This window comes from uncultured Paracoccus sp. (genome assembly GCF_947487305.1).
Lineage (GTDB): Bacteria > Pseudomonadota > Alphaproteobacteria > Rhodobacterales > Rhodobacteraceae > Paracoccus.
Genome location: NZ_CANKWH010000010.1, coordinates 57672 through 114328 on the forward strand (window position 1 = coordinate 57672; position 56657 = coordinate 114328).

A 56657-nucleotide genomic window follows, 5' to 3' on the forward strand; every position below is an offset into this window, starting at 1 on the left:
GGCGATGCTGGATGGCCGCGTGGTCGGGCGGCTGGACGAGGATCGCATGGGCAAGCTGCTGGCGGAGGTCCGGGCATGAAGATCTATGTTCCGATGGACAGCGCCGCCACGGCGCTTGGTGCCGACGAGGTGGCCAAGGCGCTGGCGCGCGAGATCGCGGCGCGGGGCCTCGACGCCCAGATCATCCGCAACGGCACGCGCGGCATGATCTGGCTGGAGCCGCTGGTCGAGATCGACCGGGGCGATGGCCGGATGGGCTATGGCCCGGTGACGCCCGCCGATGTGCCGGCGATCCTTGACGGTAGCGCGCAGAGCCTTGGCCCGGTCGAGGAGATCCCCTTCTTCGCCAACCAGACCCGGCTGACCTTTGCCCGCTGCGGGGTGATCGATCCGCTGGACCTGGATGACTACGCGGCCCATGGCGGGCTGGCGGGTCTGACCCGTGCCATTGCCATGAGCTCGGCAGAAATCGTGCAGGAGGTTGCCGACAGCGGGCTGCGCGGGCGCGGCGGGGCGGGGTTCCCGACCGGCATCAAGTGGAAGACCGTGGCCGAGGCCGATGCCGATCAGAAATACATCGTCTGCAATGCCGACGAGGGCGACAGCGGCACCTTTGCCGACCGGATGATCATGGAGGGCGACCCCTTCACCCTGATCGAGGGCATGGCCATCGCCGGTCTCGGCGTGGGCGCGACCCGCGGCTATGTCTATCTGCGCAGCGAATATCCCGATGCCATCCGGGTGATGCGGGCGGCGGTGAAGATCGCCCGCCAGCGCGGGGTGCTGGGCGCGGATGTGCTCGGTTCGGGCCGGGCCTTCGACATGGAGATCCGGCAGGGTGCCGGGGCCTATGTCTGCGGCGAGGAAACCAGCCTTCTGAACAGCCTCGAGGGCAAGCGCGGCGTGGTCCGCGCCAAGCCGCCACTGCCGGCGCTGGAGGGGTTTCTGGGCAGGCCCACGGTCGTCAACAACGTCATCAGCCTCGCGACCGTGCCGGTCATCTTCGAGAAGGGCGCGCAGCATTATGCCGATTTCGGCCTCGGCCGCTCGCGCGGCACGGTGACGCTGCAGATCGCCGGGAACGTGAAACATGGCGGGCTATATGAAACCGCCTTCGGGCTGACGCTTGGCGAGGTGGTAAACGGCATCGGAGGCGGCACCGCAACCGGACGTCCGGTCAAGGCGGTGCAGGTCGGCGGGCCGCTGGGGGCCTATATGCCGGTCAGCAAGTTCGACACGCCCGTGGGCTATGAAGAATTTGACAAGAACGGCGGACTGATCGGCCATGCCGGGCTGGTGGTCTTTGACGACAGTGCCGACATGCTGCAGATGGCCCGCTTCGCCATGGAGTTCTGCGCCGTGGAAAGCTGCGGCAAATGCACCCCCTGCCGCATCGGCGCGGTGCGCGGCGTCGAGACCATCGACCGCATCGCCGCCGGCGATCCCGGTGCTGCCGACCTCTTGACCGATCTTTGCGAGACAATGAAGGACGGCTCGCTTTGCGCCTTGGGGGGCTTCACCCCCTTCCCGGTCATGTCGGCGCTGACGCAATTCCCCGATGACTTCGTCTGCCAGAAGGAAGCCGCCGAATGAAGGATTTCATCATCCCCCAATTCGCCCCCGGCGATGATCGCGACATGGGCACCCCCGCGCGCACCGGTGCGCCCGTCACCCTGCTGATCGACGGCTTTCCCGTCACCGTGGCCGAGGGCACCTCGGTCATGCGCGCCGCCTTCGAGGCCGGGATCGAGGTTCCGAAGCTGTGCGCCAGCGACAACCTGGAAGCCTTCGGCTCCTGTCGGCTCTGCGTGGTCGAGATCGAGGGGCGGCGCGGGCTGCCGGCCTCCTGCACCACGCCGGTCAGCGAGGGCATGGTGGTCCATACCCAGTCCGAGAAGGTCCGCAAGATCCGTCGCGGGGTGATGGAGCTCTATATCAGCGACCACCCGCTGGACTGCCTGACCTGCTCGGCCAATGGCGATTGCGAATTGCAGGACGCCGCCGGTCAGGTGGGTCTGCGCGATGTGCGCTATACGCCGGGCGAGAACCATTTCGACCCCTCGGGAACCGGCGCGCGAAGCCAGTCCGAGGCGCGTCTCAGGATGCCCACAGGCGAGGCCAACCCGCTTTATACCCCCAAGGATAACAGCAACCCCTATTTCAGCTTCGATTCCTCGAAATGCATCGTCTGCTCGCGTTGCGTTCGGGCCTGTGAAGAGGTGCAGGGCACATTCGCCCTGACCATCGAGGGAAGGGGCTTTGACAGCCGGGTCAAGGCCGGGGCGGTCGGGGATGATTTCCTCAGCTCGGATTGCGTTAGCTGTGGCGCCTGCGTGCAGGCCTGCCCGACCGCGACCCTGCAGGAGAAATCGGTCATCACCATGGGCACGCCCACCCGCTCGATCATCACCACCTGCGCCTATTGCGGGGTCGGCTGTTCGTTCAAGGCAGAGCTGAACGGCGATCAGCTGGTGCGCATGGTGCCTTACAAGCATGGCAAGGCCAATCGCGGACATAGCTGCGTCAAGGGCCGCTTTGCCTATGGCTATGCGGCGCACAAGGACCGCATCCTGAAGCCGATGATCCGCGAGACCATCGACCAGCCTTGGCGCGAGGTCAGCTGGGACGAGGCGCTGAGCTTTGCCGCCAACCGGATGAAGGGGCTGCAGGAGCAATATGGCCGCCAGTCGGTCGGCGTCATCACCTCCTCGCGCTGCACCAATGAGGAAACCTATCTGGTGCAGAAGCTGACCCGCGCGGTCTTCAAGAACAACAATACCGATACCTGCGCCCGCGTCTGCCATTCGCCCACCGGCTACGGCCTCGGCAAGACCTATGGCACCTCGGCCGGGACGCAGGATTTCGACAGCGTCGAGGAAACCGATGTGGTCGTCGTGATCGGCGCCAATCCGACCGACGGTCATCCGGTCTTTGCCAGCCGGCTGAAAAAGCGGCTGCGCGAGGGTGCCAAGCTGATCGTCATCGACCCGCGCCGCACCGATATCGTCCGCTCGGCCCATATCGAGGCGCAGTATCACCTGCCGCTGCGCCCCGGCACCAATGTCGCCGTGGTCTCGGCCATTGCCCATGTGATCGTGACCGAGGGCCTCTTCAACGAGGATTTCATCCGCACCCGCTGTGACTGGGACGAATTCCAGTTCTATGCCGAGTTCATCAGCGACCCGCGCCACAGCCCCGAAGCGACCCAGCTTCTGACCGGCGTGCCGGCGGCCGATCTGCGCGCCGCAGCGCGGCTCTATGCCACCGGCGGCAACGGCTCGATCTATTACGGGCTTGGCGTGACCGAGCACAGTCAGGGCTCGACCACGGTCATGGGCATCGCCAACCTTGCCATGCTGACTGGCAATATCGGCCGCCCCGGCGTGGGGGTGAACCCGCTGCGCGGCCAGAACAATGTTCAGGGCTCGTGCGACATGGGGTCCTTCCCGCATGAACTGCCGGGCTATCGCCATGTGAAGCTGCCCGATGTGCGGGCGATCTTCGAGAAGGCCTGGGGCGTCGAGATCGATCCCGAGCCCGGCCTGCGCATCCCCAATATGCTGGATGCGGCAGTCGAGGGCCGGTTCAAGGGTCTCTACTGCCAGGGCGAAGACATCCTGCAATCGGACCCCGACACCCATCACGTCGCGGCGGGGCTTGCGGCCATGGACTGTGTCATCGTCCATGACCTGTTCCTGAACGAGACGGCAAACTACGCCCATGTCTTCCTGCCGGGTTCCTCTTTCCTCGAGAAGGATGGCACCTTCACCAATGCCGAGCGCCGCATCAATCGCGTGCGCAAGGTGATGGCACCGCTCAATGGCTACGAGGACTGGGAGGTGACGCAGCTTCTGGCGAATGCCATGGGCGCGGACTGGCATTACACCCATCCAAGCCAGATCATGGACGAGATCGCGGCGACCACGCCCAGCTTTGCCGGGGTGAATTACGAAATGCTCGAGGAAAAGGGGTCGGTGCAATGGCCCTGCAACGAGGCAGTGCCCGACGGCACGCCGCTGATGCATGTCGATGGCTTCGTCTCGGGCAAGGGCCGGTTCATGGTCACCGAATATGTCGCCACCGATGAACGCACCGGCCCGCGCTTCCCGCTGTTGCTGACCACCGGGCGGATCCTGTCGCATTACAATGTCGGTGCGCAGACGCGGCGCACGGATAACGTGGCATGGCATCCCGAGGATCTGCTGGAGATCCATCCCCATGATGCCGAGGTACGCGGCGTGAAGGAGGGTGACTGGGTACGGTTGGCCAGCCGGGCGGGTGAGACCACCCTGCGCGCCACCCTGACCGACCGGGTCAGCCCGGGTGTGGTCTATACCACCTTCCACCACCCGACGACGCAGGCCAATGTCATCACCACCGATTTCTCGGACTGGGCGACCAATTGCCCGGAATACAAGGTGACGGCGGTGCAGATCAGCCCCTCGAACGGGCCTTCGGAATGGCAGGAACGCTATAACGAGCAGGCCGAGCGCTCGCGCCGCATCCTGCCGGCGGCGGAATGACCATGATCCCCGCCGCCGCCACGACCTCCTTCGCCACGCATTTCCGCGCGGGTCGCCACGCGCAGATGGTTCATGCCCTGCCCGAAGAGACCGCCATCTCGATGGTCTATGACGGCAGCGCCCATGCCGTGATGATGGCCAGCCCCGCCGATCTCGAGGATTTCGCCACCGGCTTCACTCTGACCGAAGGCATCGTCGAGAGCGCCGACCAGATCAGCAAGATCGACCTTGTGGCCCATGACAAGGGCGTCGAGGTGCAGATGTGGCTGGAAGGGGATCGCGGGTTACAACTGGCGGCGCGGCGCCGGACCATGGCCGGGCCGGTCGGCTGCGGGCTGTGCGGCATCGAAAGCCTCGATCAGGCGGTGCGCGAGCTGCCCGATTGTTCGGATGTCGGCGCGCAGTTCAGCGTTGATGAGGTGACGGCCGCGACCGCCGCGCTGCGTGACTGGCAGCCGCTGCATGACCGCACCCGCGCGGTGCACGCGGCGGGCTTCCTGCTGCCCGGTCAGGGGATCGTTTTGGCCCGCGAGGATGTCGGCCGCCACAACGCACTGGACAAGCTGATCGGCGCATTGGCGCGCCAGGGCATCGATGCCGGCACCGGCGCCATCGTGCTGACCAGCCGAGTCTCGGTCGAGATGGTGCAGAAGACCGCCATGGCGCGCTGCGGCACGCTGATCGCGGTTTCAGCGCCCACGGCCCATGCTCTGCGACTGGCTGCCGGCGCCGGCCTTACCCTTGCCGCCTATGCCCGCGCCGAGGGCTTCGACCTGTTTTCCAACCCGCACCGCCTGTCGCACGAGGTCGCCGATGTCGCCTGAAAAGATGGTCATGATGGCCAACCAGATCGCCACCTTCTTCGACAGCCAGCCGGGCGATCCGGCCAAGGCCATCGCCGGCCATCTCAGCGATTACTGGGACCCGCATATGCGGCGGCAGCTGGCGGATTATGTCGGCGAGGGCGGTGCGCGCTTGCTGCCGACGGTGCGCGAGGCGGTGGCACGGCTGGTCGAGACGGCGCGGGCATGACGCCGGGTCGCCCCGGCAGGGCCAGGCCGAGACTTCAACAATCAACTGCAGGTGAAGGACCGGCAGGCCGTATCGCCTTGGGTTGACCTTATCGACTGGAGGTTTCAGGCTGACAGATGAGCGAAAATTGTTCGCTCTGGCCTGACATCCAGACCCGACAAGGAGCATTTCATGACCAGTGAACCGATCCGCGATCCGAAAGCCGACGCGCTTCTGACGCCGCAGAACGCCACCTTCGTCATCATCGATTACCAGCCCGTCCAGGTGAACTCGATCGCCTCGATGGACCGACAGCTTTTGATCAACAATATCGTCGGCTGCGCGCGGGCGGCGGTGGTCTATGGTCTGCCGATCGTCCATTCGACCGTGAACGTGAAGACCGGCCTGAACAAGCCGCCGATCCCACAGATCCGCAAGGCGCTTGGCGGCGTGCCGACGATCGACCGCACCACGATCAATTCCTGGGAGGATGTGGAATTCCGGCAGGCGGTCAAGGATGCGGGCCGCAAGAAGCTGATCATGACCGCGCTCTGGACCGAGGCCTGCCTGACCTTCCCGGCGCTCGATGCGCTCAGCGAAGGCTACGAGGTCTATGTGCCGATCGATGCCGTCGGCGGCACCTCGTCGGCCGCGCATGAGGCCGGGCTGCGCCGGATCGAACAGGCGGGCGGCAAGATGATCAGCGTGCCGCAGCTGTTCTGCGAGCTGCAGCGCGACTGGAGCCGGGCCGAGACGGTGCCCGCCTTCATGGACCTGTTCATCCAGACCGGCGGCACGGCGGGGATCCAGTTCTCCTACGACCGCACCGAATAGACCTGCAATGGCCCGCCCCGGATCGGGGCGGGCCGTCTGTCTTACAGGAACTTGCCCGGCAGTTTCGGGCGGTACATGAACAGCGTCAGCAGTGCCGTCAGCGCCAGCGCGATACCCAGCAGCAGGAACATGTCGGCATAGGCCAGCACGAAGGCCTCGCGCTGAACCGTCCCGGCCAGCATTGCCGTCGCCCGATCGGCAGCCAGCGCCGGATCGATGGCCTGCGCCTCGAGCGTGGCGGCACTCGCATCTATACGCCCCTGCACCAGCGCCGACCCGCTTTCGACATGCAGACCCAGCAGGGCGGAATGCAGCTGCTCCTGCTTGCGGGTGAAAGTCGCAACCAGTGCCAGACCGGCCGCCGAGGCCACGGTGCGGGTGATATGGACCAGCGAGGCGATCCAGGGGATCTCGCGGATGGTGATCTCTTCGGTCATCAGCACCATCAGCGGCACGGCGATGAAGGGCGCCGCGAGCGATTGCACCAGAAGCGCCGGCAGCAACTGCTCGCCCGCCCACAGATGCGTCAGGTCGGTCAGCATCAAGGTGCCGGCGGCGAAGACCAGAAGCCCAAAAGCCACCAGATTGCGCGGATCGAGGCGATAGACCAGCCAGGCGACAAAGGGCGTCAGCACCAGCTGCGGCAGGGCCGAGACCCAGAACACCGTGCCGCTTTCCAGCGCCCGGAACCCCTGAACGCGGATCAGGTATTGCGGGATCAGGTAGGCCGAACTCATCAGCCCGATGCGCATGACGAACATCACGAGAAGGCTCAGCCCGATATTGTCGCGGGCCAGAAGCCGCGGGCTGACCACCGGGTCGCGGTGGCGCAGGGCATGGACCAGATAGATCACCAGAAGGAAGGCGGCCGAGGCCAGCAGCCCGTTGATCAGCCCCGAACCCAGCCAGTCCAGCAGGTTGCCCTGATCGAGCACCGTGACCAGCGCGGCCAGACCCAGCGACAGGGCCAGAAGCCCGAACCCGTCATGGCGGCGGAAGCGCAGGAACTTGATCGGATCGTTGGCCAGTCCATAGGCCCCAGCCAGCAGCGTCAGGCTGCCCGGAATGACGTTGATCCAGAACAGGTATTCCCAACTGAAATGAACCATGATCCAGCCTTCGATACTGGCCGCGAGCGCCGGGGTCAGCGACGAGACCAGCGCATAGAAGGACAGCGCATAGAGCCTCAGCGGCTGCGGCATGTGGCGCATGACCACGGCATAGGCCATCGGCATCAGGATCCCGGCGCTGAGGCCGCGAATGGCCTGGAAGGCGATCAGCACCTGCAGGTTCGGGCTGAAGGGGGCAAGGAACGAGGCAACGGTGAAGATCAGCGAGCCGATCAGCACGCCGCGCGCCGGCGACAGGATCGAGCGCAGCCAGACTGCCGAGGGGATCGCCGCGACCTCGGCCACGACATAGGCGGTGGTCAGCCAACTGGCCTCGTCCATGCCGACGCCAAGTGCGCCGCGGATGTCCGCGAGCCCGATATCGGTCAGGCGGGAGTTCAGAAGCGAGGTCAGGGTGCCCAAGAGAACCGCGCCCACACCGATCAGGGCGCGCAGATCCGGCAGCTTGACGGCGGGTGCCGCAGGGGCGGCTGTGGTCGTGGACATGACACAATCTCCATCCCTGGACCGCCTGTCACCGGGACAGGCGGCGGTTTCGGGTTCAGCGGTTTCGGGTCAATGGGCTGGGATCAGCGGACTTGGGCCAGCTTGGTCTCGGCAGCGGCGTCGCGGTCGGTATGAACCGTCGCCTCGACCGACATGCCGGGGCGCAACAGGCCCTGAAGCCCGGCATCCTCATCCAGCGCGATGCGAACGCTGACCCGCTGCGCGATCTTGGTGAAGTTGCCGGTCGCATTGTCAGCGGGCAGCAGACTGAAGATCGAGCCGGTGGCAGGTGCCAGCCGTTCAACATGGCCTGTCAGCTGCTTGCCGGGGAAACTGTCGACCGAAACGCTGACTGCTTGGCCGGGTCGCAGCTTGGCGAGCTGCGTTTCCTTGAAATTCGCGGTCACATAGAGATCGGCCATCGGCACCACCGACACCAGTTGCGAACCGGCGCGGACAAATTGCCCCTCGCGCACGCCGCTGGTGCCGACGATGCCATCGACCGGCGCGGTGATCCGGGTGCGGCCCAGTTCGATCTCGGCCAGCTTCAGTGCGGCGGCGCGGCTGCCACGCTCGGCCTCGGCCTGTTCGGCCTCGCTGGCCAGCACGTTCAGCTGTTCGCGCTCGGCGGCGATGGCGGCCTGTTGCTCGATGATCGCGGCGGCGATGCGCTTCTGATCGGCGATGGCGGCCTCGACCTTCTGGCCGCTGGCCCAGCCCCCTTCCTTCAGTGTCGCCTGCCGCTGGTTCTCGCTGTCGATCCGCTCGCGGTCGGCCTCCAGTGCGGCCAGCCCGGCCTCGGCCTGCTCGATCACCCGATGCTGCAACGCGATGCGGCTTTCGATATTGTGGATCGCCGCCTCGGCCGCGCCCGCGCCCGCACGGGCCTGATCGACGCGCGCCTGGTATTCGGTCGGGTCGATCTCCATCAGCAGCGTCCCGGCCCTGACCTCCTGATAGTCGTCGACCAGCAGCCGGGTGATCCGGCCTTCGACCTCGGCGCTGACCGGGGTGGTATCGGCGCGCAGCGAGGCGTTGTTGGTGCTCTGGTTGGTCAGACCCGCGACCCAGCTGCCCCAGCCAAGCGGCACGACCACCGCTAGGCCGATCCCGGCCACGATGACCGAGGCGCGGGCCAACGTCAGCATGGCGCGTTTGCGCGGCTTCTTTGCCGGTGCAGGAATGGCGGCAGGGGCTTCGGATTTGGGTACGATTTGGACGACCGGCTTGTTCATCGGATCGACTCCCTCAAGCGGTTTTCTCGGAAAGGGCGGCGTCTCGGCCGGCCCCGGTTGAGGCAGATATAGGGTTGGCCTTGACATGAGTGAAATGAATTGATCGAATTTGAAATATGAGCAATATTCATACAGCCGATCTGAACCTGATCCGCGTCTTCGACGCCCTGATGGAAGAACGCTCCGTGACCCGGGCGGGCGAACGGCTGAGGCTCAGCCAGTCGGCGGTCAGCCATGCGCTGGCCAAGCTGCGCCTGCTTTTGTCGGACGAGCTGTTCGTGCGCGGACCAGACGGGATGCATCCGACACCGCGGGCGATGGAACTGGCCGATCCGTTGCGGTCGGCCCTGGTCCAGATCTCGACGGCGCTGTCGGCCCCGCGCTTCGACCCGGCCACCTCGGACATGACCTTCGTCGTCGCGACATCCGATTATTACATCGGCGCGCTGTTTCCCAAGGTCATGGCCCGCATCCGGCGCGAGGCGCCGCAGATCCGGCTGTGGCTCAGGATGTTCAACGACATCAATCTGGTCGAGGAGCTGGATCGCGGCACGCTGCACCTGGTCGTGGGCGCCTTTGGCCGCATCCCCGGTCGCTTTCGCCGCGAGACGCTGGCGCCGGTCGAGATGGTCTGGATCATGTGCCGCGACCACCCGGCCGCCGGATCACCCCTGACGCTGGAAACACTCGGCCACTGGCCGCATGTCGATATTCTGCTGTCGGGACGGGCGACGCCCGAGGCTTCTGGGATGCAGGATCAGGAGGGGCTGGAGCGGTCCTTCGTGACCAGCAACCCCACGCATCTCGAGGCGCTGCTGCGGGAGGCCGGGCTGACCCGGCAGGTCGGCGCCACGGTGCCGCTGATCCTCGCCGTGCCGCCGCTGGTCGCTGCCAGTGACATGGTCGCCATGGTTCCGCGCGAGGTGGCCGAAACCCATCGCGACAGCTATGGGCTTGCGATCTTCGACAGCCCTTATGCCCGCCCGCCGACTCAGATCGACATGCTGTCCCATAACAGCCATGGCGCGCATCCGGCCGTCGTCTGGCTGCGCCGGATCCTGGACGAGGTGGGGCGCGGCTGACGCCGACGGTCCGCGAGGCGGCCGAGCGGACGGGCGCGCGGGCATAGGCACAACCCGTGCACAGGGCGGCACCGGATGTGCACAGCGCGTACACTGACAACGCCCGCGATCTTAAGCCGAAATTAACCGCCCTCGGCGAAGTTTTCCCAGGACAGCGAAGGGGGCAGGGCGATGGCGGTCAGCAAGGCGGAACAGGCGCGGCGGGTGAATTATCACTACATGGCCGATGCGATGCGGATGCTGGAATGGGACCTGCACCAGACGGTCCTCAAGCAGATGCGCATTCCCGACGACTGGCACCGCATCGCCCGCGACAAGGGCGCACGCGAGAAGACCCGGGTCACGCTGCGGCTGGACGCGGACGTGGTGACGTTCTTCCGATCCATGGGGCCGGACTGGCAGGCGCGGGTGAACCGGATCATCTCGGTCTGGATGCACGCCCGACTTGCCGGGCTGATCGACGGGGCCGAGACGATGGACTACCTGAAGCGCCAGACCGAGGACGAGGAGGAGACCTTCAACACCCGCCGCCCACATTGGGGCGACGACCCGAGCTGGATCGCCGACGCGCTGCTGGAGCGCGTCCACGGTGCGGCGCGCGTGGCCGAAATGCAGGGCGAGGGCGTGCCGCTGGGCGTTGAGCGCAAACCCTCGGCAGTGATGAAGGCGGAATATCTGGCGATGAAGGGGTGGAAGGGGGAGTAAAGGGGTGGAGTTCTTAACGGCGGCCGCTCGTCCGTGGTTTGGTTCGCGGAGTGGTGGTTTCGACCCGAAAGCCGGTGGCGTCGGCAGCGTGCTTGTTCATACGCAGTTTTGGCCGAAGGGGCGGTGACAGCGAGCCCGCAAACTACGCCTGCTACGCTTTCAGGGCGAAGTTAGGTTAGGTTAGTTCACTGTATTTATTGTTTTTTCTTAAGGAATCTCCGTCTCCCATTTCGCGTTATTTGCTTTACTTGCACTCGATCATGTGATTCTATGTTGACAAGTGATTTGAATCGTGACTTGCCGTTGCGGCTCCATTGGAAGTGTGAGACATGCGCAAGAGCCCAGACTACTCCCGTGTTAAGGCGGAGGTGAAGCGAGTTTTGGATCAGTACGGGGTTCAGCAGCCGCCTGTCGATCCCGTGACGATTGCTAGGCACGAGGGAGTTGAACCCACATTTCCCAAGTAAGGCGCTGATTTCGCTGTCCTGACCATTATATTTCCTATATAAAACATGGTGTTGAAGGCTGCGAGGGGCGCGTTTCATGGATCACCCAGAGGGTGCGGGCTTGCAACGGGCAGATCGGGTGGATTTCGACCCTCGCGTGCGGCTGGAATTTCGCGGCACGCAGCTCAGTTCCGACGGCGGCCTTCTGGTGATGCGCGAGCTTGATGACGCGCTCGGGTTGTCCGATTTGGCGTCAGCGGCGCTGCGCGATACTCGCTCTGGCAAGAACACGGTCCATCGGCTCGACGGCCTGTTCCGGCAATCAGTCTTTGGGCGGCTGGCCGGATACGAGGATGTCAACGACGCCAACCGTCTCGCCTGCGATCCGGTCATGCGCCAAGTTGTCGGCGGCAGAGCGGTCGATGCACAAGCGGCCTCGGCATCGCAGATGGGACGGTTCGAGACCGAGACGCTGGCTCTGGCCGGGAACCGTGCCGCGCTGGCCGACCTGAACGGGCAATGGATCGACCGGTTCCATGACCGTAACGGGCTGAAGTACATCGTTCTGGACATGGACAGCTCGGTCAGCCCGACCCATGGCGACCAGGAAGGGTCCGCCTGGAATGGCCATTTCGACTGTAGCTGCTATCACCCCAACTTTCTGTTCAACCAGTTCGGGATGCTGGAACGCTGCGCCCTGCGCCATGGCAACGTCCACAGCGCCGATGGCTGGCGTGATGTTCTCGACCCCGTCATTGCGCGCTACGCGGAGCGCGACCTTGGTGGCAGGTTCTTCCGGGCCGATGCTGCCTACGCGATCCCGGCGATCTATGAGCGATTGGAAGAAGCGCGGTTCTTCTACGCCATCCGGCTGCCCGCAAACGCGGTCCTCAAGGACAAGATCGCGCATCGGCTAACGCGCCCTGTCGGGCGGCCGTCACTGACCAAGGTCAAGCGGTTCTTCGAGGAATTCGAGTATCAGGCGGCGTCCTGGGACAAGGAACGCCGGGTGATCGCCAAGATCGAATGGCATCCGGGCGAACTGTTCCCGCGTGTCGGCTTCATCGTCACCAACCTGCCGATGGAGCCGGACTGGGTGGTGCGGTTCTACAACCAGCGCGGCACCGCCGAGCAGCACATCAAAGAGGGCAAATACGCCTTTCGCTGGACGCGGCTGTCGTGCCGGAAGTTCCGCGACAATGAGGTGCGGCTGCAACTGCACGCCCTGGCGTACAACCTGGCCACCTTCTTGCGCTGCATCGAGCTGCCCGAGGCCATGGCCGACTGGTCGTTGATCAGCCTGCAACTGAAGCTGATCAAGATCGGGGCACGTGTGGTCCGTCACGCCCGCACCATCACCTTCCAGCTGGCCGAGGTCGCTGTCACCGGCACGATGGTACGCGCCATCCTCGCCGCTATCCGCCGATTGCGAGCGCCACCGCTATGCGCATGATCGCGATCCACGCTCAAACTGAACGAAAGCGGCTGGACAGATCTGTCCGCTGCGCTGAAAAACGCCGCCCCTGGGCAAGGAAACAGCGGCTTCGCGGTCTGATCCGTCCAGATCCAGCAGTCTGCGCGACCGCAGGTGCCGCTTGCGGCAGAAAATCCTTGTCTAGCGCTCGGATACAGGCGATCTTCACCTCAAACGACACGCCACTTGGGGAATGCAGGTTGAAGTCGTGTTCGTAAAATTTACCGGTGAGTACGATAAAGTCTCTGGGTTTTACGAGCCTGATGAGAACCGCATATACGTCAACAAGGACGAGTTTCCGCTAAGGCAAACGTTTACAGTTGCCCATGAGCTGGCGCACGCTCTTCTGCATAGGCACTGGGCCGCTTCAGACGAGTATAGAGTTCTTCTACGCGACCCCAATGCGAGTTCCGACGAGCCTCACGAGAAGGAGGCTAATGCGTTCGCTGCGCATTTGCTGGTTCCCAGAAAGATGCTTGATACTGTATATAGTGATCTCAGCAATGCGGAGTTGTCCAAACTCTTCGCAGTTTCTGTGCCCACTATTAAGTATCGCAAAGAATTTGAGTATGGCATCTGACCTTCGGAAAGAAGCTAAAGCTGCGGCTACGGATCCAGAGCAAGATGATCCGGAGTTGGAGGAAGCTCTTAAAGCAGGCTCCAGCTACCAGCTCGAGCTGATTCGAGAACGACATCGACATGCTGAGGCAACTCAGCAGACCGAACTAGGAAAGCTCGGGACATTGCTGGGAGGCGAAAAGAATGCGCCCATGGCAATTGCTACTATTACCATGCTTTTCTCGTTTATTGTCTTCGGCGTTTGCTTGTATCTTGCGACAAGACAGAATGCCAACGCCGATTCCATTTTCAAGTGGTCGTCGGCGCCTCTTAGTTTGGCTACAACGGCGCTTGGATTTATCTTCGGAAATTCGAAGAAATAAGTCCTCAAGCCTGCAACGATCTCACCCCAACTTCCCCCTCGCCGCGCGACTTGATCGCGGCCACGGCGGCGATGCTGCCGGCGGCGGTGGTGAAATAGGGGATCTTGTCATACAGCGCGACGGCCCGGATCTCGCGCGAGTCCTGGATCGCCTGCGCGCCCTCGGTGGTATTCAGCACCATCGCGATCTCGCCGTTCTTCAGCCGGTCTACGATGTTCGGGCGGCCTTCATAGACCTTGTTCACCCGCTGGCTTTCGACGCCGTTCGCGGCAAGGAAATCGGCCGTGCCGCTGGTCGCGACAATGGTGAAGCCCATGGCGATCAGGTCGCGCGCGGCGGCGGCCAGTTCGGCGCTCTTGTCGGCATCCTTGATCGAGATGAAGACCAGACCCTCCTGCGGCAGGGTGGTGCCGGCGCCCAGCTGCGCCTTCAGGAAGGCGCGGGGGAAGTTGCGGTCCCAGCCCATGACCTCGCCGGTCGAGCGCATTTCCGGCCCCAGAAGCGTGTCGACACCGGGGAAGCGTGCGAAGGGCATCACCGCCTCCTTGACCGAGAACCACGGGGTTTTCGGGTCGGCAAGGGTCAGCGGATCGGCGAAGGGCAGGTCATCCTCGGGGCCGACGCCCTCGGGATAGGGCTGACGCGCCGGGAAGTTCGACATCGGCTCGCCCGCCATCAGCCGGGCGGCGATGCTGGCGATGGCGCTGTCGGTGGCCTTGGCGACGAAGGGCACGGTCCGCGAGGCGCGCGGGTTCACCTCGAGCACGAAGATCTGCCCGTCCTTCAGCGCGAATTGCACGTTCATCAGCCCGACGACGCGCAGCGCGCGCGCCATGGCAACCGTCTGGCGCTTCAGCTCCTCGACGGTCGCGCCGTCCAGCGTATGCGGCGGCAGCGAGCAGGCCGAGTCGCCCGAATGGACGCCTGCCTCCTCGATATGCTCCATGATCCCGGCGACATGGACGGTGTCGCCATCGCTCAGCGCATCGACATCGACCTCGATCGCGCCCGAGAGATAGCTGTCGAGCAGCACCGGGTTCTTGCCCGAGACCTTCACCGCCTCGGTGATGTAGCGGTTCAGGTGGTCCATATCCCGCACGATCTCCATGGCGCGCCCGCCCAGCACATAGGAAGGGCGGATGACCAGCGGGAAGCCGATCCGCTCGGCGATCGCGATCGCTTCGGCGGGGCTGTGGGCGATGCCGTTGATCGGCTGTTTCAGGTTCAGGTCGTTCAGGAGCTTCTGGAACCGCTCGCGGTCCTCGGCCAGGTCGATGGCATCCGGGGTGGTGCCAAGGATCGGGATGCCCTCGGCTTCCAGCGCGTCGGCCAGTTTCAGCGGCGTCTGGCCACCGAACTGCACGATCACCCCGTGCAGGGTGCCGTTCTCCTGCTCGACCCGCAGGATCTCCAGCACATGTTCCAGCGTCAGCGGCTCGAAATAAAGCCGGTCCGAGGTGTCATAATCGGTGCTGACCGTTTCCGGGTTGCAGTTGATCATGATGGTTTCATAGCCGGCTTTGGTCAGCGCAAAGCAGGCATGGCAGCAGCAATAGTCGAACTCGATCCCCTGGCCGATCCGGTTCGGGCCACCCCCAAGGATGACCACCTTCTTGGCATTGCTGGGCCGCGCCTCGTTTTCCACATCGCCCATCGCCGGGGCTTCATAGGTGGAATACATGTAGGGGGTCTGGGCCTCGAACTCGGCGGCGCAGGTGTCGATACGCTTGAAGACCGGACGGATCTCCAGCGCGGCGCGGGCGCGGCGGATATCGCTCTCGTCGCGACCGGTCAGGGTGGCCAGGCGCGCATCGGTGAAGCCCATCATCTTCAGCGCGCGCAGCCCCTTGGCATCCTGCGGCAGACCATCGGCGCGGACGCCGTTCTCGGCATCGACGATCTCGCGGATGCGGCTGAGGAACCACGGGTCAAAGCTGGTAACGCGATGGATCTCGTCATCAGTCAGGCCGAAACGCATCGCCTCGGCAATCACCCGCAGCCGGTCGGGCGTCTGTTTCGACAAGGCGGCGATCACCGCAGGCTTGCCCTGGTCGGCAGCGCCCTCGATGGCGATCTCGTCGAGCCCGGTCAGCCCGTTCTCCATCGAGGTCAGTGCCTTCTGCAGCGATTCGTGGAAGCTGCGGCCGATGGCCATGACCTCGCCCACAGATTTCATCGCCGTGGTCAGTTCCGGCTTCGATCCGGGGAATTTCTCGAAGGCAAAGCGCGGGATCTTGGTCACGACATAGTCGATCGACGGCTCGAAGCTGGCCGGCGTGACCTTGGTGATGTCATTGTCCAGCTCGTCCAGCGTATAGCCCACTGCCAGCTTTGCCGCGATCTTGGCGATCGGGAAACCCGTGGCCTTCGAGGCCAGCGCCGAAGAGCGGCTGACCCGCGGGTTCATCTCGATCACCACCATGCGGCCATCGGCCGGGTTGATCGCCCATTGCACGTTCGAGCCGCCGGTCTCGACCCCGATCTCGCGCAGCACGGCGATCGAGCCGTTGCGCATGATCTGGTATTCGCGGTCGGTCAAGGTCAGGGCCGGGGCGACCGTGATCGAATCGCCGGTATGCACGCCCATCGGATCGACGTTCTCGATGGCGCAGACGATGATGGCATTGTCGTTGCGATCCCGCACGACCTCCATCTCGAACTCCTTCCAGCCGAGCAGGCTTTCATCGACCAGCACCTGCGCGACCGGCGAGGCATCGAGGCCCGAGCGCACGATGCGTTCGTAATCGTCGCGGTTATAAGCAACGCCGCCGCCGGTGCCGCCGAGGGTGAAGGCCGGGCGGATGATGGCCGGCAGGCCGATCTCCTCCAGCGCCTCCATCGCCTGCGCAACGCCGGCCGAGATGTCGTATTTGCCATTGGCGTGTTTCGGGGCCGAAACGATGGTGGCGCGCGGGTTTTCCAGCCCGATGCGGTCCATCGCCTCGCGGAAGAGCTTGCGGTCTTCGGCCATCTCGATGGCCGAGCGCTGCGCCCCGATCAGTTCGACGCCATAGCGGTTCAGAACCCCGGCATCGGCCAGCGACAGGGCCGTATTCAGCCCGGTCTGCCCGCCCATGGTCGGCAACAGCGCGTCGGGGCGTTCCTTGGCGATGATCTTCTCGACGATCTCGGGCGTGATCGGCTCGATATAGGTGGCGTCGGCCATCTCCGGATCGGTCATGATCGTCGCCGGGTTCGAGTTCACCAGCACGACCCGATAACCTTCCTCGCGCAGGGCCTTGCAGGCCTGGGCGCCGGAATAGTCGAACTCACAGGCCTGGCCGATGACGATGGGCCCGGCACCGATGATCAGAATGGATTTGATATCGGTTCTCTTCGGCATGGTGACCCCGGCTTGTCATGGATTGGCGCAAATCGTCCGGGGTTATAGCCATGCAGGGCCGGGGCGCAAGGCGCGTTGGTGGGTGCCGGGTGCGAATCTGCGCGGCGGCGGGGCGACGCGGGGCCGGGCCGCCGCTCGGAGATGCTCGCAGATCTGCCGCGCTGCGGGGGGCGGCTGGCAAGGCTCAGCCCCCTCTGCGCAACAAGGTCAGGGCTGTGGAGAAGGGGGATGTCGCCGCGCTTTCGGCCATTTGCGCGCGCAGAAGAAAACGCTGGACCAGCTTCTCGATCCCGGCCTCTGACGCGATCACCTTGAAGGAAGAGCTGCCAAAGAGCGATGTCGCGCTGGCCGTGAATTCCGCCAGTTGCCGGTCGATCGGCAGTCTCCCGTAGGCTTGGCCGAAGCCGAAGGCCTGTTCGAACACCTTGCGCAGCTGCGTGTTGCCCAGAACCTCGTACCAGAGGGTCGCCTCGGTTGATGTACGGTCGGTCATCTGGCGAAGCTCGCGCTGCGCATTAAGGGCCAAGCGCAGATTCTGGTCGCCCTCGCCAACACGACGTTCAAACTCCCGTTCGACATAAAGCGCCGAGATCCGGTCGCCAAACCCGGAGGAGGAGACCATCTGGTTGCCCTGGTCATAGCCGAAGGCGGCGGCAAGTTTTTGATAGCGCTTGTCCACCATCCGGTTGGCCAGCGACCTGTCATCGCCGCGCGGCTCTTCCAGAACCTTGCGAATGAACGCCTTGCTGGCGATCTGGCTCTCCAGCCCGTAGGCGCCGAGGGCGACGGTCATCAGCCGATGGTCCGAAACGAGATCATCGGCCCCCGCCGTGCGGCCGATCGTCTCGCGGAAATAACGGGTGGTTCGCGCCACCATCGGATCGGCCGCCAGCATTTCCTTTTGCTGGGTGGCAGTGCGCTGCAGGAGCTTCCACCCCGCGAGGCCACCCGTACCCAGGTGAATCGCCGCCGTCATTGTGGTCCTGCCGCCAACATGCGTGCCTCGCGCGGAAGCAGATCGCGCAACCGCCGCAGCGCCTGATAGGGATTGCCGGACAGCGCGCTTTGGCTGGCCGCGGCCAGCAGCCGGCGGCTGTCGGGATCGTCGAAGACCTGCGACAGCTGTTCGATCCCGCGCAACAGCTGTCTGCCACCCTCGCCAGGGTCGGTGTCCCCGGAGAGGATCAACTGGGCGACATAGCAGACCCGGGCGACAGGGCTGCGGACTGCCTCGGGGTGAATGGCGTCCTTCAGGCGCAGCACATTCGCATTGGGGGTCTTGATGGCGATCTTCGAGCGCTTGTCGCCATTCTCGATGACGGCACCATTGATCAGGATCCGTTCCTTCGGTGCCAGCTTGATGACCAGCCCGCTCATTCCGGCACCGTGCCGCGCAGGCCCTTCATGATGGCGACGTTCACGTCGATCAGCGGATCGATCTCGCCGGTACCGTTCAGAACCGCATGGCCCTGGCGAATTGAGAAGCCGGCCAGCGAGATCAGCGCTGCCCGGGTTTCCGCCGGCAGCTGGTTCCCGGGCAGCGCCAGATCCGTGGCGAGCGTGGTCCAGAGCTCGTTATTCCTGTGGATGGCCATGACCTGGACGGTTTCGAGCGGACCCTGGCTTGCGGCCCGCATCATCCGGGTGATCTGCGAGAACGCCTCGTATTCGATGTCACGTTCGGTGCGAATCCCGTGGGATCGATAGGGACCATTGTCGTTCATAGGCGTAACCGCGTTCAACGTGTTCATTCCCGATTTCTAGGAGGAGGGGGCGCGGGAGGCGGGGGGTCTGGAAGACCCCCCGCCTCCGATATCAGGACGGCTTCGTCAGCCGCGAAAAAGCGCCAGGATCGACTGCGGCGCCTGGTTGGCGATCGACAGCGACTGGATGCCCAGTTGCTGCTGGGTCTGCAGCGCCTGCAGGCGGGCCGAGGCTTCCTCCATGTTGGCATCGACCAGCGAACCGATGCCGAGTTTCAGCGAATCGGCCAGCAGCCCCATGAAGTCCGACTGGTTGGCAATCCGCTTGCCGAAGGAACCCAGCTCTGCGGCGGCATCGACCACGGTGTTCAGATAGCCTTCGATCTCGCCGAGCGCGGTCGCCGCCGTGGCCGCATCGGTGATCGCGGTGACGCCAGCGGTCATTGCGGCCTCGAGATCCTGTCCGGTCACGTCGATGGACACCATGGTCGTGGTGCCGCCGGCGCCCGAGCGGTTCAGCGACGAGATGACCGAGAAATCCGTGCCGCCATTGCCGTCGACGTCGGTTGCCAGCAGGTTGATGCCGTTCATCTGCGTCGCCGAAATGATGTCGTTGATTTCCGTCATCTTCGCCTGGATATCGGTATCGATCTTGGCGAAATCAGCGGTGTCGCTGGAGCCGCCGACGGCCAGGTTCTTCATTTCCTTCAGCAGCCCGCTGATACGCTCGGCTCCCGCGCGCGAGGTTGCCACCGTCGCGTCAGCGACGTTCAGCTGGGACTGGATGCTCTGGAAGGACGAAACGTCGGTGTCCATGATCTGGGCGATGGCCCAGATGGCCGCATTGTCCTTGGCGTTGGCGATGGACTTGCCGGTCGAGATTTCACTCTGGGCCTTGGCCAGGCCGGCATTGATCCCTTTCAGGGTCTGCAGCGCGACGATGGCACTGCTGTTGGTCAGAATGCTGGACATGGTGTCCTCCTGTTCATCGAACGATTTGCGTTCGGGGTTTGTGAGAGACCGGCCATTCTGAACCGACGGGCCGCGTGGCCCCGCATCTTCGCTGCGATCACCCTTTTATCGGGGGATGATTGATGATCGGTGAAATCGCGCTACGCTTCAAAGCCTAAGCCCTGCGCATTTGAGTCAATATCGCCGGATCTGCGGGGCGGTCGTATCGCTGACCCTGCGCTCGCCCTGATTGTCATAGGTTTCGAGCGACTGCGCGGCGTGAAGAATTTCCCGTATGTGTTCGGCGGCACCCTGGGCGCCCAGAAGGGCGGCATCGGCCAGAAGGTGCAATTCGGCCAGCCTCGCCCCGATCGCGCCGCGGTCCTCTGCTCCGGGCGGATGGTTCCGGATCAGTTGCATAAGATGCTCGACATCTTTTGCAGCCTCCCATGCCCGGCCTGCCATGATCAGGGCCTTGACCCGCTTGATCTGTCGCAGAACCACCGGCCGGCTCATTGCGGGTCGTTCCCGCCGATGCCGAGGCCGAAATCCAGTGCCCGCGCAAGGGTCGCGGCGTATTCGCGGGTCAGGAAGCTCGTGAACTGGTCTTCGCCGGCGCCGCCGCCAAACGCGTCCTGCGACGGTTTGGGGCCGGCATATTTCAGCATCTCTTCGAGAAACGCCTGTTCAAGCTGGTCGCTCGCCCGAAGCGAAGGTGCGGGATCAGGGCGGGGAGAGGGTGTTGTTGGGGTTGTGAGCATTTTAGCTTTCCGAAGGAGGATTGGGCGATCATCGCAGTCCCCGGTAAATATTCCGTAATCCGAAGCGGTTATCCTGACCGCATCAGATGAAGGACTGGGATATGGACCATGTGATGATGCCCGTGGCGGCCCTGCTGACACGGGGCGGGGCGGGCCTGGAAGCGCCGCATCCGCCGGGTGATCCCGATGCCGGGCCCGATGCCGGATTCGAGGCGCAGATGGCGGAAGACGGGATGCAGCTGTCGGGTCAGCTTTTCGCACAGGTCGAAGGGGAAGGCGCAACCGAGATGCCCGAGCTGGATGCGCGCTGCGCGGCGGAACCGGCTCTGGACTCCGCCGATCAGTCGCAGGCGGTGGATGGCGGGATATCGACGGATACTGCGTTCGTCGAAGTCCTGCCTGTGGACGTTGCGACCACAGATGGCGCCGTCCCTGAAACCGATGCTCCCGAGGACGGGGCGACGAAGGATGTGACGGGCGAAGGCGGCGTTGGCGATCTTGGCCTTCCCACGGCCGCGCCCATCGCTCCGCTGCCCGTCCGAAGGCCAGAGGAAGCAGGGTCGGGGCGGCTGCCCGGACCGAACCTGGCCTGGGGCATGGTTCCCGATGGGGCGCCGGCCGCGGTGCGGCCTGCCGACCGGACCCCGAGCGAGGCGATGGCCGAGATGCCGGCTTTGCCAGCCGCGCCGCAAGAGGTGCCGCCTTCCGCCGCCGGGCCGGAGCGGCCTGCCCGCCAAGGGGCCGCTTCGCGTGCCACGCCGCCGTCTGAGGTGAAGGGCGCGGGCGAGCCGCAGAGGGACGCGGATCTTGCTCTGGCCGGGGCTGCCAGACCGGAACCGCCAATACACTTGCCACCGCTTCAGCGGCAGACCCCAGCGCCGCCTGTCCTGATCGGGCATGACTCGGGCGGTCCCTTCGACCGGTCGGGAAGCTTGGCGGTACTGTCGCCCTTCCTCTTGCCTGAAACCGCCCACCCGGCTCATGCGGCGGCGGGCCGGACCGGTCCGATTCCCATTTCGGCCGAGACGCTGTGCCGCCAGGTGGGTGAAGCGGCGCTGAGGATGCAGGATGACCGGATCGAGATCGCGCTCAGCCCCGAGGAACTCGGCTCGGTACGGCTGGTCCTGTCGCGCGGCGAGGCTGGCGCGGCTCTGACGGTATGGGTCGAGCGGCCCGAGGTGCTGGAGATGCTGCGCCGCCATTCCGATCTGCTGATGGGCGATCTGCGCAACAGCGGTCTGGGCGACGCGAACCTGGCCTTTCGGGATGGGTCCGGTGGTCAGTCCGGAAGTGGTTCATATTCGGCACCCGGCGGACCTTGGGCAGCGAACATGCGCAGTGCCGACGCGATCGGCAGCAATGCCGGCGACGTGCTGTCGTCGCTCGGTCAACGCAGCCTTGCCGATGGCGGCAGGCTGGACATTCGGGTTTAAGACGCAGGGAGATGAACATGGTCGATCCGGTATCGGGCGGTATGACGGCGCGAGGCGCTGCGCGCCAGGCCAGCGCGGCGCGGGACGAGGCGGGTGGTCAGCAGATGTTTGCAAAGGGGGATTTCCAGACCTTCCTGCGCATGCTGACGGCGCAGCTGAAGAACCAGGACCCGATGAACCCGATGCAGGGCTCGGATTTCGCGGTCCAGCTTGCGACCTTCTCGGGGGTCGAGCAGCAGGCGCAGACGAACAAGCTGCTGACCCAACTGACCCAGCAGATGGGCGGCGGATTGGGCCAGCTGTCGGACTGGCTGGGCCGCGAGGTGCGGGTCGCCGGACCGGTCTGGTTCGGCGAGAAACCCCTGACGCTGGATATCGCGCCAGACCCGCGCGCCGACAGCGTGCAGCTGGTGACGCTGAGCGCCAGCGGGCGAGAGTTGTCACGCGAAGAGATCGGCGCGGGCAAGGGACAGGTCGACTGGTTCGGGCGCGACGCGCTGGATGCGAAACTGCCCGACGGGCTCTACCAGTTCCGCGTCGAAAGCTGGCAGGATGGCAAGCTGATCGCCCAGGATGTGCCCGGTGCCTATTCCCGCGTGATCGAGGCCGAGCTGGCGCAGGGCGGGGTGCAGCTGGTGCTGGAAGGCGGCGTCGCGGTGAAGAGTGACGAGATCGAAGCGGTGCGGGACGGGGCATGAAGTGACCGCTTTCCGGTGACGCTGGTGCCTTGAGCCATCGCAGGCTCGCCGGGGGTGGGTCTGAGTGTTCTGGTCGTTGCCGCAGCGGGATGGTCGAAAGCGTCAATGGGGCGACTGACATGCGGCACCCTCCGGACGCCGGTGTCCGCATCAAGGCCAAGTCGCGCTCAGGACAGCAGCGGCTTGCGGTTCTGCAGGTGACGGTTGGCCAGCTTGCGTGCCTGCCGGCCCGAGGCCAGCATCCGGGCCGCGATGACGGCACTGGGGTCGATGTCACGCAGATGCGGGAAGAGCGTATAGATTTCCCGCCGCGCGGCAGGACCGACCGAGCGCAGCGCCTCGGGTCCCGGGTAGAGCGATTCGCTGAGCGCGCCGTTGGAGCGGATGACCTCGTGCTGGTCGAAGACCAGATGATAGTACCGGAATTCATCGAGGTCAGCGGCGATGTCGATGCGATCGAGCTGCAGAAGCTGCTTGGCGGCAACCAGCACCTCGTCGGTGTCAAACATTCGCTGCGCGATCCGCGAGCGGATCAGGATGCGGTGCTGGGGCGACACAAGCAGGTCGCGGTCGGGCAGGCCGCAGCCAAGGGCTCCGGCCGAAATGCGGATCGGACGCAGTTCGGGGTGGCGCTTCAGCATCGCCGCGGTGACGTCGGAATAAAGCGACAGGCGCAGGGGAATGGCGCCGCGATCGACCGAGACGATCAGGTCGCCGGGCACGAGGGTCTCGACCGCGCGTGGCCCGGTATCCGTGTCGATCATCGTGCCGCTGACGAAACAGATCGGATTGTCGTCCAGCGTGCCGGGAAAGAACGGATCGAAATTGCCGATGCCACCCTTGAAGCCCGGCTCTGCAGTAATGTTGGTCTCGGTGGGGCGATGCAGCGAGATGAGCACCGCCGTTGGCGTCGATGTCATCCCCTTATTTGACGTGCTGTAGGCTCCGGTTGCCTCGAGCCCATGCCCGTCATAGTTTACATCGGAAGTGCCGAGATAGCCCGAATTGTCCGAGGGGGTTGGAGCGGTCGAGTTGGCAAGCGCCGCCCGCAACTCCGCTGAACCGACCCTGTCGTCGCCATTCGTGTCGATGACAACAATGCCAAAACTGGCCTGAGCGGTCGGGGAAAGCGCATCGAACTCGGTCTGCGTCCCGAAGAACACGCGATACTCTTGGGTGGCCCCGGTGTTCAGCACCCAGTTTTCCTGGTTGGTATTGGTCCGCGTCATCGGGGTCAGGTACCAGGTAACAGACGGCATTCAACAGGCTCCCATGTCACGCGCGGTAAAGCAGCGGCGGTAGAATAAAGACTACGATCGAACGGCTAGCCTCCTAAGACGAAAATGCCGAAAGACCGCGAAATCTGTCCAATTGGATAGATGTTTCGCGGTCGTACTCGTGTCAGTCAACTGAAACTTCACCGAAATCCGGGCATGTAATCGAAGGTGCCGGGCCATGCCGCGACAGAATGCCGGTCAGTTCAGCAGCAGTCCCACGGCCACGCCCACGGCGAGACAGGTCGCCGCAATCCAGGCAAGCGGCGCGCGGCGCGGCTGGGGTGCGGCCCCGATCTCGGCCCGGTGGATGCGGTCCCACAGCGCCTGATCGACGACCTGCGGCAGAAGCGGCGCATAGCGGCTGATGGTCTGGGCGATGCGTCTGGCGTCCTGCGCCATGGCGCGGGGGCCAAGGTTGTCGCGGATGTAGTCCGTGACCACCGGGCGCGCCGATTCCCACATGTTCAACTGCGGATCGAGCGAGCGGGCGACGCCCTCGACCACCACCATGGTGCGCTGCAACAGGATCAGCTCGGTCCGGGTCTGCATCCCGAAGCGCTCGGTCACTTCAAAGAGATAGGAGAGCAGGCTGGCCATAGAGATCTGGCTGGCATCGGCGCCGAAGATCGGCTCGCCCACCACTCTGAGCGCGCGGGCGAACTCGGCCTCGTCGCGGTCGCGGGGGACGTAGCCGGCCTCGAAATGCACCCGGGCGACGCGGCGGTAATCGCGCTGGATGAAGCCCATCAGGATCTCGGCATAGACCCGGCGGGTATATTCGTCGATCTCGCCCATGATGCCGAAATCATAGACGATCAGGTCGCCATTGGCGGCGACCTTCAGGTTGCCGTGATGCATGTCGGCATGGAAGAAGCCGTCGCGCAGCGCGTGCTGCAGGAACAGCTGGATCACCCGGCGGCCGAGATCGACCGTGTCGTGACCGGCCTCCATGATCGCCCGGCGGTCGCCAAGCGGAATGCCCTCGGCCCAATCGGCGGTCAGCACCCGGCGCGAGCTCAGATGCCAGTCGGGCAAAGGCAGGGCGAGGCCGGCATCTTCCTTGGTGTTCTCGTAGAATTCCGAAGCCGAGGCCGACTCGAGCCGCAGGTCCAATTCGCCCGAGACCACCGATTCGAAATGGCTGACCACATCGCGCGGGCGCAGGCGGCGGGTGGCGGGCAGCAGCCGCTCGATCAGGTTGGCGCCGAAATGGAAGGCGTCGATGTCGCGGCGAAAGGCGGCCTCGATGCCGGGTCGCAGGACCTTGACGGCGACGTCCTTGCCGCTGCTGCGCAGCGTGGCGCGGTGAACCTGCGCGATCGAGGCGGCGGCGACCGGCTCGGAAAATTCGCTGAAGATGACATCGACAGGCTGGTGCAGCTCAATCTCGACGATCTGCCGCGCCGCCTCGGTCGGGAAGGGCGGCAGCTTGTCCTGCAACATGCGCAGCTGGTCGGCCAGTTCGGTACCGACCACATCGGCGCGGGTCGAGAGGATCTGGCCGAACTTGATATAGGCCGGCCCCAGCGCGGTGATGGCGCGGGTGACGGGCGGCAGGTTCGGATCGCCCTTGTAGCCCAGCCAGCGGAAGGGCCAGCCCAGCATCCGCGCCGCCATGCGCAGCCGCGGCGGCGCATCGACGGCATCCAGCGCCACGCCCATCGCGCCCGTGCGTTCGAAGGTGGCGCCGGTTCGGATCAGGCGCAGGATGTTGTGCGGGCCGCGCATGGTTACAGCTTCCAGCCCGAATGCAGGGCCGCGATGCCCATCGACATGTTGCGGTATGTCACCCGCTCGAATCCGGCCTGCCGGATCATCGAGGCGAAGGCCTCCTGGTCGGGGAAGCGGCGGATCGATTCGACCAGGTATTGATAACTGTCGCGGTCGCCCGTCACCGCCTTGCCCATGGCCGGGATGACGTTGAAGGAATAGCGGTCATAGGCCCATTGCAGTGCCGGGCTGGGCAGCTGCGAGAATTCCAGCACCATCAGCCGGCCACCGGGGCGCAGCACGCGAAAGGCCTCGGCCAGCGCGTCGGGAATGCGGGTCACGTTGCGGATGCCGAAGCTGATCGTGTAGCGGTCGAAGGTGTTTTCCGCGAAGGGCAGGGCCATGGCGTCGCCAGTGACCCAGCCAAGCCGGTCGGCCAGACGCGCGGCCTCGGCGCGCTTGCGGCCCTCGATCAGCATCGACTCGGTCATGTCGCAGACCACCACCTCGGCCTCGGGCGCGCGTTCGAGGAAGCGGAAGGCGACATCGCCGGTGCCGCCGGCCACATCCAGCAGGCGCTGGCCGTTGCGCGGCGCCAGCCAGTCCATCATCGCCGCCTTCCAGACCCGGTGGATGCCCACGCTCATCAGGTCGTTCATCACGTCATAGCGCGAGGCGACGCTGGTGAAGACCTCATGGACCTTGCCGGCCTTCTGGTCCTCGTCCACCGTCTGAAAGCCGAAATGCGTGGTTTTCTTGTCGCTCATGCGCTTGCCGTTCTGTGTCTGCACCGCCAGATAAAGGCCGCGCGCCGCCGGCACAATGCGTCGAAAGGTAATCAATTGCCAGAACTGCCCGAAGTCGAGACCGTTCGCCGTGGCCTGATCCCGCATCTCGAGGGTCGCGTGATTGCCCGGGCCGAGGCACGCCGGCCCGATCTGCGCTGGCCGCTGCCGGTCGACCTGGTGCAGGTGCTGACCGGCGCGCGGGTGACGGCGCTGCGCCGCCGTTCGAAATACCTGCTGCTGGATCTGGACCGGGGCGGGGTGCTGTTGATGCATCTGGGCATGTCGGGCCGACTGCTGGTCGAAGGCGCTGGGCTTGCGGGCTTTCACCGTGACCCGTCGATCCTGTCGCGGCACGATCATGTCGTGCTGACCACCGACGAGGGCACCAGCATCACCTTCAACGATGCCCGCCGCTTTGGCATGGTCGATCTGATCCGCGAGGGCGAGCCCCATCCGCTCTTGGGCCATCTCGGCCCCGAGCCGCTGGAACCCGATTTCAGCGCGGCCTATCTGCACGCGGCCTTTGGCGGCAAGAAGGCCCCGGTGAAACAGGCGCTCTTGGATCAGCGCATCGTGGCGGGGCTTGGCAATATCTATGTCAGCGAGGCGCTGTATCGCGCCGGGATCGATCCGCGCCGGCAGGCCGGACGGATCGGTGAGGGGCGCATCGAGGCGCTGGTCGGGCATGTCCGCGATGTGCTGGCCGAGGCAATCGCGGCGGGCGGCAGCAGCCTGCGCGACCACCGGCAGGCAACCGGGGAACTTGGCTATTTCCAGCACAGCTTCCGGGTCTATGACCGCGAGGGCGCGCCCTGTCCGGCACCGGGGTGCAGCGGCACCATCCGCCGGGTGGTGCAATCGGGGCGATCGAGCTTCTATTGCCCGACTTGCCAGCACTAGCGGCAGACCTGCCGGAATTGAACAGTTGCGTCTGTTACTGGTCAGCGCGGGCCGAGCCTGTTAGGACTCGCCCGAAATCGCACTATCACAGGGGTTGAGCCCATGGCTTATGACTGCATCATCGTCGAGATCGAAGACGAGGTCGCGCTGATCCGCCTGAACCGTCCCGAGGCGCTGAACGCGCTGAACAAGCAATTGCTGGAAGAGTTGGCCCAGGCACTGACCGAGGCCGACCAGAACGACAAGGTGCGCTGCATCGTGCTGACCGGTAGCGAAAAGGCTTTCGCCGCCGGCGCCGACATCAAGGAAATGGCCGAGAAGAGTTTCGTCGATGTCTTCGTGGGCGATCTCTTCACCGCGCCGACCGAGGCGATCCTGCGCGTGCGCAAACCGATCATCGCAGCGGTCAGCGGCTATGCGCTGGGGGGCGGCTGCGAGCTGGCGATGACCTGCGATTTCATCATCGCGGCCGAGAATGCCAAGTTCGGCCAGCCCGAGATCAACCTGGGCGTCATCGCCGGCATCGGCGGCACGCAGCGCCTGACCCGCTTTGTCGGCAAGTCCAAGGCCATGGACATGAACCTGACCGGTCGTTTCATGGATGCGGCCGAGGCCGAGCGTTCGGGCCTTGTCAGCCGCGTCGTGCCCACCGCCAAGCTGATCCCCGAGGCCATGGCCATCGCCGGCAAGATCGCCGAGAAGTCGCAGGTCGCCGTCCGCGCCGCCAAAGAGGCGGTGAACCGGTCGTATGAGACCACGCTGCGTGAAGGCCTGCTCTATGAGCGCCGGCTGTTCCACTCGCTGTTTGCGACCGAGGACCAGACCGAGGGCATGGCGGCCTTCCTCGAGAAGCGCGAGCCGCAATTCCGCGACAAATAGGGGTTTTCTTCAGCGCCGGCTTGCCTTATAGGCCGGTGCCACATGCGCGTGGGCCCGCTTAGGCAAGAATCATGTCCGTTTCCTTTCGGGGAATGGCGGCCTTGGGTCTTTTGCGCAACCGAGATGCAGATAGACCGATAGGACCGAAGACATGGCCAATACCCTCCAATCCAAGAAGCGCGCCCGCCAGACCGAGCGCGTCACCGCCATCAACAAGGCGCGCCGTTCGCGCATCCGCACCTTCCTGCGCAAGGTCGAGGAAGCCATCGCCGGCGGCAATGCCGAGGCGGCTGCCGAGGCCCTGAAAGTGGCCCAGCCCGAACTGATGCGCGGCGTCACCAAGGGCGTCTACCACAAGAACACCGCCTCGCGGAAAATCTCGCGCCTGGCCTCGCGCGTGAAGGCGCTGGCCAAGGCCTGAGTCGGCGTCCGCGTCCTTCTGACGCGGCGGAACTTGCGCAGCCTGCAGAGGTTTCGCGGTGAGAGATCAGAACAGGGGTGCGGGCGTCAGGCTCGTGCCCCTGTTTCGTTCTCGGATTCATATCTGGCTGATAAGAAACACTTAATTGGGTCGTTTGGAATTTATCCTTGCCGGTCAGGGGGCTGCGCAGATTCGTCCGGTGCCGGATGCTGTCAAGCGCATTGATCAGTTGCGCGCCTGCAAGCGGGGTTGCTAACTTCCCCTCAGCGATTCACCTCGCGCCTGGGGGATTGTCGCGAAACGTGACCTTGGCTGCCGCTTCGGGTCATCATCGAGACAAGGCAAACGGGATGGCAACATCCCTGCATGAGTTCCCGTTGGCGGGCTGCCACCTGCCGTTGGGAAGACGTGTGATCTGGTACGGCCTGACGGCTTCGGCAGCGACATATTCTGTCGCGGGCCGTGCATGTCTGCCGCCAGAGGCTGAGACCATGGCGCGTCGGCAAGGATCGCGGCTGTCACCCCGAACGGGGGGCAGAACCGGGGCAGAAGAAACGACAAGGCGTTGGCGAATGGACAGTATCTGGGGGCAGGCATGTGGAAATCTCAAGAATTCCGTCGGGGCGAATAACTACAATCACTGGATCAAGCCGTTGCGGCTGGTCAGCCTTGATGACGGAATCGCCGAATTCGCGGCGCCGACCCGCTTCATGTCCGATTGGGTCAACCGCCATTTCGCCACCGCGATTCTGGGCGAATTGCAGCGCAGCGGCCACCGGGCCGAGCGTCTGCGCTTCACCATCTCGGCCAATCGCCCGACCAGCCCGGCTGCGGCCGCGCCGGCCGCCGCGCCCGTGCGTGCAGGGCGGATGACCGCCTCGGCGGTCGAGCCTGCCAGCGCCGAGGCCGCCGCCAGCGCCGCCACCCGCACCGTCGATCTGGGCGCGCCGCTGGATGCGCGCTTCACCTTCGAGAATTTCGTCGTCGGCAAGCCGAACGAGCTGGCCCATGCCGCCGCGCGCCGGGTGGCCGAGGGCGGGCCGGTCAGCTTCAACCCGCTGTTTCTCTATGGCGGCGTCGGCCTGGGCAAGACCCACCTGATGCATGCCATCGCCAGCGAATACATCGCCCGCCATCCCGATGCGAAGGTGATGTATCTCTCGGCCGAGCAGTTCATGTACCGCTTCGTGCAGGCGCTGAAGGACAAGAGCATCCTCGACTTCAAGGAGATGTTCCGTTCGGTCAATCTCCTGATGGTCGATGACGTGCATTTCATCGCCGGAAAGGAATCGACGCAGGAAGAATTCTTCCACACCTTCAACGCGCTGGTCGATCAGGGCAAACAGATCGTCATCTCGGCCGACCGCGCGCCGGGCGAGATCAAGGGGCTGGAGGAGCGGATCAAGTCGCGCCTTTCCTGCGGCCTTCTGGCCGATGTCCACCCGACCACTTACGAGCTGCGCCTCGGCATCCTGCAATCCAAGACCGAGGCCTTCCGCCAGCAATATCCCGGCCTCGAGATGGCGCCCGGCGTGCTGGAATTCCTCGCCCACCGCATCACCTCGAACGTTCGGGTGCTGGAAGGGGCGTTGCAGCGCCTGTTCGCCTTCGCGAGCCTGATCGGGCGCGAGATCACGCTGGACATGACGCAGGAATGCCTGACCGACATCCTGCGCGCCTCGGATCGCCGGGTCTCGATCGAAGAGATCCAGCGCAAGGTGGCCGAGCATTACAACATCCGTCTGGCCGACCTGATCGGGCCCAAGCGCGTGCGCAATGTCGCCCGGCCGCGCCAGATCGCCATGTACCTGTCCAAGCAGCTGACCAACCGCTCGCTGCCCGAGATCGGCCGCCGCTTTGGCGGGCGCGATCATACCACCATCATGCATGGGGTGAAGAAGATCGAGGAACTGGCTGCCAGCGACGAGGCGCTGTCCGAGGATCTGGACCTGTTGAAGCGCCTGCTCGAGGCTTGACCGCCCCCGCTTTTGAATTGAAATTCTTGTGACCGCCCGCAAGGGCGGCTACAAAGCGGGTCCGGGCAAGGGGTCCGGCAAGGTGAGGGACGGACATGAAATTCTCGATCGAGCGCGCGGTTCTGGTCAAGGCCGTCTCACAGGCCCAATCCGTCGTCGAACGCCGCAACACCATCCCGATCCTCGCCAATGTGCTGATCGAGGCGACGGCCGAGGGCGTCAGCTTCCGCGCCACCGATCTGGATACCGAGGTGGTCGATCGCGCCCCCGCGCAGGTCGAACGTCCCGGTGCCACCACGGTCAGCGCCGCCATGCTGAACGAAATCGCCCGCAAGCTGCCCGACGGGTCGCTGGTCAAACTCGCCTCGGATGACGCGGCAGGCCGGCTGACGGTGCAGGCGGGCAAGTCGAATTTCAGCCTCGCGACCCTGCCGCGCGAGGATTTCCCGGTCATGGCCTCGACCGAATATGCCGCCAATTTCAGCGCCCCGGCGGGTGTGCTGCGGCGGCTCTTCGACAAGTCGAAATTCGCCATCTCGACCGAGGAGACGCGTTATTACCTGAACGGCGTCTACATGCATGTGGCGCAATCCGAGGAGGGTCCGGTGCTGCGCTGCGTGGCGACCGATGGCCACCGTCTGGCCCGGATCGACGCGCCCCTGCCCGAGGGCGCCGCGAACATGCCCGGCGTGATCGTGCCGCGGAAGACCGTGGCCGAGCTGCGCAAGCTGCTGGACGAGGATGATGCCGCCATCGCGGTCTCGGTCAGCGAGACCAAGGTGCGTTTCGCCACCGCCACCATCACCCTGACCTCGAAGGTCATCGACGGCACCTTCCCCGATTACAGCCGCGTCATTCCCTCGGGCAATACCCGCAAGCTCGAGGTCGATGCCGGCGATTTCGCCAAGGCCGTCGACCGCGTCGCCACCGTCAGCAGCGAACGTTCGCGCGCGGTCAAGCTGGCGCTGGACGAGGACCGGCTGATCCTGTCGGTCAACGCCCCCGATGCCGGTGCGGCGGACGAGGAACTGGCCGTGGCCTATGCCGATGATCCGCTGGAAATCGGCTTCAATGCCAAGTACCTGCAGGAAATCGCCAGCCAGGTGGACCGCGAGAATGCCGTCTTCCTGTTCAACGGCTCGGGCGACGCCGCGCTGATCCGCGAGGGCGGCGATACCAGCGCCGTCTATGTCGTCATGCCGATGCGGGTGTGACGCTCAGCCACCTGTCCCTGGCGCAGTTCCGGTCATGGCCGCGCCTCGCCCTCGACCTGGATCACCGCCCCGTCGCGATTTTCGGCGCGAACGGATCGGGCAAGACCAATATCCTTGAAGCTTTGTCGATGCTGGCCCCGGGCCGGGGTCTGCGCAATGCCGCGCCGGGCGATCAGGCGCGGCAGGGAGTGGAAGCCGGCTGGCGTATCCGCGCCGGGATCGGGGATCAGCAGGTCGGCACCGAGGCGCTTCCGGGGCAAAGCCGTTCTGTCCTGATCGACGACAAGCCCGTGCCGCAGGTGGCGCTTGGCCGGCTGCTGCGGGTGATCTGGCTGGTCCCGGCGATGGACCGGCTGTGGTCGGACGCGCCCGAGACGCGGCGGCGCTTCCTTGACCGGGTGACGCTGAGCCTGATCCCCGACCATGCCGAGATCGCCCTGGCCTATGACAAGGCCATGCGCGAGCGGAACCGGCTTCTGCGCGACCAGATCGGCGATCCGGGCTGGTTTCGCGCGCTCGAGACGCAGATGGCGGACTCGGGCGCGGCGCTGACCCGCAACCGCCTGTCGGCCATCGCCGCGATCAGTGCTGCGCAGGACGAGGGCGCGACGCAGTTTCCCGCCGCAACCCTGACGCTGCTGCCGGGCGAGGGCTTTGCCGATGATGCCGATCCGGCCAGCATCGCCGCGCGCATGGCCGCGATGCGCCCCCGCGATCTGGCCGCCGGGCGCAGCCTGACCGGCCCGCACCGCGCGGATCTGGGCGCGCATTGGGGACCGCAGGACATGCCCGCCGCGCTCAGCTCGACCGGCGAGCAGAAGGCCCTGCTCTTGTCGCTGATCCTCGCCAATGCCCGCGCGCTGACCGATCAGCCGGTCGTGCTGCTGCTCGACGAGGTGGCGGCCCATCTTGACGCCGACCGCCGCGCCGCCCTTTACGCCGAGATTGCCGCGCTGCCGGCGCAATCCTTGCTGACCGGGACCGGGGCCGAGTTGTTCGAAGCCTTCGGTCCCGAGGCAAGGCGGCTGAATGTGACCAAGACGGGCGGCGCCTCTGCCGCCGAGGAGATCGAATGACCCTCTCTGCCGAATCGATCTGGCTTTACGCCGGGGCCATGGTGGCGATCTGGCTGACCCCCGGACCGGTCTGGGTGGCGATCATGGCGCGGGCTTTGTCCTCGGGCTTTGCCGGGGTCTGGCCGCTGGCGATCGGCGTGGCCATCGGCGACATGATCTGGCCGCTTGTGGCGATCTTCGGCCTGTCGGTAATCGTGGCGCAAAGCGTGGTTCTGCTCGAGGCGCTGCGCTGGATCGCCGCCGCCGTCTTCATCGGCATGGGTATCCTCTTGATCCGCAGCGCCAGCCAGCCGGTGGGCAGCGACAGCCGGTTGACCAGACGCGGGCGTTGGGCGGGCTTCACCGCGGGCCTGCTGGCGATTGCCGGCAATCCCAAGGCGGCGCTGTTCTATATCGGCGTGCTGCCGGGGTTCTTCGGTCTGGCACAGATCACCGCGGGCGATGTGGTGCTGATCGTTGCCATGTCGGCGGCGATTCCCTTCGTGCTGAACATGGGCATGGGGGCTGCGGTGGCGGCAGCGCGGCAGAGGCTGGCAACACCCTCGGGGATGCGGATGATGAACATGGTCTCGGGCGGTCTGTTGATCGCCGTGGGCAGCGTCATCGGGCTGAGCCAGTTGCTCGCCGGCTGAGGCCTTACAGCAGCCACTCGATCGGCAGCACGTTCAGCACATAGACCGCCACCCGATCGAGGACATCCAGATCGGGTTCGTGCTCGAGGGTGATCACGCTGCCATCGGGCTGCGGGTCGCGCCAGACCATCTTGTTCCCCTCAAGTTCCGGCTGGAAGCTGCGCCTAGACAACCCGTCGGTCAGCGCGGTGCTGCCGGCTTTGGCGATGGCGGGGCTGTCGATCAGGAAGCCCATCTCGCAGTTCAGCGCGGCCGAGCGGGGATCGAAATTGAACGAGCCGATGAAGACCCGCCGATCGTCAACCGAAAAGGTCTTGGCATGCAGGCTCGAGCCGGAAAAGCCGCTCGGGCGCAGCTCGGCCCGGCCCTGCGCAATGCCTTCGATCGGCTTCAGCTCATAGAGGGTAACGCCGGCTTCCAGCAGCTCGCGCCGGTATTTCACATAGCCGGCATGAACCATCGGCACATCGGTCGCCTGCCAGGAATTGGTCATGATGCGGACATCCACGCCCGATTCTGCCAGCTTCGAAAAGAAGCCGCTGCCCGCCTTGCCCGGCACGAAATAGGCCGAGATCAGGTCAAGCCGCGTGGTCACGCTGCCAAGGATCGCCCCCAGCCGCGACATCATCAGATCTTCGCGCGAATGCGTGCCCATGCCCTTGATCGGGTCATCGGCGACCACCTGCACCTCGGTCCATTCCATCGGCGGCGCGTTGCGGCGAACCAGCCGCTCGCCGGCGCTGGCCTCGGCCTTGATGACCGTCTGCGCCTCGGGCGTGGCTGCGGCTTCGGCCACCCCCTTGTCGAACGCTGCCATGTCGCCCGGACCCGCGATCACCTGTTCCAGCGCCAGAACCGGCTCGCTGTTCCAGTACTGGTCGAAGATCGCGGCCGTGTCAGTGACCACGTCGCCCACGCCCAGCACATCCAGGTCCAGGTAGGCCGGCACATCACCGATGGCAAAATACTCGTCGCCGATATTCCTGCCGCCCACGATCGCCACCGCGCCATCGACCAGAAAGGCCTTGTTGTGCATCCGCCGGTTCATCCTGAGCGGATAAAGCACATAGCCCAGACCCTTCGGATTGCGCACCGTGGATGGGTTGAACAGCCGGACCGAGAAATTCGGCAGCGCGTTCAGCGCCGCGAGCATCTGATCCATCCCGGCAATGCCATTGTCATCCAGAAGCAGGCGCACCCGCACGCCCCGTTCGGACGCATCGCGCAGCGCGTCCAGCAGCAACATCCCCGAGGTGTCGTCGTGCCAGATGTAATACATCGCATCGATCGAGCGTTCCGCCCCTTCGGCCAGCTTCATCCGGCTCATCAGTGCGCCCTGACCGTCGGGCAGGGGCACCACGCCGCTTTTCCCGGCATGGGCCGACATCGCCTCGACCGCCTGCGGACCAAGCGTGGTGGTCGGGTCGAAGGGAATGGCGCTTTCGACCGCGCGCCCCTCGGTCGAGGGCACGGCAAAGATCATCCGTCCCGCGACCCAGACCAGCAGCAGCGTCAGAAGGATGACCAGCAAAATCCGAATCCATCGCATGATTGGCACCCGTTCCCGTCCCTTGTCCGGCTCTTTTAGACGCCGATCCGCAGGCTTGCGCAAGAATTCGCGTTCAAGCCGCCAAATACCCCGAAATACAGTGCCTTTCCCGTGACTTTACCCCGGCGAATGACTATATCGGGCGCAGATGAACAGGAATTTTCTCGCATGACCGACACCGCCCCCCAGCCCGTTGAATACGGCGCCGATTCGATCAAGGTTCTCAAGGGGTTGGAAGCCGTCCGCAAACGCCCCGGCATGTATATCGGCGATACGGATGACGGCTCGGGCCTGCATCACATGGTTTACGAGGTCGTGGACAACGGCATCGACGAGGCGCTGGCAGGACATGCCGACTTCGTCAAGGTCAAGATCCATGCCGATAACAGCGTCTCGGTGCGCGACAACGGCCGCGGCATCCCGGTCGACCTGCATCCGACCGAAGGCGTTTCGGCGGCCGAGGTCATCATGACCCAGCTTCATGCCGGCGGTAAATTCGACCAGAACAGCTACAAGGTCTCGGGCGGCTTGCACGGGGTCGGCGTCTCGGTGGTGAACGCGCTCAGCGACTGGCTGGAACTGCGCGTCTGGCGCAATGGCAAGGAGCATTACGCCCGCTTCGAGAAGGGCGAGACGGTCGAACATCTGCGCGTGGTGGGCGATGCCCAACCGGGCGAGAAGGGGACCGAGGTGCGCTTTCTCGCCTCGAACCGCCAGACCGATCCGAACGGGACCTTCAGCAATCTGGATTACGTCTTCAAGACGCTGGAAAACCGGCTGCGCGAACTGGCCTTCCTGAACAGCGGCGTGAAGATCATTCTCGAGGATGACCGCCCCGCCGAACCGCTGCATACCGAACTGTTCTACGAGGGCGGCGTGCGCGAATTCGTGCGCTATCTGGACCGTTCGAAAACCTCGGTCATGCCGGACCCGATCTTCATGACCGGCGAGAAGAACGGCATCGGCGTCGAAGTGGCGATGTGGTGGAATGACAGCTACCACGAAACCGTGCTGCCCTTTACCAACAACATCCCGCAGCGCGATGGCGGCACCCATCTGGCGGGTTTCCGTGGCGCGCTGACCCGGGTGATCACCAAATACGCGCAGGACAGCGGCATCGCCAAGCGCGAGAAGATCGACTTCACCGGCGATGACGCCCGCGAGGGTCTGACCTGCGTGCTGTCGGTCAAGGTGCCCGATCCGAAATTCTCCAGCCAGACCAAGGACAAGCTGGTGTCGTCCGAGGTCCGCCCTGCGGTCGAGGGTCTGGTGGGCGAGAAGCTGTCGGAATGGTTCGAGGAGAACCCAGCCGAGGCGCGCCAGATCATCGGCAAGATCGTCGAGGCGGCGCTGGCCCGCGAGGCGGCGCGCAAGGCCCGCGAACTGACCCGGCGCAAGACCGCGATGGACGTGGCCAGCCTGCCCGGCAAGCTGGCCGACTGTCAGGAAAAGGACCCGGCGCTGTCGGAACTGTTCATCGTCGAGGGGGACTCGGCCGGCGGTTCGGCCAAGCAGGGCCGTTCGCGCAAGAACCAGGCCGTGCTGCCTCTACGCGGCAAGATCCTGAACGTCGAGCGCGCGCGCTTCGACCGGATGCTCTCCAGCGAACAGATCGGCACGCTGATCACGGCGCTTGGCACCGGCATCGGGCGCGACGAGTTCAACCTGGACAAGCTGCGCTACCACAAGATCGTCATCATGACCGATGCCGACGTGGACGGCGCGCATATCCGCACGCTGCTTCTGACCTTCTTCTTCCGGCAGATGCCCGAGCTGATCGAGGCCGGCCATCTCTATATCGCGCAACCGCCGCTCTATAAGGTCGGGCGCGGCCGCTCCGAGGTCTATCTGAAGAACGAGGCTGCGCTGGAGGATTACCTGATCGAGCAGGGTCTGGAGGGTGCGTCGCTGGTTCTGGCCGGCGGCGAGCAGCTGACCGGCAACGACCTGCGCCGCGTCGTGGAAGAGGCGCGGCTGGTCCGGCGCATCCTGCGCACCTATCCGACCCATTACCCGCCCCATATCACCGAACAGGCGGCGATCGCCGGCGCGCTGCTGCCGGGCCGGGTCGATGCCGATGCTCAGGGCGTGGCCAACGCCGTTGCCGCGCGGCTGGACCTGATCGGCGCGGAATACGAGCGCGGCTGGTCCGGCCGTCCGACGCAGGATGGCGGCATTCGACTGGCGCGGATGCTGCGCGGAGTCGAAGAAAACCGCACGCTGGACGGTCCGATGCTGCGCAGCGGGGAAAGCCGCCGTTTGGGCGAGATGACCAAGGCGCTGCAGGATATCTATGGCGCCACTGCGCATCTGGTGCGCAAGGACCGCGACCTGCCGATTCATGGCCCGCTTGGTCTGTTGCAGGCGATCTTCCTCGAGGGCGAAAAGGGCCTGTCGCTGCAACGCTACAAGGGTCTGGGCGAGATGAACCCGGAACAGCTGTGGGAGACCACGCTGGACCCCGATGCCCGGACCATGCTGCAGGTCAGGATCGAGGATCTGGCCGAGGCCGAGGACCTGTTCACCAAGCTGATGGGTGACGTTGTCGAACCGCGCCGCGAGTTCATCCAGCAGAACGCGCTGAGCGTTGAGAACCTGGATATCTAGATCTACCGGCGCGCGAAAAACTGCGCATTTCCTGTGTCGAATATGCCGCGATCTGCCGTAAAATCCGGCGGATCGCAAAAGGTGCTGGCCGAGAACACCGGCAAAGGTGCATTCTATTGGCAACTATTCCCCCGCCTCTGGTGCCCTCGATACAGCGCGCGCCAACTAGTCTCCAAGGAGCTGTTTTATGTTCACGATTTCCAAATCCCCCTTTGCCGCGGCCGCCGTTCTCGCGCTGCTGGCGCCTGTTGCCCATGCCGGCGGCTACACCGCCCCGGTCGAGCCCGCGCCGATCATCGCCCCGGTGGTGGATGCCCCGGTCGCACCCTGGGCCGGCGCCTATGCCGGCGGCTCGCTGGGGTATAGCTTCGGTGCGGATGACGAGATCGGGTGGGAGACTTTTGAAGGCGACATGAGCGTGGCCCGTGGAACGAAACTTGGTCAAGTCGACGTTACCGGCCCGACCGCTGGCCTGCAGGTTGGCTATCGCTGGCAACGCAACAACTGGGTGTTCGGGCCCGAGCTTTGGGCCGAAATGGGCAGCGTCGATGATACCGATTCGGTCGTGTACACCGACAGCTATATCTTCGAAGGTGAGAATGTCGAACTGGATCTCAGCGGCGATGTCGAATCCAAGGTGAACCATATTCTGGGTCTTCAGTTCAAGACCGGCTACCTGACCAGTCCGAACACGATGGTCTATGGTACCGCAGGTCTTGTGCGTGGCGATTTCGAGTACAAAGTCAGCCAGGGTGGAGCTTCGCGGACCGAGGGTTATACGGCGAATGGTTATTCGCTGGGTTTGGGTGTCGAACGCAAGCTCAACACGCGCACCTCGGTCTTTGCAGAATGGCAGTATCGCAACTTCGGCAAGACGGACGTCAACTTCAACAATGATGACGACTCGGCGTTCCGCACCGTTGCGACCCCCGAGCATCACAATATCAAGCTCGGTCTGAACTTCAGCTTCTGATCCGACCAAGACGACACCAGCAAGGCCGGCCGCCCTCGCGCGCCGGCCTTTCTCCTGCCCGGTGACGCTGCCCGATCGGCAGGGCCAGCGCCCGCGCGCCGCAGGCCACCGCCAGCCCCTCGGGCACCAGCGTAGCCAGCGCCGGGTGATCGGCGATCAGCCCGCCGGTATAGGCGCCGAAGGCCGGCAGGATCAGGTGATCGCGCCCGATCAGGAAACAGCGACGCCTTTGCCCGGCCAGCCGGATGCAGGGGTGGAAATGCCCGGACATATCCGGCCCTGCACCCGCCTCGTGGCGCAGAGTGATGCCGGCGTCCATCTCGGGCAAGCTGTGCCCGGGCAGTCGCTCCGGCACCGCGCCGGGATCGTGATTGCCGGTGATCCAGACCCAGTCGCGCCCCTCGGCCAACCGGTGCAGCCGGTCGCAGATATCATCCGCCAGCTCGCGCCCCGCCGCGTCGTCATCGAACCCGTCGCCAAGGCTGATGACTGTCGTAGGGTCGGTCGCCGCGATCTCGGCCCCCAGCCGGTCCAGCGTGGCTGCGACCTCGTAGGGCGGCAGCAGGGCGCCGCCCCGCCGGGCCATCCGTTCGGACTTGCCCAGATGCAGGTCAGCCACGACCAGCCAGCGGCGGTCCGGCCACCACAGCGCGCCCGAGGCCCGCGCCTCGAGCCGCTGTCCCGCAAAGTCGAACACATATCCCGTCACGCCAGTCCCGCCTCTGCCATCAGCGCCGCCGCCTCGGCCTCGGCCAGCCGCTCGCGCCCCTGTCCCGCGATCGGCACGCGGCCCACCTCCAGCAGCAGGGGCGCCGCCAGCGGCGACACCCGATCCAGCATCCGGTGATCCAGCCGGGGCGAGCGGTCCAGCATCTCCTCGATCCGGTCGAAATCCACAAGCCCCCGCCGCGCCTCGTCGGCGGTGATGCGCAGCATCAGGTGATCCGGGTCGTATTTCCTCAGCGTGTCGTAAAGGATATCGCTGGAAAAGGTCGCCTGCCGCCCGGTCTTGCGCTGGCCCGGCAGGTTGCGCTGGATCAGCCCGGCGATGGTGGCGACGGTCCGAAAGGTGCGCTTCATCACCGCATTGCTGCCGAGCCAGTCGCCCAGCCCCGTGCGCAGCCCCTCGCGGTCCAGAAGCGGCGCGGGATCGATCACCGGATCGAGCGACCAGATCAGCAGCGCGTAATCGGTCGAGAGAAACCCCAGCGGCCCCAGCCCGGCTTCCTCCATCATGCGCGTCATCAACAGGCCAAGCGTCTGCAGCGCGTTCCGCCCGGCAAAGCCGTACAGCGCGAAATGCCACAGGCCGTCATGGCGGAAGCTTTCGCTTTGCAGCACGCCGGGACGGGGCAGGGCGCTGACCTCGGACTGCAGCGCCAGCCAGTCGCGGGTGGTCCGGGGCAGGGCGTGGTGATGCGACGGATCGCCGATCAGCGCCTGCACCCGATGCGAGAGCTGCGTCGAGGTGGCCAGCTTTACCCCGGAAAACACCGCGATCTTGGGCTTCCGGGTCGGCTGTCTGGTCACCTCAACCACCATCTCGCGCAGGCCTTCATAGCGCACGGTCTGGCCGCCGATCAGGAAGGTGTCTCCAGGTTCGAGACTTGCGGCAAAGGCCTCCTCGACCTCGCCGAGAGGCGCGCCGCCACGCCCGCGAAAGCGCACCTTCAGCATCTCGGCCTCGACGATGGTGCCGATGTTCATGCGCAGATCGCGCGCCGCACGCGGGTCGCGCATCCGCCACAGCCCGTCGCGCAGCATCAGCCGCTGCCAGCGGTCATAGGCCCGAAGCGAATAGCCCCCGGTCGCGGCGAAATCGAGGCAGGCATCGAAATCGGCGCGGGTCAGGGCGCGATAGGGGCCGGCGGTGATGACCTCGGCGTAAAGCGCATCGGCCTCGAACGGCCCGGCGCAGGCGGTCAGCAGAATGTGCTGGCAGAGCACATCCAAGGGCCCCGGCCCGCGCGGGTCGCCGTCGAGATCGCGTTCCGCCACCGCCTCCAGCGCCGCCACGCATTCGATTACCTCGAAGCGGTTGGCCGGCACGATGCGGGCGCGCGAGGGGGCGTTGTAGCGGTGGTTCGCCCGTCCGATCCGCTGCACCAGCCGCTTCACGTTCTTCGGCGCGCCGACCTGGATGACCAGATCGACCGCGCCCCAGTCGATGCCCAGATCGAGACTGCCGGTCGCCACCACCGCCCGGAGCTGCCCCGCCGCCATCGCCGCCTCGACCCGCTGCCGCGCCTCGCGGGCAAGGCTGCCGTGATGCAACCCGATGGGCAGGTTCTCGTCATTCGCGGCCCAGAGCGCCTGGAAAAACAGCTCGGCCTGCGCGCGGGTGTTGATGAAGATGATGGTGGTGTTGGCCTGCCGCACCTGATCCAGCACCTCGGGAATGGCGTGATGCCCGCCCCCCCCGGCCCAGGGCGCGGGGCTCGCGGTGGGCAGCATGGCAATGTCGGGATCGGGGCCGGGATCGGCCTCGAGCACCTGCGCCCCGCCCATGAACCCGGCCAGCGCCTGAGGGTCCTCGACCGTGGCAGAAAGGCCAGTGACCTGCAGCCCGGGCGCAAGGCTGCGCAGTCGCGCCAACCCCAGCATCAGCTGATCGCCGCGCTTGTTCTCGGCCAGCGCGTGCAATTCGTCCAGCACCACGCGGCGAAGTCCGCCGAAGATCGCCGGAGCCTCGGGATAGGACAGCATCAGGGCCAGCGATTCCGGCGTGGTCAGCAGGATATCGGGTGGATCGACCCGCTGCCGCGCCCGTTGCGCCGGGCGGGTGTCGCCGGTCCGGTCCTCGATGCGGATCGCCAGCCCCAGATCGGCGACGGGTCGTGCAAGGTTGCGGGCGATATCCGCCGTCAGCGCCTTCAGCGGCGAGACGTAAAGCGTGTGCATCCCCTGATGTGCCCCACCGTCCAGATCGACAAGGCTGGGCAGGAACCCCGCCAGCGTCTTGCCGCCTCCGGTCGGCGCAATCAGCAGCGTGTCGCCCCCCGCCTCGAGCAGCGCCAGCTGATGCGGATGCGGCTGCCAGCCCTGACGGGCAAACCAGTCCTGAAAGCGCGGCGGCAGCGTCATCTTGACCTACCCCCTGCACGCGCCATTGTCGCGAATCTCGCCGCCATGCTAATCTGGCGGTGAACGACCATAGGTCTGATTTGACGGAGTTTTCTGCGGCGATGAGGTGGCGTCTGCTGCTGTGCCTGCTGGCCCTGACCGCCTGCATGTCCGCCCCGCCCGGCGCCAGCACGGGCCCGGCGCGTATCCTCGTGATCGGCGATTCTCTGATGGCCTGGAACCGGCTGCGCGGCGCCTCGGTCGCCAAGGCGCTGTCGGCCCAGCTGGGCGAGCCGGTCAGGGACAATTCGGTCTCGGGCGCGGTTCATGACCTCGGCGGCAAGCCGGCGGCTCAGGGCAGCCACGCCACCATCGCGCGGCAATACCGGTCCGGAAACTGGGATTGGGTGGTGATGGATGGCGGCGGGAACAACCTGCTGTTCGGCTGTGGCTGCAGCGATTGCGAGCCTCAGCTTGACGCGCTGATCTCGGAGGATGCGACGCAGGGAGCCATCCCCCGGCTGGTGGCGCAGATCAGGGCGGATGGCGCGCAGGTCATCCATACCGGCTACCTGCGCAGCCCCGGCTTTACCTCGCCGATCGAGCATTGCGGCCCGATCGGGGACGAGCTTGATCGCCGCCTTGCGCGGCTGGATGCCCGCGATCCGGGCATGGTCTTCCTCAGGCTGTCGGACCTGGTTCCAACGCCCGGCGACACCTCCTACCACGCGCTCGACCGCATTCACCCCTCGGCCAAGGGCAGTGCGGCGATTGCCGCGCGCATCGCCGCGATCATCCGGCCCTGACGGGAAAAGGCACCGGCTCATCCGATCATCGCCTTCAGGGTCTCCAGCCGGTCAGCTTCGGCGGCGGGCTTGTCCCACCGGATGCGGCTGATCCGGGGAAAGCGCATGGCGAGGCCGGATTTGTGCCGGCTCGAGGCGTTGACGCCCTCGAATGCCACTTCCAGCACCAGTTTCGGCTCAAGCGCGCGCACCGGGCCGAAGCGGTCGGTGGTGTGGTTGCGCACGAAGCGATCAAGCTCGCGCAATTCCTCGTCGGTGAAGCCGAAATAGGCCTTGCCGACCGGCAGCAGTTGATCGCCCGACCACAGGCCGAAGGTGAAATCGCTGTAAAAGCCGGAGCGTTTGCCATGCCCGCGTTGGGCGTAAAGCAGCACCGCATCGACCACCATCGGATCGCGCTTCCACTTGAACCACGGCCCGCGCGGGCGCCCGCCAACATAGGCGCTGTCGCGGCGCTTGATCATCACCCCCTCGATCACCGCATCCGGCGGGTCGGCCCGCAGCGCCGCCAGATCGTCCCATGTGGCAAAGTCCAGCCGGGGCGAGATATCGATTCGTTCAGACCCGAAATCGGTGCCTTCCAGCACCGCGCGACGCTCTGACAGCGGCAGGTCGCGCAGGTCGCTTCCCTGCCAGATCATCAGGTCATAAAGCCGCAGCCCCGCCGGATGGCTGGCCAGCATCGCCTTGCTGACCGCCTTGCGGCCAAGGCGCTTCTGCAGGTCGCCGAAGGGCGCGACCTCGGCCCCGCGCCGCACCAAGAGTTCGCCATCCGCCGCGCCATCGAAATTCAGCGCCGCGATCACATCGGGAAAGCTGGCCGAGATTTCTTCGCCGGTGCGCGAGAACAGCCGCCGCACGCCCCCGTCATTGATCGCCTGCACCCGGATGCCGTCCCATTTCCATTCGGCCAGATAGTCGGCGGGATCGAGCGCGCGAAGCTGATCCAGATCGGTCGGCGTCGACAGCATCACCGGCCGGAACGGCGCCTTCGCCGCCTGTTCCGGGCGCGCGCCACCGGCAATCCAGTCGAAAACCGGCTGATAGGGCGGGGTCAGCCCGTGCCAGATCTCCTCGATCGCGGCGACGCCCGGCCCGCCCATCTGCGCCAGCGCCATCCGGGCCATCCGCGCCGATAGGCCCACCCGCATATTGCCGGTGGCGAGCTTCAGGAAGGCCAGCCGCTGCGATGGCCCCAGCCGGTCCAGCACACCAGCGATGGCGGCGGGCAGGCCCGCCTTTCCGGTCGTCTGCAACAGCTCGACCGCCCGATGCAGCGGCAGGTCCTCGTCGCGGTTGCTGTCCCAGATCAGCGCGATGGTCTCGGCCAGATCACCGACGAAATCGTAGCTCAGGGCGAAAAGCTGCGCGTCCACCCGTTCGGCCACCAACCCGCGCAACAGGCTGGGCGTCACCGCGCGCAGGCTCAGATCGCCGGTCAGCGCCGCCAGCGCATAGCCGCGATCCGGGTCGGGCGTGACCTCGAGATAGTGCCGCAGCAATTGCAGCTTGCCATTGCGGGCCGGGGTAAAGGCCAGCCGTTCCAGCAGGGTCGCAAAACCCCTCATTCCGGCTCGTCCTCATAGCCCAACAGTCGCAGCGGGCGGGCGGCAAACCCCTCGATCTCGCACCAGCGCATCAGCCCGTCTTCGGTGCCGTGGGTGATCCAGACCTCTTCCGGGGCAAGCTCGCGGATGGTTGCCGTCACCTGCGGCCAGTCGACATGATCGCTGATGACCAGCGGCAGTTCGACGCCCCGCTGCCGCGCACGGGCGCGCACCGCCATCCAGCCCGAGGCGAAGCCGATGACCGGATCGGCGAAACGCTGGACCCAGGGACTGGCAAAGGCCGAGGGCGGGGCGATGACCAGTTGCGCGTTCACCTGGTCCGCCGTCGCCGGGACCAGCGGGCCAAGATCGATCCCCTGCTGAACGTGATAATCACAGAGCCGCTGCATCGCGCCGTGAATGGCGATCGGCCCATCAATGCCCGCCGCCCGCGCCAGCGCGATGACCCGCTGCGCCTTGCCAAGCGCATAGGCGCCGATCAGATGCGGGCGTTCGGGAAACTCCGCCATGCTGGCCCGCAGCCGCGCCATCTCGGCCATGGGATCGGGATGGCGAAAGACCGGCAGGCCGAAGGTCGCCTCGGTCACGAAGATATCGCAGGGCACCGGCTCATAGGGCGCACAGGTCGGATTCGGCGTGCGGCAGTAATCGCCCGAGACCACGATCTTCGGCCCCGCGTCAGCCGTCACCGCGATCTGCGCCGAGCCGAGGATATGCCCCGCCGGGTGAAAGCTGACGCTCACATCGCCAATGCGGATCGCCCCCTGGGCCGCCTGCCGCTGCCCGGCGAAATCATCGCCATAGCGGATCGCCATCATCTCCAGCGTTTGCCGCGTCGCCAGCACCGCCCCATGCCCGGCCCGGGCATGGTCGCCGTGCCCATGGGTGATCAGCGCGCGCGGCACCGGCCGCAGCGGATCGATATGGAAATCCCCTTGCGGGCAATAGAGGCCCGCTGGCGTGGGGTGCAGGATCTGGTCGGCGCGCATAGGGGAAATATGCGGAACATTTCGTGAAAATCAACGCGGGATGCGCAAGGGCCGTGCATCGAAGAGGGTTTCCATCGAGAAAACCCCGGTCACGCGCTCCAGATCCATGTCCGCGATCAGGGCCTTGTAGCAGCGGTCATAGCCCGCCATCGAGGTCGTCACCAGTTTCGCCATGTAATCCCATTCCCCGCCGATGCGGTGAAACTCGGTGATCTCGGGGATCGATTCGACCCGCGCGCGGAACTTGCGCGCCCAGGCATCGTCATGGTGGCGGGTGCGGATCATCACGAAGACGGTCAGATGCAGCCCAACCCGACCCGCATCGATCACCGCGCGGCTGCCCTGCAAGACCCCCGCCTCGGTCAGCCGCTGCAACCGCCGCCAGCAGGCATTCTGCGATAGCCCAATCCGCTCGGCCAGCGCGCGTTGCGACAGAGTGGCATCCTGTTGCAGCGCGGCAAGGATGCGGTGGTCAATTTCGTCAAGGATTATCGTTTCATCGTTCATTTGATCGGAAATATAGTGATCCTGCCGTGAGAAAGGAACATCTGATCGCCACACCACGGGTCATGATGCAGAAAAATCAGCGTAGGCGGCATGACATTCTTTGATCGGTTTCGGGCGGGGCTGGGTGGTATCGAAGCGCTGCATCACGGTGTCATCGGCCGCGATGCGGTGATCGAGGGGCCGTTCGGGCCGCGCCGCATGATCTATGCCGATTACGTTGCCTCCGGCCGGGCGCTGCGGCAGGTCGAGACGGCGATCATCGAGGAAGTGCTGCCCTGGTATGCCAACAGCCATACCGAGGCCAGCCATTGCGGCGGGATGATGACCCGGCTGCGCCGCGCCGCGCGGGCCGAGATCCTGCGCTGCGTGCGCGGCGGGGCGGATCATGCGGTGGTCTTCACCGGCTCGGGTGCGACGGCGGGGTTGAACCGGCTGGTGCATCTTTTCGGCGTGGGTCCGGGCTGGACCGTGCTGATCGGCCCCTATGAGCATCATTCGAACATCCTGCCCTGGCGCGAAAGCGGGGCAAGGGTGATCGAGATCCCCGAGGCCACGACGGGTGGCCCCGACATGGGCGCGCTGCAAGCGGCGCTGGCGGCGGCTGACGGGCCGGTGCTCGGCTCCTTCTCGGCGGCCTCGAACGTCACCGGGACGCTGACCGATGTGGCGGCGGTTACGGCGACGCTGAAACAGGCCGGGGCGCTGTCGGTCTGGGACTATGCCGGCGGTGCGCCCTATCTGCCGATCGACATGGGGCTGGGCATGGATGCCGTCGTCGCCTCGCCGCACAAGTTCATCGGCGGGCCGGGCGCCTCGGGCGTGATGATCCTGCGCCGCGCTTCGGTGGTGGCCGATCGGCCCACGCTGCCCGGTGGCGGCACGGTGCGCTTCGTCAATGGCAGCGGCCATGACTATGCACTCGCTGTCGAGGCGCGCGAGGAGGCCGGGACGCCGAACGTCGTCGGTGACATCCGCGCCGCGCTGGTCTTTGCGCTGAAGGATGCCATCGGGCAGGCGGCCATCGATGCGCGCCATGCCGACTGGCTGGACCGGACCGAACGGCTGCGCGCCGTGCCGAACCTGCATCTTCTGGGCAATCCTGAGGCCGCGCATCTGCCGATTCTCGCCTTCCGCATTGGTGACGGGCAGGGCGGATATGTTCATCAGCAACTGGCAACGCGGATGCTGTCGGACCTTTACGGCGTGCAGGCACGTGGCGGCTGCGCCTGCGCCGGCCCCTATGTCCATCGCCTGCTGGGCATCGGCGAGGATGAATCGCAGCGGTTGCGCGCCGCGATCCTGTCCGGCGAAGAGATCGAGAAACCCGGCTTCGTCCGCCTGAACCTCTGCTGGGCCGCCCCGGCGACCGAGATTGAGGCGATTCTTGATGCCATCACCGATCTGGCCGCCCATGCCGGCCGGCATCTGAACCGCTATCGCGTTGATCCGGCAACGGCGATCTTTACCCCTGTGGCGGCCTGATATGCGCCTCATCGCGGCGGGACTGGCGATACTCGCGCAGTAACGCCACCCGCCGCGGCCGGAAGCTTTCGCCCGATTGCCGCAGCGCAGTGATGCGGTTGATGTGGAACATGCGGAAATCCATCCGCAGTCGACAATGCGCCAGAACCAGCAGCGAGCGTTCGGAATAGCTGAGCCCCAGCGGCCAGATCACCCGCGTGCTGGTCGCGCCATTGAGGTCTGTATAGTCGATCTCGATCGCCTGTTCCTGCCAGCAGGCCTCGCGGATCGCCGCCAGATCGACCTGCGGCGGCGCGCGGTCGGGCTGGGGGGCGAAGCTGTGCATGATCGCGTGCAGGGCCTGCTGTGACTGGCGCTCGGGCAGGGTGGCGATGATCCGCGCCAGCGCCGCACGACCGGCATCGGTCAGCTCGTCATCGCCGATCCGGCCAAGCGCCATCACCGCCAGATGCAGCGATTCGATCTCGAGGCGGGAAAAGCTTTGCGGCGGCAAGGCCGGGTCCTCGGTCAGGCGATAGCCCAGCCCCGCCTCGCCATCGATCAGCGCGCCGCCCGCGCGCAGCGTGGCGATGTCGCGGTAAAGCTGCCGGGGCGAGACGCCGGTTTCCTCGGCCAGCCGCGCGGCGGTCACTGGTGCGGGCAGGCGGCGCATGGCGTCCATCAGCCGCATCAGCCGGTCGGTCCGGGCCATCCTGTCACCTTCTGTCAGCAGAACCGGGCTAGACCATGCGCATCAAAGGCGAAGGAGACAAGCCATGCTGACATTTTATCACGCCCCGAACAGCCGCTCGACCAGTATCCGGCAGCTGATCCACGAGCTGGGCGCGGGGGGTGAGATCAAGACGGTCGAGGTCACGATCCCGCGTCAGGACGGCTCGGGCGGGCGCGATCCGGCGAACCCGCATCCCGAGGGCAAGGTGCCCTACCTGGTCGATGGCGAGGATTTCGTGCGCGAACGGGCGGCGATCGTCCTTTACCTGACCGACCGCTTTCCCGCTGCCGGTCTCGGCCGCTCGGTCGGCGATCCGCAGCGCGGGCGCTATCTCTCGTGGCTGACCTGGTATCAGGGCGTGTTCGAGCCGGTGGCGATCCTCAGCTGGGCAGAGGTGGATCATCCGGCGATCAAGGCCAGCCTGCGCGACTATGACACCGCCATCCAGCGGCTGGACGAGGTGCTGTCGCAGCAGCCCTATCTGTTGGGCGACAAATACAGCGCCGCCGATCTGCTCTGCGCCGGACCTTTCGCGTGGTTCGGCGATCAGTTGCCGGCGACCCCGGCGATCAAGGACTGGGTGGCACGCTGCATGGACCGCGACTCGGTGCGGGCGACTGGAGAGCGCTAGGGTTCATACCCGGTCCAGCACGATGTCGGCGCCCCGCCAGCCCATCAGGATGGCCGGGGCGTTGGTATTGCCGCCGGGCAGGCTGGGGAAGGCCGAGGCATCGCAGACGCGAAGCCCCTCGACCCCGCGCACCCTGAGCCGCGCATCCAGCACCGACAGCGCCGGATCGCCGCCCATCCGCGCGGTGCAACTGGGGTGATAGACCGTCCCCGAGCGCGAGCGCAGGTCGTCGATCAGGGCGTCGTCGTCCTGCTTTTCGGGACCGGGCCGCAATTCCTCGGCGATCAGCGCGCGCATGGCGGGTTGCGCGGCGATGACCCGCAGGAATTTCACCGCCGCCAGCATCTCGGCCACGTCCTCGGCATGGGAATAGGCATTGGCGGTGATGCGCGGCCCCACGACCGGATCGGGCGAGGCGAGCGTGATCGCACCCCGCGAACGGGGGCGGCAGTTCGACAGACCGATGGAGAAGCCCGAGAACGGGTCCGGCGTCAGGATCGGCCTCTCGCCCGCGCGCGGCAACAGCGTCGAGAAGGCCTGAAAGTAGAGCTGCATATTCGGCCGCGCCTGACCCGGATCGGTGCGAAAGAAACCGCCCGCATGGTTGATCGAGCGCGCCAGCACCCCGCGCCGCAGCGCCAACCATTCGGCCCCGACCCGCAGCTTGCCCCACCACGGACGCAAGAGGTCGTTCAGGCTGGGGATGGTCGCGCGCCAGGTATAGTTGATGCCCTGATGATCGCTCAGATGCGCGCCGACATTGGCATTTTCGACCAGCACCGGCAGGCCCAGAGCCTGAAGCGCCGCCCCCGGTCCGATGCCCGAGAGCATCAGGAGTTGCGGCGTGTTGATCGCGCCGCCCGACAGGATCACCTCGCCGCCGCGCGCGACTTGCAGGCTGTCGCCCTGCCGATATTCCACCCCGACCGCCCGCGAGCCCTCGAAGACCACCCGCGTCACCTGCGCGCCCGTCATCACCTTCAGCCCGGGAAGCTCTCGCGCCGGGCGCAGGAAGGCGCGGGCGGCGCTGTTCCGGCGACCACCCTTGACGGTCTGCTGATAGGGGCCCACGCCTTCCATCGCGCGGCCATTGAAATCGGGGTTCTGCGGCAGCCCGGCCTGACCGGCCGCCGCCAGGAAGGCCCGGGTCAGCGGGTGCATCCCGTCCCGGCAGGCGGCGATGTGCAGGGGGCCGCCGGTGCCGCGCCACTCATCCGCGCCGGCCTCGTTATCCTCGAGCGCGCGGAAGGCCGGCAGAACCTCCGACCAGCCCCAGCCGCTCGCTCCCGCCGCTGCCCAATCGTCGTAATCGCCCGGATGGCCGCGGATCCACACCATCGCGTTGATCGAGGATGACCCGCCCAGCACCTTGCCGCGTGGCCAGTGGTCGCTTATGCCGTTCAGCCCCGGATCGGGCTCGGCCGCGTAGTTCCAGTTGACGCCGGGGTCCATGAACAGCTTTCCATAGCCAAGCGGCATCTCAACGAACAGCCGCCGGTCGCTGCCCCCCGCCTCGATCAGCAGCACCCGCCGCCCGGCCTCGGCCAGACGCGCTGCGAGGACCGATCCGGACGAGCCGGCGCCGACGATGATGTGGTCCCAATCGCCTTGCACGCTGGCTCAGAAATCCGTGGGCGCGCCGCCCTCGGCCTTCCGCCGGGCAACGAAATCCGACAATTCCTCGCGGATCCCCTCGTCCATCGGCGGCGGGGTGAAATTCTCGATGATCTCGCGGGAAATGCGATGGCCGCGGGCGATGCTGTCCTCGGCCCCGGCCAGTTCCCAGGCCTCGTAATTGCGCCAGTCCGAGGCGATGGGGGAATAGAAGGCGTTGGTATAGCGTTCCTGCGTATGGGCGCAGCCGAAGTAATGGCCGTTCGGCCCGACCTCGGCGATGGCATCCAGCGCGATATCCTCGGGCGCGGTCTGCCACAGAGGCGGCTCCATATAGCGCTGGATCATCTGCAGCACCTCGCAATCCAGCACGAATTTCTCGGGACTGGCGATCAGCCCGCCCTCGAGCCAGCCGGCGGCGTGATAGACGAGGTTCGAGCCAGATTGCACCGCCGCCCAGAGCGAGTTCGAGGTTTCCCACATCGCCTGTGCATCAGGGATATTGGACGTGCAGGTGCCTGAGGAGCGCAAGGGCAGGCCATAGAAGCGCGCCATCTGGCCGCTGATCTGGGTGGCGCGCATGTATTCCGGCGTGCCAAAGGCCGGCGCGCCGGATTTCATGTCCACGTTCGAGGTGAAGGTGCCGAAACCCACCGGACAGCCGGGCGCCGCATATTGCAGCAGCGCGATCGCCGACAGCCCCTCGGCCAGCGACAGGGCCACCGCGCCCGCCAGCGTCACTGGTGCCATCGCGCCTGCCAGCGTGAAGGGCGTGACGATCACCGCCTGCCCGGCGCGGGCGCAGCGCAGCGCACCGTCGATCATCGGGAAGTCATGCTTCAGCGGGCTGACCGAGTTGATGTTCGTATACATGCGCGGCGTATCGCGGAAGGACTCGTCCGTCAGGCCCCCGGCGATGCGCACCATCTCCATCACGTCCTCGACCCGCTCGCGCCCCAGCGAATAGGCATGGACCACCTTGTCGGTCAGGGTCAGCTTTTCGTAGAGGCAATCGAGGTGACGGACCGAGGGGTGGATGTCGATCGGTTCCACCGGGTAGCCGCCGGCGACATGGATGCAGTTGAAATATTGCGTCAGCTTCATGAAGTCGCGGAAGGTGTCGAAATCGCCCGAACGCTTGCCCCGGATCATGTCCCAGCTGTTCGGGGGCGAGCTGACATTGACGAAGACGATATGCTTGCCGCCGATGATGATCTGGCGGTCGGGATTGCGCGGGGTGATGGGGAAAGGTCCGGGCGCGCGGTCCAGCATCTCCATGACGAAATCCTCGTCCATGCGGACGTTCTGGCCCTCGACCTTGCAGCCGGCCTGCCGGAACAGGGCCAGCGCCTCGTCGTTCAGGAACTCGATGCCGATATCGCGCAGGATCGCCATCACGCCGCGATGGATGGCCTCTACGCCATCCGGGCCGATGGGCTCGGTCGGTGCGTCGGTGTTCAGCGGGATGCGCCAGGGCATCTGCTCGAGTGCACCGGCCTGACGCGGAGCGCGGCGGCCACGGCGGGCATGGGAGGTCTCGTTCATCGGCGGCCGTCCTGATCTGATGGCGCGATGATCGGCCTGTGTCGCCTTTCGCGCAATCGGGTAAGTTGGAACACCATTGTTGACCAAAGTCACAGTTTGCGCAGAAAGTCCCCAACCTCATGCGCCTGAACTGTGGCGGCACGCACCTGTCCGTCAAAACCGTGGACCAGATCGCGGATGGTCTGGCGGGCGCGGATCATCAGGTAGATGTCACCGGCAAAGATCGCGGCCCGCTGATAACCGAACAGCAGTTGCGGCAGCAGGAAGCCCCGCAGCCCGTCATAGAGATAAAGCCGAAAGCTGGGATAAAGCTCGTCGAGAATATCGGCCATATGGGTCAGTTGCACCCGCCGCTGGTCGCGGCTGAGACCGCGCCACAGGCCCGCGCCCACCGCGAATTCCTGCATCCGCTGGACCGAGACGCACATCTCCAGATCGGATTCCGCCTGCCGCACGTGGCCCAGTTGCAGGGCAGTCAGCGCCTCGGCCCGTTCGCGCGCATCGGGCGCGCCGGCGGTCTCGAAGGCGATGACGTCGGCGGTGCGCAGCATGGCGGGCAGGCGCGAGGGGACAGAGCGCACCTTCTGACCGAGCGTTTCCTGGTGCCATTGCTGGATCAGCGCCGGATCGGCATGGCCGTCACTCGGTTGCACCTCCATCCGGTCGGTGGTCTCGGTTGCGATGGCCGGATCGGCGGCCAGTCCCAGCAGCCAGTCGGTCGAGACATTGAACCCCGTCGACAGCGCCACCAGCGTCTCGGCGCGCGGCAACCGCACCTCGCGCCCCGACAGAAGCTGCGACAGGGCCGAGCGGTCGATGCCGATGCGGGTGGCGAAAGCCGATTGCGACAGGCCGGCCTGCGCCTGCAATTGCAGAAGCCGCTGGCGGAAGAGTTCCGATGTATCGCGCTTGTCCATGCTGCCCCGCCGGTGATCTGGCGCATCATACTGTGACTTCAGGAAACAAATCACGTCTTTTGTTACGATAATCTTCTTGCGGCACAGGGCCGCACTTCGCACACTCGTCTGATCCTTCAGGGAGTCGCGATGAAAGTCGAATGGCCGACGGTCGCCCTGACCGTCGTCACTTACGGGCTGTGGATTGCTGCCGGCGCGCTTCTGTGGCCGGCCCATCCGGTCCTTGCGCTGGTGCTGATGACGCTGACCACTGCGCTGCATTCCTCGCTGGTCCACGAGAACCTGCATGGCCACCCGACCCGGAAGCGCTGGCTGAACGAGGCACTGGTCGCGATCAATCCCGGTCTCATCTATCCCTATCGCCGTTACCGCGAGACGCATCTGCGCCATCACCACGATGCAAGGCTGACCGATCCGTTCGAGGACCCCGAAAGCTATTACAAGGCGGCTTGGAGCTATCGGCAAATGCCCGGCTGGCTGCGCGGGCTGCTGCAGGTGAACAATACGCTGGTCGGGCGGATGGTGCTGGGTCCGGTGCTGGGCGGTGCGGGCTTCCTGGCGGGTGAGGTCCGGGGCATCTGGCAGGGTGCGCCGGGCATCCGGCTTGCATGGCTGCTGAACCTTCTGGGCTGTCTGCCGGTGATCGCGGCGCTGGTCTGGTGGGGTATCCCGGTCTGGCTTTACCTCGTGACCGTGGTCTGGGGCAGCCTCGCGCTGATCTCGATCCGCACCTTTGCCGAGCATCGCTGGCACGAGACGCCCGAGGGCCGCACCATCATCGTCGAACGCTCGCCGCTGTCGCTGCTGTTTCTGAACAACAACCTGCACATCGTCCATCACAAGTTGCCCGGTGCGCCCTGGTATCGGCTTCCGCGCCTCTATCATGAACAGCGGCTGGAATGGCTGGCGATCAATCAGGGCTATGTCTATCCCAATTACCGGGCGCTGTTCCGCGCCCATGCCCTGCACCGGAAAGAGCCGGTCGAGCATCCCGTTCTTTATCGTGAGAGACTGCCATGACCGGACGCGCCGCCCTGCCCATGTATGACTGGCCCGAGGTCCGCGATCGGACGCGCGCCTTCTGGCAGGGGCTGCGCGAGCGCGTCGCCGGCCTGCCCGAACTGTCGCACCCGGTCGAGATGGAGGATCTTCTGGCGATCTGGCGCGACCCGGCGACGGTGATGACCGAATGCTGCTGGGGCACGGTCGATTTGGGGATGTGCACGGTTCAGCAGATCCTGGCGCAGCGGAATTACGACGGCGTCCTTGGCGGCGAGGGGATCAACTATCGCTCGGCGCTGGTGATGCGCTCGGGTGAGGTGGCGCAGCCCGCGGCGGGGGCGGTGCTGCCCATGGGAATCGAGGGGCTGAAATGGGCGGCGAACCAGCCCGACAGCCGCTCGGGCTGGCTCGGCATCGCCGAGGATGCGGCGCTGTCGGCGGAAGAGGTGCTTTGGACCGGCGCGCATCGTGAATCGATCCGGAAGATTGCCGCCGGTGAGGCCGATATTGCCGCCATCGACTGCCTTAGCTGGCAGCTGGCGCAGGCCTACGAGCCGGCGGCCAAGGGGCTGGTCGTGGTCGGCTGGACCGCACCGCGCCCCGGTATCTTCTTCACCACCGGCATCGACACCCCGCCCGAACTGGCGCAGGCGTTGCGCGGCGCACTGCTGGCAATGGACCAATATCCTGCGCAGGAGCCGGCGCATGTCTGAGCGGTATGACGCCATCCTCATCGGCGCCGGGGTCATCGGCAATGCCATCGCCTTCGAACTCGCCAAGCTCGGCTGGCGCACGCTCAGCATCGACAAGGGGCCGGATGCGGGCTCGGGTTCCACCTCCTCCTCGAGTGCCATCATCCGCACCTATTACTCGGTCGAGGCCTCCTGCGCGCTGGCCTATGAAGGCTGGCATTACTGGCGGGACTGGGCGGCGCATGTGAACCTGCCCGAGGGCGTGCCGCTGATCCGGTACAACGAGACCGGCTGCCTGGTGGTGAAGGGGCCGGCCAACAAGGACCTGGTCCATGTCATGCGGATGATGGACCATATCGGCTGCCCCTATGAGGAAGTGCCGACCGAACGCATCGCCGATTACCTGCCGGGTGTCGATCTGCGCGCCTATTACCCGCCGAAGCGCCCCGAGGAGGACGGTTTCTGCGAGCCGACCGGGGGTGAGATCGCGGGGGCGGTGTTCTTTCCTCAAGGCGGTTTCGTCAATGATCCGAAGCTGGCGGCCGAGAACCTGAGGCAGGCGGCCGAGGCGCAGGGCGCGCGCTTCCTGTTCCGCGCCGCCGTGGCCGAGATCCGGCAAGAGGATGACCGGGTGGCCGGGGTCACGCTGGCGGACGGGCGGCAGATCGATGCGCCGGTGGTCATCAATGCCGGGGGGCCTTGGTCCTCGAAGCTGAACGAACTGGCCGGAGTGACGCGCGGGATGAAAATCTCGACCCGGGCGAACCGGCAGGAGGTGGCCTATATCCCCGGGCCGCGGAATTTCGACTTCGGCACGAATGGCTATATCTATTCCGACGGCGATACCGAAACCTATGCCCGTCCGGACAGTCCCGGGATCATGTGCATCGGCTCGGGCGATCCGCAATGCGATCCGCGCGAATGGGTCGATGATCCCGACAGCCTGCGGCAGGATTTCACCGATCAGTGGACGGTGAACGTGATGCGCACGGCGCAGCGCTTTCCCGAATTGCCGATCCCCGGACAGGCGCGGGGGATCGTCGCGCTTTACGATGTCAGCGACGACTGGCTGCCGATCTATGACCGCTCGGATCTGCCCGGCTTCTACATGGCCTGCGGCACCAGCGGGAACCAGTTCAAGAACGCCCCGGTGGCGGGCAAGATCATGGCCCATATCGTCACCTCCTGCGAGGCGGGCCATGACCATGATGCGGACCCGCTGCAATTTCATCTCGCGCGGATCGATCGGGTGATCGATCTTGGCACCTATTCGCGCAAGCGCGAGGTCAACCCCAATTCCAGCTTCTCGGTGATCGGATGAGTGACAGGAACGTTCATGTGGTGGTGATCGGCGGCGGAGTCGTCGGCTGTTCGGTGCTGTTCCATCTGGCCAAGGCGGGCTGGACCGACAGCCTGCTGATCGAGCGATCCGAGCTGACCTCGGGGTCAAGCTGGCATGCGGCGGGCGGGTTTCACACGCTGAACGGCGATCCGAATGTGGCGAAGCTTCAGGCCTACACGGTCGGGCTTTATGACGAGCTGGAAAAACTCTCCGGGCAGGCCTGCGGGCTGCACCTGACCGGCGGCGTGATGATGGCCGACAGCGAGGAACGCATGGACTGGCTGCGCATGACCCATGCGCGCGGCCGGGTGCTGGGGATGGAGACCGAGCTGATCACCCCCAGCGAGGCCAAGGCGATGTTCCCCTTGATGGACGAGACGCAATTCGTCGGAGCGTTGTGGGACCCGGTCGAGGGGCATCTGGACCCATCGGGGACCACCCATGCCTATGCCAAGGCGGCGCGCGCGCTTGGCGCGCAGATCGAGCTGAGGAACCCCGTCAAGGAGCTGACGCAGGATGCCGACGGGACGTGGAATGTCATCACCCAGAACGGCACCATCCGGGCCGAGCATGTGGTGAATGCCGGTGGTCTCTGGGCGCGCGAGATCGGGCGCATGGTCGGGCTGGAGCTGCCGGTGCTGGCGATGGAGCATATGTACTTGCTGACTGAGGACATGCCCGAGGTGATGGAATTCAACGCCAGGACCGGGCGCGAGTTGGTCGGCGTGATCGACTTCAAGGGCGAGATCTACACCCGGCAGGAGCGAAACGGTATCCTGCTTGGCACCTATGAGAAGGCGGCGAAGCCTTGGTCGCCGGTCACGACGCCCTGGGATTTCGGCCATGAACTGCTGGAACCGGATCTCGACCGCATCGCCCCCTCGCTGGAAGTGGGCTTCCGGCATTTCCCGCCCTATGAGCGCGCCGGGATCAAGACCGTCATCAACGGCCCCTTCACCTTCGCCCCCGACGGCAACCCGCTGGTCGGGCCGGTGCCGGGGCTGACGAATTTCTGGTCGGCCTGCGCGG

General features: G+C 65.6%; 51 protein-coding genes (2 of these 51 cut by a window edge). 29 read left to right on the forward strand and 22 right to left on the reverse strand.

The annotated features are described in order from the left end of the window. The 6 genes from Q1A36_RS13190 to Q1A36_RS13215 form a co-directional block, all read left to right on the forward strand. Positions 1 to 79: the 3' end of a formate dehydrogenase subunit gamma gene (locus Q1A36_RS13190; RefSeq protein ID WP_299844764.1), read on the forward strand. Its footprint begins 398 nt before the window's first position; the window shows 79 of its 477 coding nt (coding positions 399–477); its start codon lies off the left edge, out of view; its stop codon occupies positions 77 to 79. After that, positions 76 to 1593 (forward strand): NADH-quinone oxidoreductase subunit NuoF, encoded by a 1518-nt coding sequence (locus Q1A36_RS13195; protein ID WP_299844767.1) that lies wholly within the window; start codon positions 76 to 78, stop codon positions 1591 to 1593. The genes Q1A36_RS13190 and Q1A36_RS13195 overlap by 4 nt, the downstream gene beginning before the upstream one ends. Then, on the forward strand, positions 1590 to 4523 hold the full coding sequence (gene fdhF, locus Q1A36_RS13200; RefSeq protein WP_299844770.1) for a formate dehydrogenase subunit alpha: 2934 nt from the start codon (positions 1590 to 1592) through the stop codon (positions 4521 to 4523). The genes Q1A36_RS13195 and fdhF overlap by 4 nt, the downstream gene beginning before the upstream one ends. A gap of 2 nt (positions 4524 to 4525) precedes the next feature. Next, positions 4526 to 5347, forward strand: coding sequence for a formate dehydrogenase accessory sulfurtransferase FdhD (fdhD, locus tag Q1A36_RS13205; RefSeq protein ID WP_299845003.1), 822 nt, complete (start codon positions 4526 to 4528; stop codon positions 5345 to 5347). Further along, complete coding sequence (locus tag Q1A36_RS13210; protein ID WP_299844773.1) at positions 5337 to 5555, forward strand: formate dehydrogenase subunit delta; 219 nt, start codon at positions 5337 to 5339, stop codon at positions 5553 to 5555. The genes fdhD and Q1A36_RS13210 overlap by 11 nt, the downstream gene beginning before the upstream one ends. A gap of 171 nt (positions 5556 to 5726) precedes the next feature. Continuing rightward, the gene (locus tag Q1A36_RS13215) at positions 5727 to 6368 is read left to right on the forward strand and encodes a hydrolase (protein ID WP_299844776.1); all 642 of its coding nucleotides are present in this window, start codon (positions 5727 to 5729) and stop codon (positions 6366 to 6368) included. 41 nt (positions 6369 to 6409) lie between these two features. On the opposite strand, the gene Q1A36_RS13220 is transcribed toward Q1A36_RS13215, so the two are convergent. Together Q1A36_RS13220 and Q1A36_RS13225 are read right to left on the reverse strand one after the other, a co-directional pair. Continuing rightward, positions 6410 to 7984, reverse strand: a complete 1575-nt coding sequence (locus Q1A36_RS13220; RefSeq protein WP_299844779.1) for a DHA2 family efflux MFS transporter permease subunit — start codon at positions 7982 to 7984, stop codon at positions 6410 to 6412. Positions 7985 to 8067: 83 nt separating this feature from the next. Continuing rightward, positions 8068 to 9219, reverse strand: a complete 1152-nt coding sequence (locus Q1A36_RS13225; RefSeq protein ID WP_299844781.1) for an HlyD family secretion protein — start codon at positions 9217 to 9219, stop codon at positions 8068 to 8070. 116 nt (positions 9220 to 9335) lie between these two features. On the opposite strand from Q1A36_RS13225, the gene Q1A36_RS13230 reads away from it, so the two are divergent. The 5 genes from Q1A36_RS13230 to Q1A36_RS13250 all read left to right on the forward strand — a co-directional run bounded on the left by Q1A36_RS13230 (position 9336) and on the right by Q1A36_RS13250 (position 13867). Further along, on the forward strand, positions 9336 to 10301 hold the full coding sequence (locus Q1A36_RS13230; RefSeq protein ID WP_299844784.1) for a LysR family transcriptional regulator: 966 nt from the start codon (positions 9336 to 9338) through the stop codon (positions 10299 to 10301). A 171-nt stretch (positions 10302 to 10472) separates the two neighbouring features. Then, entirely contained in the window at positions 10473 to 11006 is a 534-nt protein-coding gene (locus Q1A36_RS13235; RefSeq protein ID WP_299844788.1) for a BrnA antitoxin family protein, read from the forward strand. 543 nt (positions 11007 to 11549) lie between these two features. Continuing rightward, on the forward strand, positions 11550 to 12905 hold the full coding sequence (locus tag Q1A36_RS13240) for an IS1380-like element IS1247 family transposase (RefSeq protein WP_084693981.1): 1356 nt from the start codon (positions 11550 to 11552) through the stop codon (positions 12903 to 12905). Positions 12906 to 13119: 214 nt separating this feature from the next. Continuing rightward, positions 13120 to 13506, forward strand: a complete 387-nt coding sequence (locus tag Q1A36_RS13245) for an ImmA/IrrE family metallo-endopeptidase (protein ID WP_299844797.1) — start codon at positions 13120 to 13122, stop codon at positions 13504 to 13506. Then, positions 13496 to 13867 (forward strand): hypothetical protein, encoded by a 372-nt coding sequence (locus Q1A36_RS13250; protein ID WP_299844800.1) that lies wholly within the window; start codon positions 13496 to 13498, stop codon positions 13865 to 13867. Before Q1A36_RS13245 ends, Q1A36_RS13250 begins: the two co-directional genes overlap by 11 nt. Positions 13868 to 13871: 4 nt before the next feature. Here Q1A36_RS13250 and carB read toward each other — a convergent pair whose 3' ends face one another. From carB to Q1A36_RS13285, 7 genes are all read right to left on the reverse strand, one after another. Further along, positions 13872 to 17210, reverse strand: a complete 3339-nt coding sequence (gene carB / locus Q1A36_RS13255) for a carbamoyl-phosphate synthase large subunit (RefSeq protein ID WP_299844803.1) — start codon at positions 17208 to 17210, stop codon at positions 13872 to 13874. A 184-nt stretch (positions 17211 to 17394) separates the two neighbouring features. Further along, the gene (locus Q1A36_RS13260; protein WP_299844805.1) at positions 17395 to 18186 is read right to left on the reverse strand and encodes a DUF1217 domain-containing protein; all 792 of its coding nucleotides are present in this window, start codon (positions 18184 to 18186) and stop codon (positions 17395 to 17397) included. Next, entirely contained in the window at positions 18183 to 18587 is a 405-nt protein-coding gene (gene flbT / locus Q1A36_RS13265) for a flagellar biosynthesis repressor FlbT (RefSeq protein WP_299844808.1), read from the reverse strand. The genes Q1A36_RS13260 and flbT overlap by 4 nt, the downstream gene beginning before the upstream one ends. Continuing rightward, positions 18584 to 18934, reverse strand: a complete 351-nt coding sequence (flaF, locus tag Q1A36_RS13270) for a flagellar biosynthesis regulator FlaF (protein ID WP_299844811.1) — start codon at positions 18932 to 18934, stop codon at positions 18584 to 18586. Before flaF ends, flbT begins: the two co-directional genes overlap by 4 nt. 105 nt (positions 18935 to 19039) lie before the next feature. Beyond that, on the reverse strand, positions 19040 to 19885 hold the full coding sequence (locus tag Q1A36_RS13275) for a flagellin (protein ID WP_299844814.1): 846 nt from the start codon (positions 19883 to 19885) through the stop codon (positions 19040 to 19042). Between the two features lie 174 nt (positions 19886 to 20059). Next, on the reverse strand, positions 20060 to 20380 hold the full coding sequence (locus Q1A36_RS13280) for a hypothetical protein (RefSeq protein ID WP_299844817.1): 321 nt from the start codon (positions 20378 to 20380) through the stop codon (positions 20060 to 20062). Beyond that, positions 20377 to 20532, reverse strand: coding sequence for a rod-binding protein (locus tag Q1A36_RS13285; RefSeq protein ID WP_299844820.1), 156 nt, complete (start codon positions 20530 to 20532; stop codon positions 20377 to 20379). The genes Q1A36_RS13280 and Q1A36_RS13285 overlap by 4 nt, the downstream gene beginning before the upstream one ends. A 179-nt stretch (positions 20533 to 20711) precedes the next feature. On the opposite strand from Q1A36_RS13285, the gene Q1A36_RS13290 reads away from it, so the two are divergent. Next, entirely contained in the window at positions 20712 to 22058 is a 1347-nt protein-coding gene (locus Q1A36_RS13290) for a flagellar hook-length control protein FliK (protein WP_299844823.1), read from the forward strand. A gap of 17 nt (positions 22059 to 22075) precedes the next feature. Continuing rightward, positions 22076 to 22756, forward strand: a complete 681-nt coding sequence (locus Q1A36_RS13295; RefSeq protein WP_299844825.1) for a flagellar hook capping FlgD N-terminal domain-containing protein — start codon at positions 22076 to 22078, stop codon at positions 22754 to 22756. Positions 22757 to 22923: 167 nt separating this feature from the next. Here the strand turns inward: Q1A36_RS13295 and Q1A36_RS13300 are convergent, their stop codons facing one another. The 3 genes from Q1A36_RS13300 to ubiE form a co-directional block, all read right to left on the reverse strand. Further along, positions 22924 to 24015 (reverse strand): Hint domain-containing protein, encoded by a 1092-nt coding sequence (locus Q1A36_RS13300; RefSeq protein ID WP_299844828.1) that lies wholly within the window; start codon positions 24013 to 24015, stop codon positions 22924 to 22926. Positions 24016 to 24231: 216 nt separating this feature from the next. After that, the gene (ubiB, locus tag Q1A36_RS13305; RefSeq protein ID WP_299844831.1) at positions 24232 to 25761 is read right to left on the reverse strand and encodes a 2-polyprenylphenol 6-hydroxylase; all 1530 of its coding nucleotides are present in this window, start codon (positions 25759 to 25761) and stop codon (positions 24232 to 24234) included. A 2-nt stretch (positions 25762 to 25763) separates the two neighbouring features. Continuing rightward, complete coding sequence (gene ubiE, locus Q1A36_RS13310; RefSeq protein WP_299844834.1) at positions 25764 to 26510, reverse strand: bifunctional demethylmenaquinone methyltransferase/2-methoxy-6-polyprenyl-1,4-benzoquinol methylase UbiE; 747 nt, start codon at positions 26508 to 26510, stop codon at positions 25764 to 25766. A gap of 75 nt (positions 26511 to 26585) precedes the next feature. Here ubiE and mutM point away from each other — a divergent pair, with 75 nt between their 5' ends. From mutM to Q1A36_RS13345, 7 genes are all read left to right on the forward strand, one after another. Next, the gene (gene mutM / locus Q1A36_RS13315) at positions 26586 to 27431 is read left to right on the forward strand and encodes a bifunctional DNA-formamidopyrimidine glycosylase/DNA-(apurinic or apyrimidinic site) lyase (RefSeq protein ID WP_299844837.1); all 846 of its coding nucleotides are present in this window, start codon (positions 26586 to 26588) and stop codon (positions 27429 to 27431) included. Between the two features lie 102 nt (positions 27432 to 27533). After that, a complete protein-coding gene (locus Q1A36_RS13320) occupies positions 27534 to 28310 on the forward strand; it encodes an enoyl-CoA hydratase (RefSeq protein WP_101752798.1) in 777 nt (258 codons plus the stop codon). A gap of 151 nt (positions 28311 to 28461) precedes the next feature. Further along, positions 28462 to 28731, forward strand: a complete 270-nt coding sequence (gene rpsT, locus Q1A36_RS13325; protein ID WP_299844841.1) for a 30S ribosomal protein S20 — start codon at positions 28462 to 28464, stop codon at positions 28729 to 28731. Positions 28732 to 29303: 572 nt separating this feature from the next. Further along, a complete protein-coding gene (gene dnaA / locus Q1A36_RS13330; protein ID WP_299844844.1) occupies positions 29304 to 30707 on the forward strand; it encodes a chromosomal replication initiator protein DnaA in 1404 nt (467 codons plus the stop codon). Between the two features lie 95 nt (positions 30708 to 30802). Beyond that, positions 30803 to 31921 (forward strand): DNA polymerase III subunit beta, encoded by a 1119-nt coding sequence (dnaN, locus tag Q1A36_RS13335; protein ID WP_299844847.1) that lies wholly within the window; start codon positions 30803 to 30805, stop codon positions 31919 to 31921. After that, positions 31918 to 32997: a DNA replication/repair protein RecF gene (recF, locus tag Q1A36_RS13340; protein ID WP_299844848.1), complete on the forward strand. Its 1080-nt coding sequence runs from the start codon at positions 31918 to 31920 to the stop codon at positions 32995 to 32997. Before dnaN ends, recF begins: the two co-directional genes overlap by 4 nt. Next, positions 32994 to 33629, forward strand: coding sequence for a LysE family translocator (locus tag Q1A36_RS13345; RefSeq protein ID WP_299844851.1), 636 nt, complete (start codon positions 32994 to 32996; stop codon positions 33627 to 33629). Before recF ends, Q1A36_RS13345 begins: the two co-directional genes overlap by 4 nt. Before the next feature lie 4 nt (positions 33630 to 33633). On the opposite strand, the gene Q1A36_RS13350 is transcribed toward Q1A36_RS13345, so the two are convergent. Then, the gene (locus tag Q1A36_RS13350) at positions 33634 to 35178 is read right to left on the reverse strand and encodes a phosphatidylserine/phosphatidylglycerophosphate/cardiolipin synthase family protein (protein ID WP_299844854.1); all 1545 of its coding nucleotides are present in this window, start codon (positions 35176 to 35178) and stop codon (positions 33634 to 33636) included. A 168-nt stretch (positions 35179 to 35346) separates the two neighbouring features. On the opposite strand from Q1A36_RS13350, the gene gyrB reads away from it, so the two are divergent. Further along, complete coding sequence (gene gyrB / locus Q1A36_RS13355) at positions 35347 to 37785, forward strand: DNA topoisomerase (ATP-hydrolyzing) subunit B (RefSeq protein WP_299844857.1); 2439 nt, start codon at positions 35347 to 35349, stop codon at positions 37783 to 37785. 187 nt (positions 37786 to 37972) lie between these two features. After that, a complete protein-coding gene (locus Q1A36_RS13360; protein WP_299844860.1) occupies positions 37973 to 38758 on the forward strand; it encodes an outer membrane beta-barrel protein in 786 nt (261 codons plus the stop codon). Here the strand turns inward: Q1A36_RS13360 and pdeM are convergent. Then, positions 38748 to 39467 (reverse strand): ligase-associated DNA damage response endonuclease PdeM, encoded by a 720-nt coding sequence (gene pdeM / locus Q1A36_RS13365; RefSeq protein WP_299844863.1) that lies wholly within the window; start codon positions 39465 to 39467, stop codon positions 38748 to 38750. The genes Q1A36_RS13360 and pdeM overlap by 11 nt on opposite strands. Beyond that, positions 39464 to 41842, reverse strand: a complete 2379-nt coding sequence (locus tag Q1A36_RS13370) for a ligase-associated DNA damage response DEXH box helicase (RefSeq protein WP_299844866.1) — start codon at positions 41840 to 41842, stop codon at positions 39464 to 39466. Before Q1A36_RS13370 ends, pdeM begins: the two co-directional genes overlap by 4 nt. A gap of 101 nt (positions 41843 to 41943) precedes the next feature. Between Q1A36_RS13370 and Q1A36_RS13375 the strand changes: the two genes are divergently transcribed. Beyond that, positions 41944 to 42627: an SGNH/GDSL hydrolase family protein gene (locus tag Q1A36_RS13375; RefSeq protein ID WP_299844869.1), complete on the forward strand. Its 684-nt coding sequence runs from the start codon at positions 41944 to 41946 to the stop codon at positions 42625 to 42627. 17 nt (positions 42628 to 42644) lie between these two features. Here Q1A36_RS13375 and Q1A36_RS13380 read toward each other — a convergent pair whose 3' ends face one another. From Q1A36_RS13380 to Q1A36_RS13390, 3 genes are read right to left on the reverse strand one after another with little or no spacing between them, the layout of a single operon-like run. Then, the gene (locus Q1A36_RS13380; RefSeq protein ID WP_299844872.1) at positions 42645 to 44195 is read right to left on the reverse strand and encodes a cisplatin damage response ATP-dependent DNA ligase; all 1551 of its coding nucleotides are present in this window, start codon (positions 44193 to 44195) and stop codon (positions 42645 to 42647) included. Next, a complete protein-coding gene (locus tag Q1A36_RS13385) occupies positions 44192 to 45184 on the reverse strand; it encodes a ligase-associated DNA damage response exonuclease (protein ID WP_299844875.1) in 993 nt (330 codons plus the stop codon). The genes Q1A36_RS13380 and Q1A36_RS13385 overlap by 4 nt, the downstream gene beginning before the upstream one ends. A gap of 30 nt (positions 45185 to 45214) precedes the next feature. Then, entirely contained in the window at positions 45215 to 45691 is a 477-nt protein-coding gene (locus Q1A36_RS13390) for an Lrp/AsnC family transcriptional regulator (protein ID WP_299844878.1), read from the reverse strand. Between the two features lie 90 nt (positions 45692 to 45781). Here Q1A36_RS13390 and Q1A36_RS13395 point away from each other — a divergent pair, with 90 nt between their 5' ends. Further along, complete coding sequence (locus Q1A36_RS13395) at positions 45782 to 47173, forward strand: aminotransferase class V-fold PLP-dependent enzyme (protein ID WP_299844881.1); 1392 nt, start codon at positions 45782 to 45784, stop codon at positions 47171 to 47173. On the opposite strand, the gene Q1A36_RS13400 is transcribed toward Q1A36_RS13395, so the two are convergent. Next, complete coding sequence (locus Q1A36_RS13400) at positions 47154 to 47864, reverse strand: YafY family protein (RefSeq protein WP_299844884.1); 711 nt, start codon at positions 47862 to 47864, stop codon at positions 47154 to 47156. The two genes, Q1A36_RS13395 and Q1A36_RS13400, sit on opposite strands and share 20 nt — an antisense overlap. A gap of 64 nt (positions 47865 to 47928) precedes the next feature. On the opposite strand from Q1A36_RS13400, the gene Q1A36_RS13405 reads away from it, so the two are divergent. After that, positions 47929 to 48516, forward strand: coding sequence for a glutathione S-transferase family protein (locus Q1A36_RS13405; protein ID WP_299844887.1), 588 nt, complete (start codon positions 47929 to 47931; stop codon positions 48514 to 48516). A 3-nt stretch (positions 48517 to 48519) separates the two neighbouring features. Here Q1A36_RS13405 and Q1A36_RS13410 read toward each other — a convergent pair whose 3' ends face one another. From Q1A36_RS13410 to Q1A36_RS13420, 3 genes are all read right to left on the reverse strand, one after another. Continuing rightward, positions 48520 to 50130 carry a GMC family oxidoreductase N-terminal domain-containing protein gene (locus Q1A36_RS13410; RefSeq protein ID WP_299844890.1) on the reverse strand — a complete coding sequence of 537 codons (1611 nt, stop codon included), beginning with the start codon at positions 50128 to 50130 and terminating at the stop codon, positions 48520 to 48522. A gap of 6 nt (positions 50131 to 50136) precedes the next feature. Further along, entirely contained in the window at positions 50137 to 51675 is a 1539-nt protein-coding gene (locus Q1A36_RS13415; RefSeq protein ID WP_299844893.1) for a trimethylamine methyltransferase family protein, read from the reverse strand. 89 nt (positions 51676 to 51764) lie between these two features. After that, entirely contained in the window at positions 51765 to 52592 is an 828-nt protein-coding gene (locus tag Q1A36_RS13420; protein ID WP_299844896.1) for a helix-turn-helix transcriptional regulator, read from the reverse strand. Positions 52593 to 52721: 129 nt separating this feature from the next. On the opposite strand from Q1A36_RS13420, the gene Q1A36_RS13425 reads away from it, so the two are divergent. The 4 genes in view from Q1A36_RS13425 to Q1A36_RS13440 are tightly spaced (each overlapping or abutting the next) and all read left to right on the forward strand, a layout consistent with a single transcriptional unit that may run on beyond the window. After that, positions 52722 to 53612, forward strand: coding sequence for a fatty acid desaturase (locus Q1A36_RS13425; protein WP_299844899.1), 891 nt, complete (start codon positions 52722 to 52724; stop codon positions 53610 to 53612). Continuing rightward, the gene (locus tag Q1A36_RS13430) at positions 53609 to 54307 is read left to right on the forward strand and encodes a PhnD/SsuA/transferrin family substrate-binding protein (RefSeq protein WP_299844902.1); all 699 of its coding nucleotides are present in this window, start codon (positions 53609 to 53611) and stop codon (positions 54305 to 54307) included. Before Q1A36_RS13425 ends, Q1A36_RS13430 begins: the two co-directional genes overlap by 4 nt. Next, a complete protein-coding gene (locus Q1A36_RS13435; protein ID WP_299844905.1) occupies positions 54300 to 55607 on the forward strand; it encodes an FAD-dependent oxidoreductase in 1308 nt (435 codons plus the stop codon). Before Q1A36_RS13430 ends, Q1A36_RS13435 begins: the two co-directional genes overlap by 8 nt. Further along, positions 55604 to 56657, forward strand: partial view of an FAD-dependent oxidoreductase gene (locus tag Q1A36_RS13440; protein WP_299844908.1) — the 5' end (the start) only. Its footprint extends 1493 nt past the window's final position; 1054 of the gene's 2547 nt are visible here — the first part of the coding sequence; its start codon is at positions 55604 to 55606; its stop codon lies beyond the right edge, outside the window. The genes Q1A36_RS13435 and Q1A36_RS13440 overlap by 4 nt, the downstream gene beginning before the upstream one ends.

Coding starts and splice junctions, on each gene's coding strand:
- Q1A36_RS13195 (WP_299844767.1), top strand. CDS start 76: ATGAAGATCTATGTTCCGATGGACAGCGCCGCCACGGCGCTTGGTGCC.
- fdhF (WP_299844770.1), top strand. CDS start 1,590: ATGAAGGATTTCATCATCCCCCAATTCGCCCCCGGCGATGATCGCGAC.
- fdhD (WP_299845003.1), top strand. CDS start 4,526: ATGATCCCCGCCGCCGCCACGACCTCCTTCGCCACGCATTTCCGCGCG.
- Q1A36_RS13210 (WP_299844773.1), top strand. CDS start 5,337: ATGTCGCCTGAAAAGATGGTCATGATGGCCAACCAGATCGCCACCTTC.
- Q1A36_RS13215 (WP_299844776.1), top strand. CDS start 5,727: ATGACCAGTGAACCGATCCGCGATCCGAAAGCCGACGCGCTTCTGACG.
- Q1A36_RS13220 (WP_299844779.1), bottom strand. CDS start 7,984: ATGTCCACGACCACAGCCGCCCCTGCGGCACCCGCCGTCAAGCTGCCG.
- Q1A36_RS13225 (WP_299844781.1), bottom strand. CDS start 9,219: ATGAACAAGCCGGTCGTCCAAATCGTACCCAAATCCGAAGCCCCTGCC.
- Q1A36_RS13230 (WP_299844784.1), top strand. CDS start 9,336: ATGAGCAATATTCATACAGCCGATCTGAACCTGATCCGCGTCTTCGAC.
- Q1A36_RS13235 (WP_299844788.1), top strand. CDS start 10,473: ATGGCGGTCAGCAAGGCGGAACAGGCGCGGCGGGTGAATTATCACTAC.
- Q1A36_RS13240 (WP_084693981.1), top strand. CDS start 11,550: ATGGATCACCCAGAGGGTGCGGGCTTGCAACGGGCAGATCGGGTGGAT.
- Q1A36_RS13245 (WP_299844797.1), top strand. CDS start 13,120: ATGCAGGTTGAAGTCGTGTTCGTAAAATTTACCGGTGAGTACGATAAA.
- Q1A36_RS13250 (WP_299844800.1), top strand. CDS start 13,496: ATGGCATCTGACCTTCGGAAAGAAGCTAAAGCTGCGGCTACGGATCCA.
- carB (WP_299844803.1), bottom strand. CDS start 17,210: ATGCCGAAGAGAACCGATATCAAATCCATTCTGATCATCGGTGCCGGG.
- Q1A36_RS13260 (WP_299844805.1), bottom strand. CDS start 18,186: ATGACGGCGGCGATTCACCTGGGTACGGGTGGCCTCGCGGGGTGGAAG.
- flbT (WP_299844808.1), bottom strand. CDS start 18,587: ATGAGCGGGCTGGTCATCAAGCTGGCACCGAAGGAACGGATCCTGATC.
- flaF (WP_299844811.1), bottom strand. CDS start 18,934: ATGAACGACAATGGTCCCTATCGATCCCACGGGATTCGCACCGAACGT.
- Q1A36_RS13275 (WP_299844814.1), bottom strand. CDS start 19,885: ATGTCCAGCATTCTGACCAACAGCAGTGCCATCGTCGCGCTGCAGACC.
- Q1A36_RS13280 (WP_299844817.1), bottom strand. CDS start 20,380: ATGAGCCGGCCGGTGGTTCTGCGACAGATCAAGCGGGTCAAGGCCCTG.
- Q1A36_RS13285 (WP_299844820.1), bottom strand. CDS start 20,532: ATGCTGAAATATGCCGGCCCCAAACCGTCGCAGGACGCGTTTGGCGGC.
- Q1A36_RS13290 (WP_299844823.1), top strand. CDS start 20,712: ATGAAGGACTGGGATATGGACCATGTGATGATGCCCGTGGCGGCCCTG.
- Q1A36_RS13295 (WP_299844825.1), top strand. CDS start 22,076: ATGGTCGATCCGGTATCGGGCGGTATGACGGCGCGAGGCGCTGCGCGC.
- Q1A36_RS13300 (WP_299844828.1), bottom strand. CDS start 24,015: ATGCCGTCTGTTACCTGGTACCTGACCCCGATGACGCGGACCAATACC.
- ubiB (WP_299844831.1), bottom strand. CDS start 25,761: ATGCGCGGCCCGCACAACATCCTGCGCCTGATCCGAACCGGCGCCACC.
- ubiE (WP_299844834.1), bottom strand. CDS start 26,510: ATGAGCGACAAGAAAACCACGCATTTCGGCTTTCAGACGGTGGACGAG.
- Q1A36_RS13320 (WP_101752798.1), top strand. CDS start 27,534: ATGGCTTATGACTGCATCATCGTCGAGATCGAAGACGAGGTCGCGCTG.
- rpsT (WP_299844841.1), top strand. CDS start 28,462: ATGGCCAATACCCTCCAATCCAAGAAGCGCGCCCGCCAGACCGAGCGC.
- dnaA (WP_299844844.1), top strand. CDS start 29,304: ATGGACAGTATCTGGGGGCAGGCATGTGGAAATCTCAAGAATTCCGTC.
- dnaN (WP_299844847.1), top strand. CDS start 30,803: ATGAAATTCTCGATCGAGCGCGCGGTTCTGGTCAAGGCCGTCTCACAG.
- Q1A36_RS13345 (WP_299844851.1), top strand. CDS start 32,994: ATGACCCTCTCTGCCGAATCGATCTGGCTTTACGCCGGGGCCATGGTG.
- Q1A36_RS13350 (WP_299844854.1), bottom strand. CDS start 35,178: ATGCGATGGATTCGGATTTTGCTGGTCATCCTTCTGACGCTGCTGCTG.
- gyrB (WP_299844857.1), top strand. CDS start 35,347: ATGACCGACACCGCCCCCCAGCCCGTTGAATACGGCGCCGATTCGATC.
- Q1A36_RS13360 (WP_299844860.1), top strand. CDS start 37,973: ATGTTCACGATTTCCAAATCCCCCTTTGCCGCGGCCGCCGTTCTCGCG.
- Q1A36_RS13370 (WP_299844866.1), bottom strand. CDS start 41,842: ATGACGCTGCCGCCGCGCTTTCAGGACTGGTTTGCCCGTCAGGGCTGG.
- Q1A36_RS13375 (WP_299844869.1), top strand. CDS start 41,944: ATGAGGTGGCGTCTGCTGCTGTGCCTGCTGGCCCTGACCGCCTGCATG.
- Q1A36_RS13380 (WP_299844872.1), bottom strand. CDS start 44,195: ATGAGGGGTTTTGCGACCCTGCTGGAACGGCTGGCCTTTACCCCGGCC.
- Q1A36_RS13385 (WP_299844875.1), bottom strand. CDS start 45,184: ATGCGCGCCGACCAGATCCTGCACCCCACGCCAGCGGGCCTCTATTGC.
- Q1A36_RS13390 (WP_299844878.1), bottom strand. CDS start 45,691: ATGAACGATGAAACGATAATCCTTGACGAAATTGACCACCGCATCCTT.
- Q1A36_RS13395 (WP_299844881.1), top strand. CDS start 45,782: ATGACATTCTTTGATCGGTTTCGGGCGGGGCTGGGTGGTATCGAAGCG.
- Q1A36_RS13400 (WP_299844884.1), bottom strand. CDS start 47,864: ATGGCCCGGACCGACCGGCTGATGCGGCTGATGGACGCCATGCGCCGC.
- Q1A36_RS13405 (WP_299844887.1), top strand. CDS start 47,929: ATGCTGACATTTTATCACGCCCCGAACAGCCGCTCGACCAGTATCCGG.
- Q1A36_RS13415 (WP_299844893.1), bottom strand. CDS start 51,675: ATGAACGAGACCTCCCATGCCCGCCGTGGCCGCCGCGCTCCGCGTCAG.
- Q1A36_RS13420 (WP_299844896.1), bottom strand. CDS start 52,592: ATGGACAAGCGCGATACATCGGAACTCTTCCGCCAGCGGCTTCTGCAA.
- Q1A36_RS13425 (WP_299844899.1), top strand. CDS start 52,722: ATGAAAGTCGAATGGCCGACGGTCGCCCTGACCGTCGTCACTTACGGG.
- Q1A36_RS13430 (WP_299844902.1), top strand. CDS start 53,609: ATGACCGGACGCGCCGCCCTGCCCATGTATGACTGGCCCGAGGTCCGC.
- Q1A36_RS13435 (WP_299844905.1), top strand. CDS start 54,300: ATGTCTGAGCGGTATGACGCCATCCTCATCGGCGCCGGGGTCATCGGC.